At 50.9% G+C, this 57671-nt stretch carries 59 protein-coding genes and 7 pseudogenes (1 of these 66 running past the window's edge); 32 read left to right on the top strand and 34 right to left on the bottom strand.

Going from position 1 to position 57671, the window contains the following annotated elements; all coding sequences use genetic code 11:
- The 4 genes from LH51_RS16480 to LH51_RS19540 all read right to left on the bottom strand — a co-directional run.
- A protein-coding gene (locus LH51_RS16480; protein ID WP_036524223.1) for an H-NS histone family protein crosses the window boundary here: on the bottom strand, window positions 1-43 show its beginning. The gene continues 353 nt to the left of window position 1, outside the view; 43 of the gene's 396 nt are visible here — the first part of the coding sequence; it begins with the start codon at window positions 41-43; the stop codon falls past the left edge of the window.
- A gap of 86 nt (window positions 44-129) precedes the next feature.
- Entirely contained in the window at window positions 130-750 is a 621-nt protein-coding gene (locus tag LH51_RS16475) for an L-threonylcarbamoyladenylate synthase (protein WP_036524220.1), read from the bottom strand.
- Between the two features lie 18 nt (window positions 751-768).
- On the bottom strand, window positions 769-1392 hold the full coding sequence (locus LH51_RS16470) for a PHP domain-containing protein (protein ID WP_144244307.1): 624 nt from the start codon (window positions 1390-1392) through the stop codon (window positions 769-771).
- Between the two features lie 8 nt (window positions 1393-1400).
- Window positions 1401-1610: a PHP domain-containing protein gene (locus LH51_RS19540; protein ID WP_144244306.1), complete on the bottom strand. Its 210-nt coding sequence runs from the start codon at window positions 1608-1610 to the stop codon at window positions 1401-1403.
- Between the two features lie 203 nt (window positions 1611-1813).
- On the opposite strand from LH51_RS19540, the pseudogene LH51_RS16465 reads away from it, so the two are divergent.
- Both LH51_RS16465 and LH51_RS16460 read left to right on the top strand, forming a co-directional pair.
- Window positions 1814-2112 (top strand): annotated as a pseudogene (locus tag LH51_RS16465) (YciI family protein).
- Between the two features lie 159 nt (window positions 2113-2271).
- Window positions 2272-2862 (top strand): OmpA family protein, encoded by a 591-nt coding sequence (locus LH51_RS16460; protein WP_036524217.1) that lies wholly within the window; start codon window positions 2272-2274, stop codon window positions 2860-2862.
- Between the two features lie 109 nt (window positions 2863-2971).
- On the opposite strand, the pseudogene purL reads toward LH51_RS16460, so the two are convergent.
- Window positions 2972-6871: pseudogene (gene purL, locus LH51_RS16455) on the bottom strand (phosphoribosylformylglycinamidine synthase).
- Between the two features lie 107 nt (window positions 6872-6978).
- Here purL and mltF point away from each other — a divergent pair.
- A complete protein-coding gene (gene mltF / locus LH51_RS16450) occupies window positions 6979-8487 on the top strand; it encodes a membrane-bound lytic murein transglycosylase MltF (RefSeq protein WP_052063872.1) in 1509 nt (502 codons plus the stop codon).
- Here mltF and tadA read toward each other — a convergent pair.
- On the bottom strand, window positions 8482-8955 hold the full coding sequence (tadA, locus tag LH51_RS16445) for a tRNA adenosine(34) deaminase TadA (protein WP_235263797.1): 474 nt from the start codon (window positions 8953-8955) through the stop codon (window positions 8482-8484). The genes mltF and tadA overlap by 6 nt on opposite strands.
- 276 nt (window positions 8956-9231) lie before the next feature.
- Here tadA and LH51_RS16440 point away from each other — a divergent pair, with 276 nt between their 5' ends.
- From LH51_RS16440 to LH51_RS16410, 11 genes are all read left to right on the top strand, one after another.
- Entirely contained in the window at window positions 9232-10110 is an 879-nt protein-coding gene (locus tag LH51_RS16440) for a FecR domain-containing protein (RefSeq protein WP_052063871.1), read from the top strand.
- A 306-nt stretch (window positions 10111-10416) separates the two neighbouring features.
- A complete protein-coding gene (locus tag LH51_RS21705; protein WP_052063870.1) occupies window positions 10417-11856 on the top strand; it encodes a TonB-dependent receptor in 1440 nt (479 codons plus the stop codon).
- A complete protein-coding gene (locus LH51_RS21700; RefSeq protein ID WP_052063869.1) occupies window positions 11841-13607 on the top strand; it encodes a TonB-dependent receptor domain-containing protein in 1767 nt (588 codons plus the stop codon). Before LH51_RS21705 ends, LH51_RS21700 begins: the two co-directional genes overlap by 16 nt.
- Before the next feature lie 67 nt (window positions 13608-13674).
- Window positions 13675-13800, top strand: a complete 126-nt coding sequence (locus tag LH51_RS23735) for a hypothetical protein (protein ID WP_268746591.1) — start codon at window positions 13675-13677, stop codon at window positions 13798-13800.
- A complete protein-coding gene (locus LH51_RS16430) occupies window positions 13797-14504 on the top strand; it encodes a Slam-dependent surface lipoprotein (protein ID WP_052063868.1) in 708 nt (235 codons plus the stop codon). The genes LH51_RS23735 and LH51_RS16430 overlap by 4 nt, the downstream gene beginning before the upstream one ends.
- Window positions 14505-14603: 99 nt before the next feature.
- Complete coding sequence (locus LH51_RS21695; protein WP_200882048.1) at window positions 14604-15008, top strand: hypothetical protein; 405 nt, start codon at window positions 14604-14606, stop codon at window positions 15006-15008.
- Window positions 15005-16111 carry a surface lipoprotein assembly modifier gene (locus LH51_RS16425; protein WP_200882047.1) on the top strand — a complete coding sequence of 369 codons (1107 nt, stop codon included), beginning with the start codon at window positions 15005-15007 and terminating at the stop codon, window positions 16109-16111. The genes LH51_RS21695 and LH51_RS16425 overlap by 4 nt, the downstream gene beginning before the upstream one ends.
- A gap of 87 nt (window positions 16112-16198) precedes the next feature.
- Entirely contained in the window at window positions 16199-16351 is a 153-nt protein-coding gene (locus LH51_RS21690; RefSeq protein ID WP_200882046.1) for a hypothetical protein, read from the top strand.
- A 2-nt stretch (window positions 16352-16353) separates the two neighbouring features.
- Complete coding sequence (locus tag LH51_RS16420) at window positions 16354-17463, top strand: tetratricopeptide repeat protein (RefSeq protein WP_036524211.1); 1110 nt, start codon at window positions 16354-16356, stop codon at window positions 17461-17463.
- Window positions 17464-17559: 96 nt separating this feature from the next.
- The gene (locus LH51_RS16415; RefSeq protein WP_036524271.1) at window positions 17560-18183 is read left to right on the top strand and encodes a biliverdin-producing heme oxygenase; all 624 of its coding nucleotides are present in this window, start codon (window positions 17560-17562) and stop codon (window positions 18181-18183) included.
- A complete protein-coding gene (locus LH51_RS16410) occupies window positions 18183-18590 on the top strand; it encodes a YbaN family protein (RefSeq protein ID WP_036524208.1) in 408 nt (135 codons plus the stop codon). Before LH51_RS16415 ends, LH51_RS16410 begins: the two co-directional genes overlap by 1 nt.
- Here the strand turns inward: LH51_RS16410 and LH51_RS16405 are convergent.
- From LH51_RS16405 to LH51_RS16395, 3 genes are all read right to left on the bottom strand, one after another.
- A complete protein-coding gene (locus LH51_RS16405) occupies window positions 18577-19089 on the bottom strand; it encodes a sigma-70 family RNA polymerase sigma factor (RefSeq protein ID WP_036524205.1) in 513 nt (170 codons plus the stop codon). The two genes, LH51_RS16410 and LH51_RS16405, sit on opposite strands and share 14 nt — an antisense overlap.
- Window positions 19090-19214: 125 nt before the next feature.
- The gene (locus LH51_RS16400) at window positions 19215-19745 is read right to left on the bottom strand and encodes an NUDIX domain-containing protein (protein ID WP_036524203.1); all 531 of its coding nucleotides are present in this window, start codon (window positions 19743-19745) and stop codon (window positions 19215-19217) included.
- A 91-nt stretch (window positions 19746-19836) separates the two neighbouring features.
- Entirely contained in the window at window positions 19837-20748 is a 912-nt protein-coding gene (locus LH51_RS16395; RefSeq protein ID WP_036524200.1) for an ADP-ribosylglycohydrolase family protein, read from the bottom strand.
- Between the two features lie 61 nt (window positions 20749-20809).
- On the opposite strand from LH51_RS16395, the gene LH51_RS16390 reads away from it, so the two are divergent.
- From LH51_RS16390 to LH51_RS24495, 9 genes and pseudogenes are all read left to right on the top strand, one after another.
- Window positions 20810-21700, top strand: coding sequence for an NAD(+)--dinitrogen-reductase ADP-D-ribosyltransferase (locus tag LH51_RS16390; protein WP_200882045.1), 891 nt, complete (start codon window positions 20810-20812; stop codon window positions 21698-21700).
- Between the two features lie 107 nt (window positions 21701-21807).
- Window positions 21808-22359, top strand: a complete 552-nt coding sequence (locus tag LH51_RS16385; protein WP_036524197.1) for a flavodoxin — start codon at window positions 21808-21810, stop codon at window positions 22357-22359.
- Window positions 22356-22652: a hypothetical protein gene (locus LH51_RS16380; RefSeq protein WP_036524194.1), complete on the top strand. Its 297-nt coding sequence runs from the start codon at window positions 22356-22358 to the stop codon at window positions 22650-22652. The genes LH51_RS16385 and LH51_RS16380 overlap by 4 nt, the downstream gene beginning before the upstream one ends.
- Window positions 22653-23157: 505 nt before the next feature.
- Entirely contained in the window at window positions 23158-24240 is a 1083-nt protein-coding gene (locus LH51_RS16375) for a TRAP transporter substrate-binding protein (protein WP_036524191.1), read from the top strand.
- A 138-nt stretch (window positions 24241-24378) separates the two neighbouring features.
- Complete coding sequence (locus tag LH51_RS16370; RefSeq protein WP_235263796.1) at window positions 24379-24894, top strand: TRAP transporter small permease subunit; 516 nt, start codon at window positions 24379-24381, stop codon at window positions 24892-24894.
- Window positions 24891-26182: pseudogene (locus LH51_RS16365) on the top strand (TRAP transporter large permease). Before LH51_RS16370 ends, LH51_RS16365 begins: the two are co-directional and overlap by 4 nt.
- Window positions 26183-26344: 162 nt before the next feature.
- A complete protein-coding gene (locus tag LH51_RS16360; RefSeq protein ID WP_036524187.1) occupies window positions 26345-27694 on the top strand; it encodes a cache domain-containing protein in 1350 nt (449 codons plus the stop codon).
- Between the two features lie 53 nt (window positions 27695-27747).
- Window positions 27748-28185, top strand: a complete 438-nt coding sequence (locus LH51_RS16355) for a response regulator (RefSeq protein ID WP_327125401.1) — start codon at window positions 27748-27750, stop codon at window positions 28183-28185.
- 5 nt (window positions 28186-28190) lie between these two features.
- A complete protein-coding gene (locus LH51_RS24495) occupies window positions 28191-28388 on the top strand; it encodes a response regulator transcription factor (RefSeq protein WP_327125399.1) in 198 nt (65 codons plus the stop codon).
- Window positions 28389-28431: 43 nt separating this feature from the next.
- Here the strand turns inward: LH51_RS24495 and LH51_RS16350 are convergent, their stop codons facing one another.
- From LH51_RS16350 to guaB, 4 genes are all read right to left on the bottom strand, one after another.
- Window positions 28432-28851, bottom strand: a complete 420-nt coding sequence (locus LH51_RS16350) for a type II toxin-antitoxin system VapC family toxin (protein WP_036524185.1) — start codon at window positions 28849-28851, stop codon at window positions 28432-28434.
- Window positions 28848-29111: a FitA-like ribbon-helix-helix domain-containing protein gene (locus LH51_RS16345; protein WP_235263795.1), complete on the bottom strand. Its 264-nt coding sequence runs from the start codon at window positions 29109-29111 to the stop codon at window positions 28848-28850. The genes LH51_RS16350 and LH51_RS16345 overlap by 4 nt, the downstream gene beginning before the upstream one ends.
- Before the next feature lie 276 nt (window positions 29112-29387).
- Window positions 29388-30968 carry a glutamine-hydrolyzing GMP synthase gene (gene guaA / locus LH51_RS16340; protein WP_036524183.1) on the bottom strand — a complete coding sequence of 527 codons (1581 nt, stop codon included), beginning with the start codon at window positions 30966-30968 and terminating at the stop codon, window positions 29388-29390.
- A gap of 103 nt (window positions 30969-31071) precedes the next feature.
- The gene (guaB, locus tag LH51_RS16335) at window positions 31072-32541 is read right to left on the bottom strand and encodes an IMP dehydrogenase (RefSeq protein ID WP_036524181.1); all 1470 of its coding nucleotides are present in this window, start codon (window positions 32539-32541) and stop codon (window positions 31072-31074) included.
- A 139-nt stretch (window positions 32542-32680) separates the two neighbouring features.
- Between guaB and xseA the strand changes: the two genes are divergently transcribed.
- On the top strand, window positions 32681-34033 hold the full coding sequence (gene xseA / locus LH51_RS16330) for an exodeoxyribonuclease VII large subunit (protein ID WP_036524179.1): 1353 nt from the start codon (window positions 32681-32683) through the stop codon (window positions 34031-34033).
- Window positions 34030-34827, top strand: coding sequence for an alpha/beta fold hydrolase (locus LH51_RS16325; protein ID WP_052063867.1), 798 nt, complete (start codon window positions 34030-34032; stop codon window positions 34825-34827). Before xseA ends, LH51_RS16325 begins: the two co-directional genes overlap by 4 nt.
- Here the strand turns inward: LH51_RS16325 and LH51_RS19525 are convergent.
- The 7 genes and pseudogenes from LH51_RS19525 to bioB form a co-directional block, all read right to left on the bottom strand.
- Window positions 34790-35728: a putative metalloprotease CJM1_0395 family protein gene (locus LH51_RS19525; protein WP_052063866.1), complete on the bottom strand. Its 939-nt coding sequence runs from the start codon at window positions 35726-35728 to the stop codon at window positions 34790-34792. The genes LH51_RS16325 and LH51_RS19525 overlap by 38 nt on opposite strands.
- 53 nt (window positions 35729-35781) lie before the next feature.
- Window positions 35782-36033 carry a hypothetical protein gene (locus LH51_RS16315; protein WP_036524177.1) on the bottom strand — a complete coding sequence of 84 codons (252 nt, stop codon included), beginning with the start codon at window positions 36031-36033 and terminating at the stop codon, window positions 35782-35784.
- A gap of 104 nt (window positions 36034-36137) precedes the next feature.
- Window positions 36138-36818: a dethiobiotin synthase gene (gene bioD / locus LH51_RS16310; RefSeq protein WP_081960878.1), complete on the bottom strand. Its 681-nt coding sequence runs from the start codon at window positions 36816-36818 to the stop codon at window positions 36138-36140.
- A gap of 14 nt (window positions 36819-36832) precedes the next feature.
- Window positions 36833-37636 (bottom strand): malonyl-ACP O-methyltransferase BioC, encoded by an 804-nt coding sequence (bioC, locus tag LH51_RS16305; protein ID WP_036524173.1) that lies wholly within the window; start codon window positions 37634-37636, stop codon window positions 36833-36835.
- Window positions 37630-38394 (bottom strand): alpha/beta fold hydrolase, encoded by a 765-nt coding sequence (locus LH51_RS16300; protein WP_081960877.1) that lies wholly within the window; start codon window positions 38392-38394, stop codon window positions 37630-37632. Before LH51_RS16300 ends, bioC begins: the two co-directional genes overlap by 7 nt.
- Entirely contained in the window at window positions 38378-39550 is a 1173-nt protein-coding gene (gene bioF / locus LH51_RS16295) for an 8-amino-7-oxononanoate synthase (RefSeq protein ID WP_200882049.1), read from the bottom strand. Before bioF ends, LH51_RS16300 begins: the two co-directional genes overlap by 17 nt.
- Window positions 39550-40607, bottom strand: a pseudogene (bioB, locus tag LH51_RS16290) (biotin synthase BioB). The gene bioF and the pseudogene bioB overlap by 1 nt, the downstream one beginning before the upstream one ends.
- A gap of 116 nt (window positions 40608-40723) precedes the next feature.
- On the opposite strand from bioB, the gene LH51_RS16285 reads away from it, so the two are divergent.
- Together LH51_RS16285 and LH51_RS16280 are read left to right on the top strand one after the other, a co-directional pair.
- On the top strand, window positions 40724-41428 hold the full coding sequence (locus LH51_RS16285) for a ComF family protein (RefSeq protein ID WP_052063865.1): 705 nt from the start codon (window positions 40724-40726) through the stop codon (window positions 41426-41428).
- A 65-nt stretch (window positions 41429-41493) separates the two neighbouring features.
- A complete protein-coding gene (locus LH51_RS16280; RefSeq protein ID WP_081960876.1) occupies window positions 41494-43374 on the top strand; it encodes an ABC transporter ATP-binding protein in 1881 nt (626 codons plus the stop codon).
- Between the two features lie 40 nt (window positions 43375-43414).
- Here the strand turns inward: LH51_RS16280 and LH51_RS16275 are convergent, their stop codons facing one another.
- From LH51_RS16275 to LH51_RS16265, 4 genes are all read right to left on the bottom strand, one after another.
- A complete protein-coding gene (locus LH51_RS16275) occupies window positions 43415-44413 on the bottom strand; it encodes an extracellular catalytic domain type 1 short-chain-length polyhydroxyalkanoate depolymerase (protein ID WP_081960875.1) in 999 nt (332 codons plus the stop codon).
- 115 nt (window positions 44414-44528) lie between these two features.
- A complete protein-coding gene (locus LH51_RS16270) occupies window positions 44529-44768 on the bottom strand; it encodes a glycine zipper 2TM domain-containing protein (protein WP_144244304.1) in 240 nt (79 codons plus the stop codon).
- Window positions 44769-44940: 172 nt separating this feature from the next.
- Window positions 44941-45102, bottom strand: coding sequence for a hypothetical protein (locus LH51_RS24490; RefSeq protein ID WP_327125393.1), 162 nt, complete (start codon window positions 45100-45102; stop codon window positions 44941-44943).
- Complete coding sequence (locus LH51_RS16265) at window positions 45099-45851, bottom strand: LysR substrate-binding domain-containing protein (protein WP_327125391.1); 753 nt, start codon at window positions 45849-45851, stop codon at window positions 45099-45101. The genes LH51_RS24490 and LH51_RS16265 overlap by 4 nt, the downstream gene beginning before the upstream one ends.
- Window positions 45852-45939: 88 nt before the next feature.
- Between LH51_RS16265 and LH51_RS16260 the strand changes: the two genes are divergently transcribed.
- Together LH51_RS16260 and LH51_RS16250 are read left to right on the top strand one after the other, a co-directional pair.
- Window positions 45940-47004 (top strand): tartrate dehydrogenase, encoded by a 1065-nt coding sequence (locus LH51_RS16260; RefSeq protein ID WP_036524165.1) that lies wholly within the window; start codon window positions 45940-45942, stop codon window positions 47002-47004.
- 673 nt (window positions 47005-47677) lie between these two features.
- Window positions 47678-48226, top strand: coding sequence for a DUF3087 family protein (locus tag LH51_RS16250; protein ID WP_200882044.1), 549 nt, complete (start codon window positions 47678-47680; stop codon window positions 48224-48226).
- A gap of 30 nt (window positions 48227-48256) precedes the next feature.
- Here the strand turns inward: LH51_RS16250 and LH51_RS16245 are convergent, their stop codons facing one another.
- Window positions 48257-48817, bottom strand: coding sequence for a TIGR00730 family Rossman fold protein (locus LH51_RS16245; RefSeq protein WP_036524161.1), 561 nt, complete (start codon window positions 48815-48817; stop codon window positions 48257-48259).
- Window positions 48818-48989: 172 nt separating this feature from the next.
- On the opposite strand from LH51_RS16245, the gene tsaA reads away from it, so the two are divergent.
- The 3 genes and pseudogenes from tsaA to LH51_RS16230 all read left to right on the top strand — a co-directional run bounded on the left by tsaA (window position 48990) and on the right by LH51_RS16230 (window position 51527).
- Window positions 48990-49694: a tRNA (N6-threonylcarbamoyladenosine(37)-N6)-methyltransferase TrmO gene (gene tsaA / locus LH51_RS16240; protein WP_036524159.1), complete on the top strand. Its 705-nt coding sequence runs from the start codon at window positions 48990-48992 to the stop codon at window positions 49692-49694.
- A 50-nt stretch (window positions 49695-49744) separates the two neighbouring features.
- A pseudogene (gene bioA / locus LH51_RS16235) lies at window positions 49745-51036 on the top strand (adenosylmethionine--8-amino-7-oxononanoate transaminase).
- 59 nt (window positions 51037-51095) lie between these two features.
- Window positions 51096-51527: an acyl-CoA thioesterase gene (locus LH51_RS16230; RefSeq protein WP_036524156.1), complete on the top strand. Its 432-nt coding sequence runs from the start codon at window positions 51096-51098 to the stop codon at window positions 51525-51527.
- 2 nt (window positions 51528-51529) lie between these two features.
- On the opposite strand, the gene dnaB is transcribed toward LH51_RS16230, so the two are convergent.
- From dnaB to LH51_RS16185, 9 genes and pseudogenes are all read right to left on the bottom strand, one after another.
- Window positions 51530-52915 carry a replicative DNA helicase gene (dnaB, locus tag LH51_RS16225; RefSeq protein WP_036524153.1) on the bottom strand — a complete coding sequence of 462 codons (1386 nt, stop codon included), beginning with the start codon at window positions 52913-52915 and terminating at the stop codon, window positions 51530-51532.
- A 126-nt stretch (window positions 52916-53041) separates the two neighbouring features.
- Window positions 53042-53488, bottom strand: coding sequence for a 50S ribosomal protein L9 (gene rplI / locus LH51_RS16220; RefSeq protein WP_036524151.1), 447 nt, complete (start codon window positions 53486-53488; stop codon window positions 53042-53044).
- A 37-nt stretch (window positions 53489-53525) separates the two neighbouring features.
- Window positions 53526-54380: a hypothetical protein gene (locus LH51_RS16215; protein WP_036524148.1), complete on the bottom strand. Its 855-nt coding sequence runs from the start codon at window positions 54378-54380 to the stop codon at window positions 53526-53528.
- Window positions 54381-54397: 17 nt separating this feature from the next.
- Window positions 54398-54625 (bottom strand): 30S ribosomal protein S18, encoded by a 228-nt coding sequence (gene rpsR / locus LH51_RS16210; protein WP_036524145.1) that lies wholly within the window; start codon window positions 54623-54625, stop codon window positions 54398-54400.
- 23 nt (window positions 54626-54648) lie between these two features.
- On the bottom strand, window positions 54649-55071 hold the full coding sequence (rpsF, locus tag LH51_RS16205; protein WP_036524143.1) for a 30S ribosomal protein S6: 423 nt from the start codon (window positions 55069-55071) through the stop codon (window positions 54649-54651).
- 119 nt (window positions 55072-55190) lie between these two features.
- Window positions 55191-55588 (bottom strand): annotated as a pseudogene (locus LH51_RS16200) (OsmC family protein).
- A 28-nt stretch (window positions 55589-55616) separates the two neighbouring features.
- A pseudogene (gene trpC / locus LH51_RS16195) lies at window positions 55617-56425 on the bottom strand (indole-3-glycerol phosphate synthase TrpC).
- Entirely contained in the window at window positions 56422-57465 is a 1044-nt protein-coding gene (trpD, locus tag LH51_RS16190) for an anthranilate phosphoribosyltransferase (protein WP_036524140.1), read from the bottom strand. The pseudogene trpC and the gene trpD overlap by 4 nt, the downstream one beginning before the upstream one ends.
- A gap of 16 nt (window positions 57466-57481) precedes the next feature.
- A partial coding sequence (locus tag LH51_RS16185; protein ID WP_036524137.1) for a glutamine amidotransferase-related protein occupies window positions 57482-57671 on the bottom strand: 190 nt, incomplete at its 5' end.

Below are 57671 nucleotides of genomic sequence, written 5' to 3'. Positions count from 1 at the left end.
TTAAAGAATTTTTACGCATTAGTATTTTGATAAAATCAGACATTTGATTAATTCCCACCTTATTTATTGACCTGCCTATTATCTTCAGAAATACAGCTTTTGCAATAACAGGCTAATAAAAATATTTTACTACATAAAGGAACTTATATTACCCGCACCCTCACGCGCTATTTCAGGTTCATCGCCAGTTAGATTTATAACACTGGTCGCTTCCATGCCACAAAAACCACCATCTATCACCAAATCAACATGATGCTGCAAGGTATCGCGAATATCGTACGGATCAGACAAGGGCACAGTTTCTTCCGGCATGATAAGTGACGTGCTCATAATAGGTTCACCCAACTCCGCCAGCAATGCGGCAACTATAGGGTTATCAGGAACACGAATGCCGATAGTACGACGCTTTGGATGTAACAACCTGCGTGGCACTTCACCGGTAGCATTAAGTATAAATGTAAAAGCACCAGGGGTATGTGCTTTCAGCAACCTATATACTGAGTTATCTACCTTAGCATAGGTTGATATTACCGAAAGGTCGCCGCAAACCAGCGTGAAATTATGCTTGTCATCCAGACGCCTTATTTGACGGATACGATCAACCGCTTTTTTATTTTCGAGGCAGCAACCTAGCGCATAAGCACAATCAGTCGGGTAAACAATCACACCGCCTTGCCTTAATATTTCAACAGCCTGAGTAATCAGGCGCTTCTGAGGATTTTCAGGATGAATCTGGAAAAACTGACTCACTACTACCTCCATCGCTGGCTAACTCAAACCAGCTTCTATATTAATATTTACTAAAAATTTATTTAACAAATGACTGCTATCAACATCAATAACAGGAAAGCGCCCCGGTGCCGTCCAGCTAGATTCAGGCGAATGGAAGTCGCTCCCTGCAGAAACTAAAAAACCGAACTGCTTAACTACTTTTAACAACTCACGCGCCTGATCAGGATTCATTCCCGGGTAACTCACCTCAACCGCCTCACAACCCCAATCTTTCAACTCACCCAGCAATAATCGTAGTCGTGTAAACGTCATATTATATTTCGTTGGGTGAGCCAGCACAGCATAACCACCCGCCTGATGGATAATATTAATTATACATTCTGGATCTGGCCACTGTGCTTTGACATCTCCCGCTTTACCCTGACCAAGATAGGTATCAAAAGCCTGCTTGGCAGAGTTTACATAACCACTCTGAATAAGTGCCTTAGCAAAATGAGGCCGGCAAATACTTGCATCACCGGCTATAACACGTGCCCGATCCAGTATATCGGCTGAGATACCTTTCTTTATCAGACGTTCTGCAATTTTTTCTGCGCGCTTATTACGCACTGCAATCAACTCAAGAACATAAGCTTGCAAATCCAGGTTTTGCTCATCCAAATTCAACCCTAATATATGCAAAACTGCCTACGCCACATACAGGTGAACTCAGCACCCGGCACCAAACACACCCCCCGGGCAGCGGCAGCCTGTTTAGCTTCAGCAATACCCCCCATCGTGTCATGGTCCGTTAGTGCCATAATCTGTATACCCTTATCTGCACACAGATCCACCAGCGCGCCAGGGGCCAATACGCCATCTGAGGCACTACTATGCATGTGCAAATCATATAACAAATTATATCTCCGGATTCAGGACATGAATAAGCATGACGGCCGACACCGGCCAGTCAAATTGCAGCAGCCATATCTGGCAAAAATAATGCGGATTCTGGGCCCTATTATAGTAGTATAATGACAAAAACACCCGCCCAATATGAGATACAACTGACTGTATCAGTAAAAAAACGCCGGAGAAAAATATGTTTTATGCCATTATTGCTGAAGATATCGAAGATAGTCTGGAAAAACGTCTTGAAGTACGTCCGGCGCATCTCGAACGTCTAAAACAACTCAGCTCTGAAGGTCGTTTACTTATAGCAGGACCACACCCTGCGATTGATAATGAAGACCCTGGAGATGCAGGCTTTAGCGGAAGCCTTATTGTAGCTGAATTCCCATCCTGACTGAGGCGCAGTTATGGGCTGATCAGGATCCTTACCGCATCGCGGGTGTATACAAAAGAATTAGCATCAAACCCTTCAAGAAGGTATTGCCCTGACCTTAGTAGTTTCTGCTATACTCTCCTGTGTAGAACTTGACCAAAAAAGCGACACTTATCTATGAAGTGCGTTTATCTTGGGTTAAGCTTTAGTATGCTTAAATTAAGCTGAGAAATTAACTAAAAGACCTACATCCAACCTGGCACAAGGAAATGATGATGAAGAAAATTGCTATAGCTGCCGGCCTGGCCCTGACTCTCGGCTTCTCAGCCGCTCAGGCTCAGGTTTCAGGCTACGCCGCAAATTCAAGCGACACTGTATGGCGCACCAGCTTCGGTGAATGCTGGCAGACAAGTTCTTGGAGCGTTGATAAAGCGGTTCCAGGTTGCGCTGGCTACGTCGCTCAGGCTGATGCACCCGCTCCAGCTCCAGCTCCAGCTCCTGAAGTTGCTGATCTTGAGCGCAAATTTGCACTCTACTTCGACTTTGACAAAACTGATGTTGGCGATATCTCTACCATTGTTAACCATATTGGTTCACTGGCTAGCGTTGATAGCATCGAACTGACTGGTCATGCTGACCGTATTGGTAACATGACTTACAATGATCGCCTATCACAGCGTCGTGCAGATGCTGTTGCTGTTGCACTGGCAAATGCTGGCGTTGATCGTAACTTGATGAGCACTAGCTCAATGGGTAGCCGTTCACCTGTAGCTAACTGTTCTGGTCGTGGTGCTGAGCTGATTGCTTGCTTGCGTCCTGATCGTCGTGTAGACGTTGAAATCAAAGGCACTCGTCGCGCTCAGTAATAACTGACCGGCAAGAGACAAAAAAACCAACCCTCGGGTTGGTTTTTTTTTCGCCTGAACCTCGTTAAGCAGTCACCCATCCCAACAGACAGGTAACTGCTTTAGCGGATTACTTCAGCCAGGCACGCGCATTTCTGAACATACGCATCCAACTACCATCCTCAGACCAGTCTTCCGGACTCCATGAATGCTGTACAGCACGAAACATGCGCTCCGGATGTGGCATCATAATCGTTACGCGACCATCCGGCGTTGTAATACCCGCAATCCCGGCTGGTGAGCCATTGGGATTAGCGGGATAACGTTCCGTTACCTTGCCATAGTTATCCACATAGCGCAGCGCGATATCCGAGGATTGCTGCAAACGTTGCAGATGATCAGCATCACTGAACTCAGCGCGCCCTTCACCATGTGCAATCGCAATAGGCATGCGTGATCCGGCCATCCCCTGCAGGAAGATTGAAGGCGTCTGCTGAACTTCTACCATCGCCTGACGTGCTTCAAACTGCTCAGAACTATTACGCACAAAGTGCGGCCAACGCTCGGCACCGGGAATCAACTCATGCAGATTAGACATCATCTGACAGCCATTACACACACCCAATGCAAAACTGCTCTGACGGGCAAAGAAAGCGGCAAATTCATCGCGAGCGCGACTATTAAACAATACTGATTTCGCCCAACCTTCACCGGCACCCAATACATCACCGTACGAGAAGCCACCACAGGCCACCAAACCCTGGAAAACGTCCAGCGAAACACGCCCAGACAGAATATCGCTCATATGCACATCCACAGCGGTGAATCCGGCGCGATCAAAGGCCGCGGCCATTTCAACCTGACCGTTCACTCCCTGCTCGCGCAAAACAGCCACCTGTGGCCGCATTCCTGAGGCGATATAGGGCGCCGCTACATCTTCGTTTACAGCATAACTCAGTGCCACATGCAGGCCCGGATCATTGCGATCCTGAATCTGCTCAAACTCCTGCTGCGCGCACTCAGGATTATCACGCATCGACTGTAACTGATAAGAGGTTTCCGCCCAATAGCTTTGCAATAACGAGCGACTTTCACTGAAGATCTCTTCTTCATCAAAGTAGAGGTTAACCGAGTCATCCTCATTGATCGTACCAATCACACTGACCAGATCACCGAGACCTGCCGCATTCAGCTCCGTTAACACTTCAGCCGTGTGTTCGCGGCGCACCTGAATCACAGCGCCCAACTCTTCTGCAAACAGGGCCGCTGCAATCTCATCCTGGCCCGCCGCGAGCATATCCAGATTAATATCGATACCACAGTGGCCGGCAAAGGCCATTTCTGCCAGGGTAACAAATAAACCACCATCAGAGCGGTCATGATAGGACAGCAGCCTACCCTGGGCGTTGAGTTCTTGAATTGCAGCAAAGAATGCACGCATTAACCCCGCATCATCCAGATCAGGAGCCTGCTGTCCGACCTGATTATAGACCTGCGCCAGGCTGATAAGCCGAGTCGATTCTGGCCAGCACCCAGATCTATCAACAGCAGATCGGTTTCACCCTGATCTGTGAGTAGCTGCGGTGTCAGCGTTTTGCGTATATCTACCACCGGTGCAAAGCCCGACACGACTAACGACATAGGCGCGGTGACACTTTTAGCCTGACCCTCCTCGCTCCATACCGTACGCATCGACATGGAGTCCTTGCCGACAGGAATGGTAATACCCAGCTCAGGACACAACTCCATGCCCACGGCTTTGACCGTGTCATAGAGCTTTTCATCTTCTCCAGGATGGCCCGCGGCACACATCCAGTTGGCTGAGAGCTTAACATCAGCGATATCAGCAATCCGTGCCGCCGCCAGATTGGTCAGGGTTTCACCAACGGCAATACGCCCTGAGGCCGGAGAGTCAATTAATGCCAGGGGAGTCCGCTCCCCCATAGCCATGGCTTCGCCAGCATAGGTATCAAAGGAGGCCGCTGTCACAGCACAGTCAGCCACCGGCACCTGCCAGGGACCGACCATCTGATCACGTGCAACCAGCCCGGTAATGGTCCGGTCACCAATGGTGATCAGGAAGGATTTGGAAGCTACCGCCGGCAGTTTAAGCACTCGCTCAACCGCGTCTTCCAGATCAATATTGCTAGCATCAAACTCTGGCAGGTCATAGTTAATGCGTGTAACACTGCGATGCATTTTCGGTGGTTTGCCAAATAACACTGACATTGGCAAATCAACCGGTTTAGCTTCAAAATGGGTGTCATTTAAGGTCAGGTGATGCGCATCAGTCGCCTCACCCACCACCGCGTAAGGGCAGCGCTCACGTTCACAAATGGCTTCAAAACGTGGCATATCCTGCGGCTGACCGCCAGCACATAACGTTCCTGGGCTTCATTACACCAGATCTCCAGTGGTGACAGACCGGGTTCATCATTATTGATATTACGCAGTTCAAAATGCCCGCCGCAACCGCCATCTTTAACCAGCTCAGGGAAAGCATTGGATAAACCACCCGCGCCAACATCGTGGATAAACGCGATGGGGTTCCGATCCGCTAACTGCCAGCAGCGATCGATCACCTCCTGACAACGGCGTTCCAGTTCAGGGTTTTCGCGCTGTACTGAAGCGAAATCCAGATCAGCCGCCGAGCTACCCGATGTCATTGAAGAAGCGGCGCCACCACCCAGACCGATCAGCATCGCCGGACCACCCAGACAGATCAGTTTGGCCCCTACCGGAATCTCGCCCTTATCAACGTGATCTTCACGAATATTTCCCAAGCCACCGGCAATCATGATCGGCTTGTGATAGCCGCGCACTTCATCACCCGCCGCACCAGGCACTTGCTGTTCGAAGGTACGGAAATAGCCGGTGAGATTTGGCCGACCGAATTCATTATTAAACGCCGCCGCCCCTATAGGACCTTCCAGCATAATATCCAATGCGGTCACGATGCGTTCCGGCTTACCGTAATCCGATTCCCAGGCTGTTCAAAACCAGGGATATTCAAATCTGATACGGTAAACCCGTTCAAACCGGCTTTCGGCTTGGCGCCCTTACCTGTGGCACCTTCGTCACGAATTTCACCACCCGACCCGGTTGCCGCACCTGGATGCGGCGCTATAGCCGTCGGGTGGTTGTGTGTTTCAACTTTCATCAGGATATGAATGGGTTCCTGATGAAAGCCGTATGCCGCAGAATCTGGGTCTGGGTAAAACCGCCCGGCAACCGAACCGCTTATAACTGCAGCATTGTCTTTATAAGCCGAAAGGACATTCTCACCACCCAGCTCATTGGTGTTACGGATCATCGCAAACAGGGACTTATCCTGTGTTTCACCATCAATATCCCAACTGGCATTGAATATTTTGTGGCGGCAGTGCTCAGAATTAGCCTGCGCAAACATCATCAGCTCTACATCGGTGGGATTACGTTGCAGATCGGTAAAGCTTTGCAGCAGATAATCGATTTCATCCTCTGCCAGCGCCAGCCCTAAGGTCGTGTTAGCAGATTCAAGGGCTGCCCGCCCCTCTGTTAACACATCAACCAGAGCAAGCGGACGAGGTGCTTCATGCCTAAACAAGCTGGCAGCCGCCTCCAGCGTATCAACCACCGACTGCGTCATACGATCATGCAGTTGGGCCTGAATGAAGCTGCGCTCAGCATCACTCAGTGCAGTCCGGCTGTGAATATAGTAGGCTAACCCACGCTCCAACCGATTTATTTGCGTTAGACCACAGTTTTGTGCGATATCTGTAGCCTTGCTGGACCAGGGCGAAATTGTTCCAGGTCGGGGAATAACCAGAAACAGCTCGCCCTCAGGATTTTCAGCCATCCCTGTGGGGCCATAGCTCAGAATCCGGTCGAGCACGCCTTGCTCCTCGCCCTTCAGCGGAGCCGGTGTATCGGCAAAATGAATGAACTCAGCATACAGACCGGTTACTGAATCGGTTTGAGTCTGAAGGAGTGATAATAACTTATCACGACGGAAAGCCGAGAGAGCGGGTGCTCCACGCAGAACGAGCATGTCGATTTCGAGCCTCTTTTGGTACCTGTAACGCCAGGCATTAACAGCGGGAAATTAAGTGTATAGTTTACCCGAACAGGGGTATCCGATACCAGAAAAGCCAAGACATGATACCAACACAAAAATCTAATTACCTGCGCGAACTGTTACTGACCCTGCTGGTGCTTGGTCTGACCTTTGCTGTGGTGTTTATCAGCCTGAACAATGCCACCCAACTCAAGCTGATTCAAAACCAGGGCAAACTACGTGTTGGTACTGTCAACAGCCCAATGACCTGGTACCTGCAGCGGGGAGACCCCGCCGGATTTGAGTATGAGCTCAGCAAAGCCTTTGCCGACTACCTGGGCGTGGAACTGGAACTTACCGTTACTAACGATTACAACGAACTGTTTCGGAGCCTGCAAGGCCGCAGCGTGCATTTTCTGGCGGCCAATCTGCTTACCACCGATGAGCGCCGCCTGCTATTCAAAGCCGGTCCTGTCTACCGCGAAAGTAATTCAGTACTCATCTACAGGCAACGCCAGGGGCGCCCCGCCCCGCAAACCGCAGAAGACTTGGTCGACAGCCGAATCGGCGTACTGCCAGGCACCAGCCATGAAGCCAGCCTGCACAACTACCTCGCAGGCATCGACTCACTAGACTCAATAGAGATAATCACACCCGCCGATGCCGACAGTATTGACCTGCTGAGGGCCGTGCATGAAGGCGAATTAGATTATACCGTCACAGATACTTTCTTTTTTGGCACCCAGCGCTCTTTTTTTCCAGGCTTACAGGAAGCTTCAGCATTAGGCGAGCCCATTGCGGTGAGTTGGCTACTGCCCCTGCAAAGAGACCAGTCCTTCATCAATGCGCTCAATGATTTTTTTGCAGCGCCTGACACTCAAGCACTGATCACCGATCTGGAAGCTCGCTACTTCACCCAGGAAAATCCGTTGAATTTTTTTGATACGGTTTCTTTCCGCAGTCATCTGACCGAACGCTTTATACCGCTCAAACCGTATTTTTCACAAGCAGCCGAAAGCACCGGTTTTGGATTGTCACTACTGGCCGCCATTGCTTATCAGGAGTCACACTGGAATGCTGATGCTGTTTCGCCAACAGGCGTCAGAGGTGTAATGATGCTAACCAATGCCGCTGCCAGTGAGGTTAATGTTGAAGATCGCACCGATGCAGAACAAAGCATTCTGGGTGGGGCACAGTACCTGCTGAATGTAAAACAACGCATTCCTGCTCGGATTCCCGAACCAGACCATACCTGGTTCGCGCTGGCCGCCTACAATGTAGGCTATGGCCACTTGGAAGATGCCCGGCGATTGACTCAGCAGTTGGGTGATGACCCGGATCGCTGGGCCGATGTGCGTTCACACCTGCCCAAACTGGCTCAGGAACGTTATTACTCACAACTGCGCTATGGCTACGCCCGAGGCCATGAACCCGTCCGTTATGTCGATAACGTCCGGCGCTATATCGATGTGTTTGAGTGGGAATATCAGCTGCTGACTCGCGAAAACCAGCAACCCGATGACGAGGAAGGGATACCCAATGGCAACACGCCAGAGGATTTCCGCGACATCAGCGAAAAGGTGTTAAGGAATTTTGCTCCCAGCTTATGATCCGCGCTTGGCCGCTCGCCGCGCCCTAAAAAAACCACTCAGCTGTGCACTGCATTCAGCCGCCAGTACACCTGACGTCACGGCCGGACGATGATTTACATGCGCCAGCTCAAAACTGTTGAGCTGGCTGACTATAGCCCCCGCTTTAGGTTCAGTTGCAGCAAAAATGAGCCGCTCTATACGTGCATGGATCATCGCTCCCGCACACATCATGCAGGGCTCCAGTGTGACGTAGAGCTGCGCACCGGGTAAACGGTAATTACCCAGCCGCAAGGCCGCTTCGCGCAGGGCAATAATTTCAGCATGGGCACAGGGATCATGTGCACCAATCGGCTGGTTAAACCCAGTACCTATCACCTGTCCGTCCAACACCACCAACGCACCCACCGGCACCTCACCTAGATCTGCCGCCTGTTGTGCCAGCGCAAGTGCCCGCTTCATCCAGTCGATATCTACCTGATCCGTCACAAGCTGTGTCGCTCCCATTCAGTTGTCAAACAGCCAAGATAATAGCAGAGTTACACATCTGTATCAGTCACAGCTGAAGCCTGCGCCCTCCCCCCTAACAATAAGGGCCAGACTACAAATAGTAATAATAATCATTTGTTATCCCGCTCAGTTCTATGTAAAAATACCGGCAGATGCTCAGATAAACTGGGAAATTAACATGCGGCGCAACACACTGGATCGGCCGGCAACATCAAAGGAATCCATCAATCAGGCCTGTAACTGGCTGGCACGACTATGGCGGATGATGTCACAGAACAAGATCATGCTGCCTGTTTATCCTGGCGTCAGTCAGCACCTGAAAATGAACAGGCCTGGCAACAGGTACAAAAGTTACAACAGCGTTTTCGTGTCGTACCCGACCCCGAAGTTGGCAGCAAATTATTAAGACAGACAAAATCCATTTCTCGCCGCCAGTTTTTAACCTATGCGAGTGTTACCGCTGGCGCTGGGCTACTGGCCACAGAACACTTCCGTACCAACCTTTTCAACTCAACTGACTATGCCACCAATAAGGGTGAAATACAGGACATAATCCTGGCTGACGGTACCCATCTGTTTATTAACACAGCAACTCGGATCGATATAAACTTTACCCCGCGAAAACGCGAAATACGCCTGTATGAGGGCGAAGTCTATATCGAAACGGCGCCCCACCAACTCCCCCTATCCGTAGTTTCACGAGAGGGTAGTCTACGTCCACTGGGTACGCGCTTTTCAGTAAGACTTATGGACAAACAAGCTCGATTAGCCGTTTACGAAGGCCGGGTAGAAATTCAACCCGCCGAGTCTGATGACATCAGCATCATAGAATCCGGACTGGGTGCTGATTTCACCCGTTTTCGGCTGATCAAACGCCAGGCTGTAGAGGCTGCTAATATGGCATGGACCAGGCGAAAACTGGCGGTGGCCAACATGCCATTGCTAGAGTTTGCCGAGGAGTTATCACGTTATCATACCGGCAAGCTACGCGTGAGCCCGGACGTATCATCGCTCAGGGTAACCGGCATATTTTCGCTGCAAGACACAGAACGCATACTCCAGCAATTAACAGAAATTCTTCCGGTCAGACTGCAAGCCTTTACCCCCTACTGGATCACCCTGCTACCGGCGTAATCTTTATAACCGAGATAAAAGCACTGAGATAGTCAGTTGCTTAGCGTCTTATCAAGACTACTTAGGAGGCTGTCCGAGAATATGCGGAAAAGCCGTTTTGGTCACTATTCTCGGACAGCTCCTAGCTTACAGATTCAGGCTTCTTCTTCACTATACAGGTTGACACTGATAGTTGATTCCATCCTCTATCACAGGCTTATTAACAAACAAAGGATACGAATATAAATCATTTAGTTTTTGTTTACGGATTTAGGCTCCTCATCCGGTGTATAGATTACAACTTGATGAGAAACAGCAGGAGTCCATATGTTGTCGCAACCCTTTTCACGACTGAACGTCATCTTGATCGGCCTGTCTCTGGCAGGAATCACCCCATTTTATGCCTTACCACTTGCAGCACAAACCACGGTATCCGATATTCGTGAATTCAATATTCCGGCCGGTGACTTCGACCAGGTACTGAATCGTTTTGGATTAGAGGCGGGCCTGGAGCTTTATCTGAATGGTGCATTACTACAAGGACAAACCAGCCAGGGGCTTCAGGGGCGATACACCGCGCATGAAGGGTTGCGCCAACTATTAACTGATACAGGACTTGTCGCCATCCAACAAGCCGATGGTGCTTACCGGATTGGTTCAGCCACAGCCGTGCAGCAGGAAAGCAGCCTCGCAGACTCGGTACAGCTGGATGCCCTCAATGTGTATGGAAGCGGTTTTACTTTCACGCGAGATGAGCAGGGATACAACGAAGTATTTGATCGGGATATCTCAACCAGCTATATCGGCAAAACAGAGATTGAACGCTATAAAGGTGCCAACCCGGCCGACTTGCTGAATGGTATTGCTGGGGTTTTCAGTGGCGATGCGCGTAACAGTGGTGCGATAGATCCGAACATCCGTGGGATTCAAGGTCCCGGACGGGTGCCGTTGACCATCGATGGTACTGAACAAGCCATCACGGTATGGCGTGGCTACAACGGGGCTACCAACCGCAATTATATTGATCCGAATTTGCTTGGCAGCATTCAGATTATCAAGGGACCGAATCTTGAGCGCAATGTCTACAGTGGTGTGGGTGGTGCCATAGTCGCAAAGACCATTGGTGTTGATGATATTGTCAAACCAGGCGAAGACTTTGGTGCGGAACTGAAGATAGAAGGCAGTAGTGGCTCGGTAAGTCCGCGCGTGCCAGGCTTGTCTACTGGCATGGACTATCGGGATATTTCAGGATTCTCACCGGGCGCAATTGGTTCCCTGGGTGATCCGACACTGCGTGTCGAACCGAAAACCAGCCGCGATTACAACCCATTTTCCGGCGAGGACTATGCCTACCGTCTGGCTTTTGGCAAACGGCATGAAAATTTTGACGCCATGCTGGCCTATGCCTATCGGGAAAAGGGCAACCATTATTCCGGTGAAAACAATGCCGGTTTCTACTCAACTCCCCATAACTCAAGCGGAACAACACTGGCTGAACTCAATCCGCTGCGTGGTTTAGCAATAGGGTTCCCACCCGGAACGGAAGTGATGAATACCTCCAGCACCATGGAGTCCTGGCTAGGTAAACTGACATGGAAATTCAACGATGAGCAGCAGCTCACCTTTACGGCTCGTGATACCGATACCCTCTATGGTGAAGTTATGCCCTCCCGCATCCGCAGTTCGGGTTATGCCAGTGTTCAGGCACAATTCAGTGGCCACTCAGCCACGTTGATGCCAAAGCTTACAGCATGGAATATACACTGAATCCTGAAAGCAACCGCTGGATCGATTTCTACTCCAACCTATGGCATACCGATACTGGCAGTGATACCTACACCGCCGGTGGTTCACCAAACTTTGCTTTTGGTCCTGACGATCCATATATCTTCAATACCGCCCTGCGTAGTCAAGATAATGAACGCACCGGCATCACCCTCAGCAACAAAATGACGTTGCTGGACTCTCTTGATCTCACCCTGGGTGGCAATTGGCAATACGAAAAACTGCGCTCCGAAGGGCTGGAGTATAACCCGGATAGTTGGAACGGCAGCTGGAGCCTTCCTCGGGCTGGCAGTCGACAAGAATGGGAAACAAACTTCAACTTTGACTGGCGACCCACTGACCGACTGAGCTTTACAGCCGGCGCACGCTACTCATCCTACTGGGCATTTGACGACTATCTGGACGAGCAGCAGAAAGCCGGCAATATGGCAACAACAGCCACAGCATACCAGGGGCGAGTGGTTTCTTGGACGGGCGAGGCTGTCTATACCCAGGACGACTGGGATGCTATTTACCAAACCAGTTATGCAAACAATATAGAACTTCTTAATGAGCTTGTTGGCGGGATATGGACCGAAGAGCAAATAGCAACTAGAGCACATCAAAGTGCTACACAAGGGGCCAACCAACAAGTTCAGGTGGGTGAAACATACGACAAAGTATATACCTCAGCCTGGTATCACGACGGCAAAGGTAACTACTTTAGGGCAGATAATCCCTGCGAAAATGGCGAGTTATCCAATGTCGACGACTGTATAGCATGGGAAGAGACACAATCTGGAGGAGAATCAGCCGAAGTTACGGCTCTGCGTGATGAGCTAACCTATGAAGCTGACACCACTGCCAAAACGCAGCGTAGTCACGCCTGGACACCCTTTTTCTCAACCACCTATCAACTAACAGATGCCAGCCGAATTTATTTCCGCTACAGCGAAGCAAAACGCTATCCCAGTATGTTTGAAAGCACTATCGGTTTTTCCTCCAACCAAAGCCCCTACTATGATATTGAGCCGGAACATGCCTATAACTACGAACTGGCCTTTATCCAGGATCTGACTCCCTGGTTAAATGCCGAATATGCCGATTTCAAGCTGGCCTACTTCCAGCACAAAACAAAGAATGTCATTGAACGTGATCGCTGGTGGCGCTTTAGCAATATAGAACAGCAGACCATTCGTGGTGCCGAAATACAGGCACGTTATGACAACGGACGTTTTTTCACCAACCTGGGCCTGTCCTATATCCTGGAAAACGAGGTGTGCGATAAAGCCAGCGCAGAAGCTGCTAACCAGCAGACGGGCCCAGGAGGAACAGCCAGCCTGTCTACCCCAAGGTGCGTACAGGATGGTTTTATCGGCGGCTATCTGTTGACACAAGCCATTCCTGAACTGTCCGGCAACCTGTCTCTGGGAGGTCGGTTTATGGACAGAAAGCTGGAACTAGGCACCCGACTAACCTATTACAAAGCTCACAGCAATCAATACCTTGAAGACTATGTCCAGTACTACGGTAATTTTGGCCTCAATTCGCCTTTTACCTGGGACAACTTAATGATTGTTGATGCCTATGCCAGTTACAAAGTCAACGACAACATCGACATAGAGCTCACAGGTACCAACCTGACCGATCAATATTACGTTGACCCCATTACCCGCTCAATGATGGCCGCGCCGGGCAGAGTGTTAAAGCTCAGCCTGACCATGAATTTTAAAATTAACGAATTAGAGCAATAGCTCTGATAAGCAGGTGGCCATAAATAATTGCTGACCATCTGAATTAACCTTGGAAAGGAGCTTTATCATGAAAATGCAACATCTGTTCAACAAAGGAAAACTGACAGTCGGTATCGCACTGGGCAGCACCCTGTTCATGGCTGGAGCCAGGTTCAGGCAGCCCCTTGGGCGGGCACTCAGAGCGCCGCGGTGAGTGGCTATGAATATATACAGGTCGGTGTATCAAATGTTCCTTTTGGACCTCACTCCTGGAACAATGCTGGCATTGGTATTTCCAACTTCCCGTTACTGGGAACCTCAGCAAAAGTCGATTTTGAAGGGCTAACTGACGGCCTGACGGGGCCAATCTACCATCTGGATTTTCCAATTACTGAGGCACCAGAAACTCACGATGAGCTCGGCATATTCAGCTTTGCACAAGCGGGTGATGGTGATGTCTGGTTTGGTGAATGGTCAGAAAATGGAGAGACTGTAGTCGATGGCACTACCTACAATGGTCGCCAAGTCTACTACCATGGTGATGACGCAGACAGCAACGTAACCACAAACAACCTATTGGGTTCTGTAGTCGATTACAACGTTACTGGTATTAATAAATATACAGAAAATGGTGTTATGCAAGGCACCTTTACTGCTGATTTCGGTACCTTGGAACTCACGGGCTATGTACAAAATACTACATCTAACATCAAATTAGATATCGGGACAGCGGACATTGGGCTAAACACCGCAGCTGTCTCAGGAAATGGAGCAGTTTTCTCTGTTAGTGGTGTTGATGTGGCTACCGGAGGTACTGTTAATGGTCATTTTTTCAACAACCAGGATGCGCTAGCGGGTATAGCGAACTTCGGTGCAGGATCAGACTACAACACCGCTTTTGGTGGTCAAGCACAGTAAGCACTGCCTGAACTACATGGAAGTTGATTAAACAGTGTTTTAACAAGCAAGCGTCTGTTTTCAGACGCTTGCTTTCCCTTTCTCTACCGAAGCCAGATTATGTTACCTGAATCACATCTATTGTTTGTTTCGTCACGAAAAATGGCGATTGTGGCTGTATTTTTTATCAGCCTGTCAATCGGTCAGAAGAGTTGGGCGGATAATCAGGATACCTCTTTACGCCTGAATCAAAGTATTGATCTGCAGTCACTCCAGCAGGAACGACAAATCCTTGAGGATGAAGATTACCTAAGGGGTGAACGCCCAACACTCACTCTCGACGGTAAAACCTACACCATCAAACATGATGTGAATGATGTAGGCCGTGCCTTGTATTTATCGATTCAACAAAAACAGTGGCCCGCCGTGGTATATTTTTTAGAAGAATATCGGACGTTTCCTGCAGCAGATCCCATGCTGATTGCCTATGCCCAAGGCTCACTCGCCAGATTACGGGGGATATGAGACAGGCCGAAACCGAGTTTTCTATCCTATTGGTGATTAATCCTGACTTCTTGCTGGGTCAGTTGGAACTGGCGCGGGTGCTGTTTGAAAACCGTAAAGATGCTGAAGCCAAGCGGATGTTCCAGCAAATTGCTCAAACCCTCAACCCGGACGATGAGCGCCAGCAAGGTGTACTCAAAACTATTGATAGTTTTTTGCAAGCTGTGGATAAACGCCAATCCTGGCAAGGTTCCCTATCCCTGGGCCCAAATTGGTCAGACAATCTTAACCAATCATCGGAAAGCTATACCTGCCTAATGTATTACAGTTCCATATGCCTGTTTGAACGTAAAACGCCAGATGCTATCAGATCCGAAGGCCTCGAGTATGAAATGACTTTAAACAAACGCATTGCTCTTTCTGGGCATCACGGCTTGTATTTTCGTTCATTACTCTTCGGCCAAAGCTATAAAAACCATTCAGCCTACAACGAAAGCCAACTTAACGCCCAGTTCGGCTACAGTTACCATACGCTGCGCAACCAGTTGTCACTGGCACCCTCCTTCGAATATTCACGTTATGGTAACGAGTCCCTCTATACCGCCTGGGGGCTGCATGGGGAATGGCTGCATTATCTGACCGACAAAGTGATGTTCAAGCTGGAAACAGACTACAAAGATCAGGCATACAGCAAAGACAACCTTGCATCTCAGTATGATGGTTATACCGGATCAGTCTATGCTACCGCCTGGTACGCGCTACCAAACAACTGGACCCTGTTTGGCGGCCTGGACTGGACTCGTAAACAGGCGGAAGTAGAGCAAAATGCCTATGAACAAATCGGCCTCAGAGCCGGAGTTGCCAAGACCTTTAATCAGCACGTCAATGCGGTGTTTTTTGCATCTGTACGTGAGCGCGAACATGATGCATTCAGTGCGGTATTTGCTGAGCAGCGAAACGATGTGGAACAAAATTATACCGCTATCCTGCGTTTTCCTGGCCTTGCTGTATATGGCTTGGAACCCAACCTGACCTTCAAGCACCGCAAAGTAAATAGCAATATAGACTGGCTGTACTCCTATGACCGCAACAGTGTCAGCTTGAAACTGGAAAAACGTTTTTGAATACTAGATCTAAAAGTGAGAGTTTTATGCGACAACGTCATCTTAGTTTATTGATCCTGAGCTTATTATTTTTAAGCCTGCAGTCGCATGCCAGTACAACAGACTGGCAAGCCTTGGCAGTCTCAGGCAACTCAGGCCTATCAACACGGAGACTATCAACAGGCGCAACAGGCGATACAACAAGCCATACGTGTGTCTGAAAAGGCTGATAATGGCGATGCTACCAAGCCAGTAGTTTAAATATGCTCGCCTATATTTATGCTGCACAAGGGCAAATTGATCAGGCTTTGGAGGCGATCTCCGAGGCCGTGCAACTGAGTAATCAGGCGTCTGGCGAACATCAGGAGCAGTTGGGTCAGTTACTATTCAACCAGGGGCAGCTATTGCAACAGGCCAACCGCTTTGAGCAGGCCAGGCAGGTTTATCAGCAGTCGATTGAGCGTTACCTCACGCTAATGAATACTGGCGAGGGCAAGTTGTGGCAGGCTGTATTGGCACAAGCGCAGATGCTAATGGAAGAACATCAATATGCCGAGGCAGGAAATCTAATCAACAATGCCTTAGTAGGCTTTGCAGAGACGGAGCACTATCATCCTCAGCCCAGCTCCGCATCGGACACGGCGGATTTACTATTACTGCTGGCACAGGCACACACGGCGCAGCAGCAACCGCAACAAGCCATTAATGCCTTGGAACAGGCCAGTCAAGCCTTACAGCAGAGCTCGCAGCCAGATAATGAACGCCTGCTGAGTGTGTTGGAACACCTGGCGAATGCCTATGATGATGCGAATCAACAAACCCAATCCACCCCCATACGTGAACAGGCCTTATTGTTGCGCCAGCAATACAGCGAACCGAGCCTGGCCAGTGTTATGCATCTCAATGAACTGGCACTGCGCCATCAGTTGAATACCAACTACCAACAAGCCGACAGTCTGTACCAACAGGCACTTGAGCTACTGTCTGAGTTGAATAAAAGTGAATCCATTGAGCAGGCACTGATTCTGGGTAACCTGGCCAGTCTGAAATTGTCACAGAAAGATAATGCCGCGGCCTTGGCCTTATTTGAGCAAAGCCTGTTGCTGCATGATCAGTTGAATCTGCGTCCGCTGGAAGCATCACAAATAGCCAGCTATACGGCAACACTGTATTACAATCAGCGGCACTATGCGCAAGCTGAGCCACTGTTTCTGAAAGCCTTGGCGTTGCTGGACAGTACCCCATCCGCGAATGAGGACAGCCTGTTGGTGGCATTGGATAATCTTACGGCCCTTTATACTGCCTGGGGAAAACCCGGCAAGGCAAGGCCTTATAGCAATCGGGCTACAACAGTAAAAAATAAAACGAAATAAAACAAAATAAATATAATTCTGAAGTATTTTTTACGGAAATCATCATTTCATTCGGTATACAGGGTATCTTCACCCTATAATTTAATGGATATGATGATGACCCAAACAACTGAATCTGAAGCGCTCTCGATGTATCTGAAAGAAGGGACCAAGGCAATACATGATCAACTGGATCACAGCATTATGCAGCTTAACCCATTTGCCGATACTGCCAGTTATCAAGGTTTTTTACGTATGCAACTGCGGCTGCACTCAGCAAGTGAAGCTGTTTACCAAGACAAACAGATAAACAATCTTATCTCTGGAGCACATCAACGCAGCAGACTGAACGCTGTTCTGCAGGACTGTAAGGATTTAAATATATCAACTGATCTGCTACAAATTGATCATAAAAAAGGACAAGAGGTGAGTATTAACGGTGTCTATGCTGGCCTGGGTTGGTTATACACTATCGAAGGATCGAACTTGGGTGCCGCTATTCTACTCAAGCATGTTAAAAATTCACTGGGCTTTTCTGAGACCTTTGGTGCCAGACATATGACTGCTCACGCTGATGGCCGGGCTGCGCACTGGCGTGAGTTCAGGGCATTACTTGATAATTTAATGCTGACTGACCCGCAAAAAAAGCAAGCGCTGGATGCGGCCAAACAGGCTTTCCATTTTGTTACTAAGTCAGTCGATCAAATTATGTCTATTAACATAAAAGAAGTGGCTGGCTAATGCTAAAAATAGCATTATGGCGCCTGTTGGCATTGTTTTTTATCGCATTGGCCTTTATCGGTGTCATCTTGCCCGGCTTTCCAACCACAATATTCGTGCTATTAGCCGTTTGGGCTTCAGCCAATGCCTGGCCAAGATTACACGCCTGGCTATTAGCGCATCCACGATTTGGCCCTCTGATCAGCCAATGGCAAACACATCGGGCTATCCCTCGTCGGGCCAAGTGGATAGCTGCTCTGAGTATGCTACTCAGCACATTTTTGCTGTTTTCCAGTAGTGCACCCTTATGGGTTAAATGTGCGGCACCGACCCTCATGGCGTTGGTGATGATTTGGTTAGCTAGCCGACCTGAAATGCCAAAAACCTGCCCAATGAAAATTAAAACGAAAGTCATTAATCCTGAATGATATCCGCCATGCAGGCCTGAAGTGCTTTGGCAACATATTTTTCCACAGATGAAACCGAGACATTCAAGCGTTTTGCAATGTCTTTATAGCTGAGATTATCTAACTGTCTTAGCAACAATGCCTCACGCATTTTATCAGGTAAGCTGTGCAGCAGCGCATCGATACTGACAAGTGACTCTATCATCAGCACATGCTCTTCAGCCGATGGTGCATAGCTCTCCGGCAGCTGTAACAGATACTGCTCATAGGCTTTTTCAACCTGTTTACGACGATACGTATCGACCAACAAGCCTTTGGCGATATGGGTTAAAAAGCGTTTGGACTCATGTTTCTGAGGTAGATAGCCACAAGTCAGAATACGCATATAGGTATCATGTATGAGGTCAGCCGTGTCATCCGGACATCCAAGACGTCGCTGGATAAAGATGGACAGCCAGGTGCGGTTTTCAAGATACAGCTGCTCTACTTCTTGCGCATGCTGTGTACTAATAGCCGTCATGAACAATTGCTCCGATAGGCCTTCTTAAATGATATTAGTTATCATTATTATTAATATCGGCATCTGATGCAAGTGTTTCTGTTTTTCTGCCAGAAAAGTGATCTGCGCTAAAGCAGAGAGCTATTTTAAATAGCCGGCGCAATAAGCTCTTGGGAAATTTTCTCCAGCATAAAGGTTTCCCGTTGAATCGACTGCCCCATGGTTTTCTCCTGGGACGACATAACCCGACGGTTGTGATTCATCGCCTCATCAACAGTGACCCACACAGGCTTCATGCCATTAGCAATCTCATAACTTTCCATGCGTACACCTTCCAGTTCTGGCGCTACATCGCAGACAAAGAAATGCGATGTCATATGCATCAGATCATATTCCGGCTTCCAATGAGGGCGATATTCCTCAATAAAGCCAAAATGCGCCTTGACCTGAACATCGCGGGCGCCGGTTTCTTCCTCTAATTCACGCTTCAGGGCGATATGAATATCTTCGTCCTGGTCAACACCACCACCCGGCAAACTGAAATCGTTATAACGCTCAGTGAATAGCATAAGAATCTTATCTTCACGCAGCACTATGCCACGGGCAGCATGACGCCGGAAAATACGCCCTTCACGAGTCGCAAGCTCAGGATGAATTAGTTCTTTCAGAAGCTTCATAACGGTAATCCGGTGGGGAATTAAAAAGTCGTGATTCTACCAGTCCGTATATGAAACTGCACCTGCGAAGGGGCTGATCCATGAGGTTGGGTTATCCAGGAGGATTACCCATTAACCTATCCGCCAGTTCAATAATTTCCGGCCCCATCACCACGCGCTCTTGCCAGCGGGTAGGAATACCGTCCAGTCCGTACCAGGCACCGGCGATCTGTCCACAAACGGCGGCCGTGGTGTCGGCATCATCGCCCAGATTGGACGCGGCCAGCACCGCTTCACTGAAGCTATCCGTGTGATAAAAACACCAGAGGGCGGCCTCCAGGCAATCGATAACGTAACCGCTGCCTTTAATCTCGTTGCGGCTTTTATGCCGGTAATGCCCTTGTTGTATGGCCTTAACCTTGACGGTTTCGGGGTGGTATAAATCGCAACTCAGCAGAGACTCACGAACTTCGCTGGTACCCGCATAGGCCTGGTGAAGCAGGGCAGCAAAGTAACGACAGGCATCGATGCACTCTTTAGCACCATGCGTGGTGCGCGAGCTTTCGCCCGCAAAATACAGCACTTGCTCCGCATCGGGGCTGAAGTACATCACCACCGGCGCCAGGCGCATCAACGAACCATTGCCCGCCGAAAAAGGATCACCAGAACCCGCCAACGGGTTGCCCGTGCGCCGATAACAACTGATGGATTCAGAAACAGTGGCCCCAATATCAAAGCAACGACCATTGCTGCTCATGTAGCCATTAGATCGCCAGTCACAATAGCGACGCATCTGGTCTTCGGCATCAAACCCTTGGCAGTCCGACAAAGAGTGAGCCAGGCACAGTGCCATAGAGGTGTCATCCGTCCACTGGCCGGGTTTGAGCAAAAACGGCCCACCACCGACCATATCGGTGATGGGGTCAAAACTACCGCGCTGACAAAACTCGAGGGTGGTGCCGATGGCATCTCCAACCGCCAGCCCAAGCAGGGAGCCGCGATAGCGTTGCTGTCGGTCAGACATCGTTTTTTCTCCTGCTGATTATCGTAAAACCCTTTATACTGTACGGGATCTAGCTAATAGAGTGACACCCATCTTGACCTACCGCAATCACCTTTTTGCCGCCCCCTCAGCTCTTGAGCTGGCAAAATCAACCAGTGGTGAGGCCACCCTGCCCGCATGGGCACGACGCTCCATCAACCGCTGCAACCTGCCGCCAGTGATTCTCGGCAGCCTGACGTTTCAGCAGCAACCCGCTCCCCTGTTGATTGACGGGGTGCATGCCTTGCACCAGAACTTTTTCCAAGCAATGGATGGGTTAGCCGAACCCACCATACGGGCGCTGCATTTTCGCCAGTACATGTGTTCGGCTTTCCTGCTGGATCAGGTGGAGCATGCCGGTGCCGATCCGCAACAACGTGTAAAGCGCCATAAGGCGGATTACCTCAGACTGTTGCGCGGCTGGCTATTTAATGCCGATGGCAGGGAAGCGGCGGTACTGAAACACTGGGTTGAATCACGCTTTGGGCTCTTGCCACGCAACCATCGGGGATCACTCAAAGACATCAACAGCCCCTGTTATGCCGCCTATCTGGCTGATGTGTCGCGCGGGCTCTACAACGCCAATGCCCTGGAGGCACAACTGGACCTGCTTTACAGCTTCTGCCAATACGAGCTGAAGCGGCGTTTTCCAGCGCAGCAACACTGGCTGCTTTATCGTGGCATAAATCGGATTGAAGCCCACGAGCTGCTCAACCGAAATGAAGCCGGTCATTATCAGCTTGTGCTGAATAATCTCAGTTCTTTTAGCAGTGACCGAGACACCGCCAGCGCCTTCGGCGATGCCATTCTGGAAACCCAGGTACCCGGCGCAAAACTCCTCTACTTTCCCGGCCTTTTGCCCGACATTTTACAAGGAGAACAGGAGCATCTGGTCATAGGCGGGGTGTATCAGGTTCAGTTGAGCTGGTGGTGAAATAGATCAGAGTTGGATCGCACTGAAAAACACTTGACTGAATGATAATTATTTGCATTAATAGTAGTCGTATTAATTAAATGGTTATTTTGATCAGGAGAACTCAAATGGCACAAGTGGGTCTTTTTTTCGGTACTGACACTGGCAATACACGCAAAATTGCCAAACTCATCAAGAAAAAACTAGGCGATGCTGTTGCAGACCCTATGAATATTAATCGTGTTTCGGCGGCAGACTTTGCGTCTTATCAGCTGCTCATTCTGGGAACACCCACCCTGGGTAGTGGTGAATTACCGGGTTTGACCGCGGGTGGTTCCGAAGCAAGCTGGGAAGAGTTTCTTCCTTCGATTGAAGATGCAGACTTCACCGGAAAAACCCTGGCCCTGTTCGGTCTGGGTGATCAGGTGGGTTATCCGGATGAATTTGTCGATGCCCTGGGTTTTCTGTATGACTTCTTCCAGACCAGAGGAGCCAAACTGGTGGGAAGCTGGCCAGTAGATGGCTATGATTTTGCACTATCAACAGCCGAGCGAGATGGTGAATTCGTTGGCTTGGTGTTGGATCAGGACAATCAGCGTGAGTTGACTGACGCACGGCTGGAAGAATGGTTGCGGGTGGTAGTGATGGAAATGAACCTACAGATCGAGGTGACAGTATGAGCCAGCCTAAAGCCACCCCACTGGTTCGGAAAATCGAAGAACTGCCCGTTGAACTGGAAGCTTCGCTTGCCCGCTCCCTGTATTTGCTGTCCCGAATCGTGACAGAGGGCCCTTGTGCGGGTCGCATGAAAAACCTGCTGATGCAATTCGAGCGGGTCAAGACTCATCCTGATGTTGGACAACAATTGCAGGAAACTGTTATGGGCCTGGAACAGCAGTGGCAGCAAATCTATGCGGAGCGCCTGACCAATCATGCCGGTCAATGCAATTGCGCAGAGAAGAAGGTGCATTAAAGGAGCAGGCCCTGTGCGACATGTGCCCGAGGCATTAGAAGCCTATATCGGTAAAGAAAACCCCATGAAGCTATTCGTGCCCATGGGATCATTGGAGACCCTGTAAGTAACTATCTCTGCCTTGCTACACGCAATGAATATCATGAAAAATACCGTTGAGGATGTAGATGGTTTCCACAGCACGCAGTGCAGTGACATATTCGTAACGATGACCGTTGCCGACGACACCGAGGATACGCACACCCGGGCCTGGGCCGGGGTAAGGATGGCGGTAGACGACGATCGAATAATTGCTTGGCCCTGATGGGGGGTTAATGTTTGGTGACTCAAGTGCGTAAGTCCGTAAGTCCCTAAGTCCGTAAGTATATACCGCAGATTTCCTACGTATAACTGCTTTCATAATTGGTCAGTTAAACGGATAAAAAGCTAACGACTGATCTGTCATTGTTTTATTCCTGCCCAATATGGGTGGTGTTCCCAAAACAAACACAACAGGAATAAGACAATGAATAAACTTGTAAAGGCTGCTGCCCTCTCTGCAGCTGTGTCTGGACTATTCTTCGCCTCTTTTTCACACGCTGAGGAAGAGGTTTATAACCTTAAGCTGGCTGAAACCTGGGGTCCGAACTTCCCGATCTTTGGTGATGCTTCCAGAAATATGGCTGAGATGGTTGAGAAGATGTCCAATGGCCGGCTCACCATCCGCATTGATTCCGCCAACCGCCATAAAGCACCTTTGGGTGTTTTTGATATGGTTAAAGCAGGTCAGTATGATATGGGTCACTCTGCGTCCTACTACTGGAAAGGCAAGGTTCCGAATACCCTTTACTTCACCAGCATGCCATTTGGTATGAATGCACAGGAACAGTGGGCCTGGTTTTATCATGGCGGCGGTATGGAGCTGATGCAGGAAGTGTATGAGCCGCATAACATGCTGTCGTTTCCGGGGGGTAATACGGGTAACCAGATGGGTGGCTGGTTTCGTAAAGAGATCAAATCTCTGGAAGATCTTCAGGGTTTGAAAATGCGGATTCCCGGGTTTGCAGGCGAGGTTTTCGCCGAAGTGGGTGTTAGCCCGGTCAACATTCCCGTGGGAGAGCTCTACACGGCACTCGAGCGTAATACCATTGACGCCCTGGAGTGGGTGGGCCCCGCGCTGGATCTTCGCCTTGGTTTTCAGCAGATAGCCGATTACTACTACACAGGCTGGCACGAGCCTGCCACCGAACTTCAGTTCATGATCAATAAAGAGGTATGGGAGAGCTTGCCTGCTGATCTGCAGGAAATTCTGCGCGTCGCCATGCGTACTGCCTCTTATGACATGCTAACCCAATCTGTGCATGCCAACGCTGAAGCCTGGGCGTCAATCAGTGAAGACTATCCTAACGTACAAGTCAGAACTTTTCCGGACGACATCTTCGAAGCCATGGTCGCGGCAAATGAGAAAGTTCTGGAAGAGTATTCCAGAGATAACGAGCAGGGCCAGCGTATTATTCGATCGCAGCAGGAGTACCTGGAAAAGACACGCGCTTATACCAACATCTCCGAGCGCGCCTACCTGAACACCATGTTTGAATTGGAACGATAGCGTTTGAGAGCCAGACCTTCGTCGGAAGGCCTGGCTCTGTGGTGTCTAGAACGAACCTCCTATTAAAGCTGACTGATCCGGAGGGGTGCTCCGGTAAGAGGTATTACTATGCGCTGGTTAATTGCTGTGGATAACGGGTTGGGGGCCATCTCGAAGGCATGTGGGTTTCTCGCAAGCATTGCCTTTATCCTGATGATGTTGAATGTCTTCTACGATGTGCTCGCCCGCTATGCGTTTAACGAAGTCTCCATTGGCATGCAGGAAATGGAGTGGCATCTGTATGCTTTCGTCTTCCTGATGGCTATACCCTATGCGATGAGAACAGATGGTCATGTACGTGTGGATATTCTGTACTCTGGTTGGAGCGAAGCACGCAAGGCCTGGGTCAACCTCATCGGAGCGCTCTTATTTGCGCTTCCCATTGCAGCACTCATTGCCTGGTTGGGTTGGAGCTACATGCTTGATGCCTATCGTATGGGCGAGGGCAGTGCGGACCCCGGTGGCCTGCCTTACCGGTTTATCATCAAAGGGCTTATTCCCGCTTCCTCCTTCTTCCTGGCCATTTCCAGCCTGGGCATGGCGACCTTCGCCCTGAGAGTGCTTGCACGGGAATCTACCTATGAAGGCCAAACAGGCGCCGGAGGTCTGGCATGATTGGCATGGTGATGTTTTTGGTCTGTTTGCTCATGCTGTTGTTTGGCTTCCCGGTTGCGTTCACCTTTGGCGGCGTTGCCCTGATCTTTGGTCTGATTGCCGAGGGTCCGCAACTCTTTGCGTTTATGCCTTACCGCATTATGAGCATCATGCAGAACACGGTATTGATGGCGATACCTCTGTTTATCTACATGGGCATTGTGCTGCAACGTACCCGGTTGGCCGAACAGTTGCTGGAGGCGATGGGCCGGTTGTTTGGCCGGCTACGCGGTGGCCTGGCCATTTCCACTATTCTGGTTGGTGCCTTGCTGGCCGCGTCTACCGGTGTGGTGGGCGCCAGCGTTGTCGCCATGGGTCTGATTTCATTGCCGGTCATGCTGGCTAATGGATACGACAAGAAGCTCGCCTGCGGTACGATCTGTGCTTCAGGTACCCTGGGGCAAATTGTCCCACCGTCCATCATCCTCATTATCCTTGGCGATGTTTTGGGCTTACCTGTGGGGGATCTGTTCAGGGCGGCTGTGGTTCCAGGTGTTGTGTTGGTCGGTCTGTACGTAGCCTACATACTCTTTGTGAGCTGGAAGTCTCCTGACTCTGCGCCGGCCATGCCACAGGACAGCGAGGACAGCCGCGCTCAGGAAATCGGTAAAGCGCTGATCGCCATCATCCCGCCACTGGCGCTAATAGTGGTGGTGCTTGGCTCTATTTTTGCGGGCATCGCAACACCGACCGAGTCTTCTGCTCTGGGTGCCGTGGGTGCTTTGATCCTGGCAACGGCCTATCGGCAGTTCTCCTGGACGATGATGTGGAACAGTGCTCTGGATACTGTCAAGGTGACCGCCATGGTATTCGCCATTCTGGTTGGGGCTACCGCTTTTTCAATGGTATTCAGCTATACCGGTGGAGACTATTTGCTGGAAGAGTGGATGCTACAACTGCCGGGTGAAAAATGGGGCTTTCTGATACTGACGATGCTCATCATCCTGATTCTGGCTTCTTCATCGACTTCGTTGAAATCTCCTTTATCGTGGTACCAATTTTGGCTCCAATCGCTGAACTTCTTGGCATCAACATGCTCTGGTTTGCCATTCTGATCGCGATGAACCTGCAGACAAGTTTCCTGACGCCGCCCTTCGGGTTTAGCCTTTTCTACCTTAAAGGGGTTTCCCCACCCCAGGTAAAAACGACTGATATATACCGCGGGGTTACGCCTTTCATTGTGCTGCAGATATTGGTGCTGATCTCTATCCTGATCTTTCCCGCATTCTTTGGGATGTCATCTACCTGAGGCCGGTATTTCAGGTGCGCAAGGGTTCCGGTCATGTTCGAAAGGCCGGAACCCAGCCACCATACCTTACTGTTCACCGGGTACCATTTGGATGACACTTGCTGGCACTTTGTATAAAGTGCTTATGACAGACTGCCAATAATAATAACCAGGGTATTCGTCATGTCGTTAAGAACCAAATTGATCCTGTTTGCCCTGATCCCGTTACTGGTCGTCACTGCCATATTCTCGGCAGTGACGTTGCATCAGGGAAGCATACTGGCCGAGCGGGAGCTTCAGATTTTTGAGCAGAACCTGCGGCGCTCTAAAGAAACGGCGTTGAAAGACTACGTCTCCATCATGCGTACGGCGATAGACTTTATCCGGCAGAGCTCCAGCAGTGATGATGAAGCCAGAGACAAGGTCGTTTCCCTGATGCAGGAAGCATCATTTAGTGAGGACGGTTATTTCTATGCCTACACCTACGATGGCCTGAATCTGGTGCATGCCGCCCAGCCAGCCCTGATTGGACAGAACCTGATTGATTTTCAGGATAGCAATGGCAATAACCTGATCCGTAACCTCATACGAATAGCTGAAGATGGTGGTGGCTATCACCAGTATTTATGGCAACAGCCTTCAACGGGTAACGAGGTCGATAAAGTCGGGTATGTCGAACAGATTTCGGACTGGCAATGGATGTTTGGCACGGGTTTGTATATTGACGACATAGCCTCTGAGATGCGCTTAATTGAAGCCGGGGTGGATGCCAATGTCAAACAGACCCTGCTGGCGATCCTGGTTGCGCTGATGATATCCATAGGTGTCGTCGTTTTCGCATCCGTTATTTTTAACGTCCGTGAGCATCGCCTGGCTGATCAGAACCTTAAAGAGCTCAGTCACAAAACAGTTCAGCATCAGGAGGAGGAGCGCCGCCGGGTCTCCCGTGAACTGCATGATGGCATCAACCAGCTTCTGGTTTCGGTAAAGTATCAGCTGGAAACGGCCATGACCCACATTCCAACTGCTGACACAATCGCCCATGAATCACTGGTTAAAGGCACAGAGGGGTTGAACCGGGCAATACAGGAAGTGCGGCGTATATCCCATGATTTACGCCCCAGCGTACTGGATGATCTGGGGTTGCTGTCGGCGGTCAAACAATTGCTGAATGACTTTCACGAGCGCAGCGGCATCAAGATGGATGTTGATATTCAGGCAATCACCAGCGATATCAGTGAGGAAGTAGCGACAACCATCTACCGCATTATTCAGGAAGCGTTGTCGAATATCGAAAAACACGCTGGGGCCACGCGATTGGTATTGGGGTTGGAGGAAGACGCGGAAGGGTTGCTCTTGAGTATTGCTGACAACGGTGTGGGCATTGCTGAAAAGGGTGCTTACGCCAACAGAGGTATAGGGTTGCGTAACATGCGGGAGCGTGTTGAGTTCCTGGGGGGAGAATTCAGGGTTTCTTCCCGGCCAGGGAGCGGTACGCGCATCTTTGCCTCGTTCAATCAATTTCAGGCCTAGTTGAGCTTCACTGAAACGAGCCTGATTCTTTTAAACCTGACGGTAGCCACTTTATGGAACCATCTGAATCTGTCATTAAAGTCTTGTTGGTTGATGATCATATCCTGGTGCTGGAAGGCCTTAAAGCAAGGCTGAATCAGGAAGTGGGAATTACCGTTGTCGGCCAGGCTAGCGACGGTCAGGAAGCGCTGGAAATGCTAAAAACGCTTGAGCCGGACGTCGTCATGATGGATGTCAGCATGCCTAATATGAACGGTATCGAGACAACAAAGGTTTTTCAGGATAAGTATCCCGATCTAAAAGTACTGATTCTCAGTATGCACGATAACCGGGAATACATATCTCAGCTTATGCTTCACGGTGCCAAGGGTTATATTCTAAAGGATGTCTCTGCAGAAGAAATGGTTCGGGCCATTCGCAGTGTTGCAGACGGTGCTACCTACATTTGCCGGGCTGCTACCGAGACACTGTTCCACCAGGCAGTGAGATAGACCGTTTGGAAAGTAAACTGACACGCCGCGAACAGGCCATACTGTCCAGGGTGGCCAGGGGGCTCAGTAGTAAAGCCATATCCAGTGAATTGAATATCAGTGTAAGAACGGTGGAGACGCATCGACAGAATATTAAATCCAAGCTGCAATTGAGTACTACCGCAGAACTGACCAAGTACGCCTATGATCAGCTACTGATCTGATTCAGAGCAACTTATATAGTTCGTACATTGTCCCGGGGAACGGTTAGGATACCCAAGGGTTAATTATGTCTACGCCTGCCGCTTCAAAGGGGCTGACATCTCGCGTGGCAACCATCATGCCGTTGGCGGCGGCAGTCGCTGCGATATATCCATCGGCGGTGCCAGTTGCCAAACCCACCGCCCGGGCCTTCGACATCAACTCGCTATAGGCTTGTGATGCCGATATATCGAACGGAAGCACCCGCCCAGCGAACAGCGGCAATATCTGCTTTTCCAAGCTCTCTTGCAGCCTGTCCCGGCGTTTACCGGTTGGCAGTGAAGCCATTCCGAAACGCAGCTCGGCCACGGTAATCGCTGACAGATACAGCGTTTCAAGCGCCTGCGCGTCGATCCATTCGATCACCCGACTTTCGGGGGCCTGACGCAAAGGCTCCGAAATGACATTGGTATCCAGGATAATCATTCAAACGTCATCGGCTTAGCAGGGGTCTTGTCACGCACCTGCTCGATGATCGCAAAATCTTCATCCGACAACTTGGCTCGGCGGCCAATCTCGGCCAGCAGCGTCCCCAATTGCTTGCGGCCCTGTGGCTTCACCGCGTTTGCCAGTATGTCGCGAATTTCCGCCTCGGCGCTGCGCCCATGCTGGGCAGCCAGTACCCTCAGGGCGCGGTGTACCTCGTCCGGTACGTTTCTGACAGTGATAGATGGCATTGCTTTCATTCCTACGTTTGCTTTACATGATTGCATTTTAGTATATTGCAATCAATACACAAATATCAGCGCCCGTAAATCTTCGTGGGGGATTTCTGTCAGCTTCTGATTGCCGAATTTCGTTTCCAGCTCTCGCGTATAAATCGAGCGGCGTATATCACGCTCAAGCGGTGCTTCCCACTGCCATCAGAGACCCAAAACTGCCAGACATAAAAAAAGCCCATTAAAACATGGGCTTATTGCTTATTTATTGCCAGTTAATGCCAGCCACTGCCTAACGTGTGATCACTCCCACTCAATCGTAGCTGGTGGCTTACTGGACACATCATAGGTCACCCGCGACACCTGGGCGATTTCATTAATAATGCGCCCAGATACAGTTTCCAGAAACTCATACGGCAAGTGTGCCCAGCGAGCGGTCATGAAGTCGATGGTTTCTACAGCACGCAGGGCGATGACGTATTCGTAACGACGGCCGTCGCCGACTACACCAACGGATTTGACTGGCAGGAAGACGGCGAAGGCCTGGCTGGTTTTATGATACCAATCAGCTTTGTGCAGCTCTTCAATGAAAATCGCATCGGCTTCGCGCAGTATATCGGCGTATTCTTTTTTCACTTCACCGAGGATACGCACACCCAGGCCTGGGCCGGGGAAAGGATGGCGGTAGACCATATCGTATGGCAGGCCCAGTTCCAGGCCGATTTTGCGTACTTCATCTTTGAACAGTTCGCGCAGCGGCTCAACCAGTTCCATTTTCATATCATCTGGCAGACCACCAACATTATGGTGGGACTTGATCACATGCGCCTTACCGGTTTTGGAGGCGGCCGATTCAATCACATCCGGATAGATGGTGCCTTGGGCCAGGAAGCCGCACTCGGTCAGTGTCTGCGCTTCTTCATCAAACACTTCTATAAAGGTGTTACCGATGATTTTGCGCTTGGCTTCGGGATCAGCCTGACCAGCCAAACGCCCCAGAAAACGCTCTTCGGCATCCACGCGAATCACCCGTACACCCATGTTGCGGGCAAACATTTCCATGACCTGGTTGCCTTCCTGCTTGCGCAGCAAACCGTTGTCGACAAACACACAGGTCAGCCGATCACCGATGGCCTGATGCAACAGCGCCGCCACAACCGATGAGTCGACTCCACCAGACAAGCCTAACAGTACTTTGCTATCGCCGACCTGTTCACGCACCTTGCTGATCAGGTCATCTATAATATTCTGTGCTGTCCACAGGGCTTCCGCACCGGATATTTCACGCACAAAACGCTCCAGGATACGCATACCCTGTTTGGTATGGGTTACTTCCGGATGGAACTGCACGGCATAAAAGCCGCGCTGCGGATCACACATAGCGGCAATGGGTGCTGATTCTGTTGATGCAATGACATGGAAGCCTTCGGGTAATTCGGTTACCTTATCGCCATGGCTCATCCACACATCCAGTGACAGCGAACCATTATTACCTATATGGTCTTCAATGCCTTCCAGAAGACGGCTGGGGCTATCAGCCAGTTTGACTTGTGCATAACCAAACTCACGTTTTTCAGAACAACTGACCTTACCACCTAACTGCTCAGCCATGGTCTGCATGCCATAGCAAATCCCCAGCAGCGGGATTCCCATTTCAAAGACTTCAGCCGGTGCACGTGGTGAATCCAGCTCGGTTACAGACTCAGGTCCGCCAGCCAGAATAATCCCTTTGGGAGCAAAGTCACGAATCGCTTCCGGCGTCATATCCCAGGGGTGAATTTCACTGTAAACACCAATTTCCCTGACACGCCGTGCAATCAGCTGCGTATACTGGGAACCGAAATCCAGAATCAGAATACGTTGCGCGTGAATATCTTTACTCATCTTTGCTCACTCCGGCAAATGGTCTGTGGTCAGTGCAAAACAAGACCGCTGTATAACGAAAAATGGGGCGGCAAGCGCCCCACTGATCAATAGGTTAAATAAATTAACTAACGCGGTAGTTCGGTGCTTCTTTGGTAATACTGACATCATGCACATGGCTTTCAGTGATACCGGCATTGGTAATACGCACAAAAGAAGGCTTGGTACGCATCTCTTCCACTGTCGCACAGCCGGTATAACCCATGGAGGCCCGTAAGCCACCCATCAACTGATGCACCACATTGTGCATCGGTCCTTTACAGGGCACACGTCCTTCAATACCTTCCGGTACCAGCTTTTCAACACCGGCTTTGGCATCCTGAAAATAACGGTCAGACGAACCAGTCAGACCGGACATGGCGCCCAGGGAGCCCATACCCCGGTAGGACTTGAATGCCCGCCCCTGGAACAACTCCACTTCGCCGGGGGCTTCATCTGTACCCGCTAACATAGAGCCAACCATCACCGCTGAGGCACCGGCTGCAATTGCTTTGGACAGATCACCCGAGAAGCGTATACCCCCATCGGCTATCAGCGGCACACCGTAGTCTTTTAAGGCTTCAGCCACATTGGCTACAGCACTGATCTGAGGCACACCGATACCGGCAACAATGCGCGTAGTACAGATTGAACCGGGGCCTATACCTACTTTAACACCATCAGCACCGGCTTTCGCCAGCGCAATGGCAGCATCGGCTGTAGCGATGTTGCCACCGATCACCTGTACCTGGGGAAAGTTCTGTTTGATCCAGGCAACGCGGTCGATTACGCCTTTGGAGTGCCCATGTGCGGTATCCACAACAATCACATCAACACCGGCATTAACCAAGGCTTCAACGCGTGCAGGTGTTTCTGGACCTGTGCCTACAGCCGCGCCAACAATCAACCGGGCCTTGCTATCTTTCGCCGCATTTGGGAAAGCCTGGGCTTTATTCATATCTTTGACTGTCATCATGCCGGTCATGTGAAAGTTATCATCCACCAGCAGAATTTTTTCAATGCGATGTTCGCGTAACAATTCACGAATAGCCTGGGGATCGTCGCCTTCTTTCGCTGTCACCAGATGCTCTTTGGTGGTCATGATACTGGAAACACGCGCATTCATATCACTTTCAAAACGTACATCACGGCTGGTGACGATACCCACCAACTCATCACCATCAAGTACCGGGAAGCCGGAAAAACCGTGGCGCTGGGCCAGGTTACGCACTTCACCTACAGTGGTGTCAGGTGTACAGGTGACCGGTTCAGACACCACACCGGATTCATATTTTTTAACCCGACGCACTTCTTCAGCTTGTTGCTCTGGCGTCAGGTTTTTGTGAATAATTCCTATGCCACCTTCCTGTGCCATGGCGATTGCCAGACGCGCTTCCGTGACAGTATCCATCGCGGCTGAAACCAAGGGTACATTCAGCACAATTTCTTTCGTCAGGCGGGTTCTAAGTGACACGTCTTTTGGCAGTACTTCAGAGTACCCCGGAATCAGTAGTACATCATCAAAAGTGAGCGCTTCTTCAACGATTCGCAACATGATCAGCCAGCCTGTTTGTCTTGGAAAATTAAGCACGTTATTTTACACCAAAGCCAGGCTTGTCTCAATCTGAACACTCATATCTGCAGCGCTTAATCCAGGGTTTTACTCTACATCCCGGAGACACTACTATAGCGGCATGAATAATCAATCCAACACCGCCTTATCCGTCAGTCAGTTAAACCGCGAAGCGCGACGTTTACTGGAGCACAGCTTTTCCATCATTCGTGTGGAAGGTGAATTAAGCAATTTTGCCCGGCCAGCTTCCGGGCACTGGTATTTTACTCTCAAGGATAGCCAGGCTCAGGTTCGCTGCGCCATGTTCAAAAATCGCTCACAACTGATCAGTTTTCGTCCTAAAGAAGGCGACCAGGTCATTGTTACAGCCAAGGTCAGCTTGTATGAAGGGCGAGGTGATTTTCAGCTGATTTGTGAACAGATGATGCCTGGCGGTGAAGGTCAGTTACAGAAAGCCTATGAAGCGCTCAAGTTACAACTCAGCGCCCGCGGTCTGTTTGCCGATGAACGCAAAAGGCCCCTACCGGCTCACCCGACCTGTATCGGTGTTATCACTTCGGCTTCCGGAGCCGCCATCCATGATATTTTGCATGTGCTGAATCGACGCTTTCCTGGCTTACCGGTTAACCTCTATCCGGCCGCGGTGCAGGGAGCTGAAGCCGCCGATCAATTGGTTAAGGCATTGGCGCTAGCTAATCGGCATGGTGAGTGTGATGTATTGATTATCGGGCGTGGTGGTGGCTCATTAGAAGACCTCTGGCCCTTCAATGAAGTGCGTGTCGCCGAAGCCATTATTGCATCGAATATCCCGGTGGTATCGGCCGTAGGACATGAAACAGATACCACTATCAGTGATCTTGTGGCTGACTACCGTGCACCCACGCCGTCAGCCGCCGCGGAAATCCTCAGTCCGGATCAATCACTATTGCGCCAGCGTCTGCAACAAACCGCTAACACGCTGCAATGGCACCTGTCCCGAACCCTGCAGCAAGCACGACTGCAGCTGCAAAATAACCGCAAGCGCCTCAGACATCCAGGTGAACGATTACAGGACCAGTACCAGCGACTGGACCGGCTGGAAATGCAGCTAAGCAAACAACTCAGCAGTCGACTGCGGCAAGAAGAACAGCGCTTGAATGGCTATTCTCAACGTTTGCTGCGCCGCAATCCGGCTCAACAATTACCTGAGTGGCAACAGCAGCTGCAGCAGTTACAGCAGAACCTGGTGCTGCGTATGAAGCGCTGCGTGTTGGCTCAGCAAACACAACTAAAACACACCGCCCTGCGTCTCAATGCCGTCAGTCCACTGGCTACATTGGAGCGTGGTTTCAGTCTGCTACTGGATGAGGATGAAAAAATCATTCGTCACTGCAACCAGGTAAAACCCGACGACTTGATTACCGCGCGCCTACAGGATGGTGATATTACCTGTCGGGTTATCGAACCCCAACCCTCTGAGAGTCTTTCAACATGAAACTGCATTTTCAGCGCAGCGGACAAGGTACGCCACTTGTGATCCTGCATGGATTATTCGGCACTCTGGAAAACTGGGGCGCCCAGGTTAAAGTGCTCAATCAACATTTTGATGTGATTGCCGTTGATCTGCGTAACCATGGCCGCTCACCACATAGCGCCGATATGAGCTACCCGTTAATGGCCGCCGATGTGCTTGAGCTACTGGATGATCTGCAACTGGATCAGGTGGATATGATCGGCCACTCCATGGGCGGCAAGGTGGCGATGCAACTGGCGATGCACCAACCGCAACGCATCAATAAACTCATGGTTGTTGATATAGCCCCGGTCAGCTATGCACATGATCATGATGAGGTGTTCAGCGGACTTTTCAGTGTCAAGCTTGAGCAACTGCACTCCCGTAGCGATGCCGATACGCAATTGAAACAACATATCGACAACCCGGCGATACGCGCTTTTCTGCTGAAAAATCTTTACCGTAACCAGGACAAAGCCTTTGGCTGGAGAATGAATCTTGACGCGCTAAAAGCCAATTATGATGCGATTGCTGCCGCTCCGGAAGGATCACCCTTTAGTGGGCCGGTTCGTTTCATTAAAGGGGGACAGTCGCACTACCTGCAACCGGAATACAGCCAGAAAGTTAAGCAGTTGTTTCCAGATGCGGATGTGAAGGTGATTGCGGATGCAGGGCACTGGCCACATGCAGAGAAAGCAGCGATTTTTTCGCGTTTGGTAATAGAGTTTTTCAGCCAGGTCAGGCTTGACTGTCCAGCAGACTGCCGGGCGCATTGAGATTTTGTAACGCGCCAGTCTCAAACAGGCGCTTGTTCAATTCGCTCAGCTTATCCTGTATCTCCGCCAGGTCTCTGGCAAATTCACGCAACGACTCGGCGGTACGCTCTCTTCTCTCACGCTGCTCTTCAGCGATCTCTTCACGGCGGGCCTGCTGAGCTTCAAACTCATCGATCACTTCTGCCATACGGCTGGCACCAGCATCGTCCTCTTCAGCAGTTTCATCTGCCGCAATGATTTCCTCCGACTCAGTCTGGCCCATCATCACTGCAGCATCTGCATCCTCTATATCAGCCGACTCACGCTCCGTCTCAGTCTCTGATAACGCATCAATAGATTCATCATCACCCTGCAACGCGTCCTGTTGCTCACGTAGAAGTTCGGCACGCGCTTCCGCCGCCATCGCTCTGGCTGACGCGGCCACACGCATATCCTGCGGAGATGGCTCAGCAGGCGCCAACGCTGCGCGCTCTATTCTCTCTGCTTTCTGTAAGGTGGCTTCAGGATCACCAGGTACGGACGAAGTATCAATACTGACTTCGCCCCCAACAGCGTACATCACTTCATCGGGACCGCGTTCAAAGGTATAGGTTGCTCCGCCGGTATACTGACCACCCGCTGCCTGATGCGCCATTTCGTGCTGACGTACTTCACGATCTCGTGCAGCTAACTCACGTACAACAGTTTGCTCAGTTTCCTGCTGCTGTCGATTTTCACTGGCTGAAGTAGAAGAACCCGCTGCTACCCGACGACCAGAGTCTGATTGCACAGTAGCATCCGTTATTGTGACTGGTCCGGTTGTAGCTGTAGTCTCAGCCATAGTCGCGCGCTCACGAAAGAGGCCACCGTAAGCATTAAGTCCCGGTGCTATGGATGAGTTAGAAAAGCCATTGACTTGCATGCAATAGCCCTCACTTTAAGTTGATAACAGCCCCTGAACGAAGCTGTTATCCGTTAGGCACGGGTATCTATCAAGGACCCCAGTGCTTCATCCACTTCACGAACAACCTGAGTAGATGCTGTAGATTCATTCTGACTGACAGCGGCCTGGCTTACAGCCAAGTCTTCCCCCCGTCCTGACGCAAGTTCAGGGCGATCAGGCGCACCAGTACCCTGTACGTCACCGGCAGCACGTGCGGAGTTATCCAGTCCACGGTTAACATTCATAAGACCACTGGTTTGCGCAGCAACACCATTAATATTCATAAATCACCTGTCGTCTTGGGTTATAACAGCTTTCCAACTGCACTTAGCAGTATAGCACTTAAGACAAAGCTGTACATAATTTGTTCAACTTTTCATTTGAAACTTTACGTTGACAGAAGTCTGGTTAGATCAAGATAATTTGATGCGATGGCAGGGTCTGGCTGCTCAAGCCAAGGGATCACACCCAGTAATGGAGCCCGGATACGTTGCTGCAAGGTGGCTATATTTTCATTCAGGCAGAGCATCTCCGCATCCGTCTGACAAGCTACCCAACCCGCCAGTTGCATACCATCACGAGCTATCGCTTCCAGCGTCAGTAAGGCATGGTTCAGACAACCCAGTTTCATGCCAACCACCAGAATAACCGGCAGTTCGAGTAACTGAGCCAGCGATGACAGATTTTCCCGTGGGTTCAGTGGCACACGCCAGCCTCCGGCCCCTTCAACCAATACCAGGTCTGCCTTTTGCATCAAAGCACCACGACAGTAGGATGCCAGTCTGTCAGCACTAAGCTGCCGTCCAGCTGCCGCTATATGCGGTGCCACGGCCGCCTCCAATGCTACCGGATTAATCTGATCATAGCTCAAGGCAACACTGGCGTACTGCTGCAATAACAGCGCATCGGCATTACGCAGCCCCTCTGGGGTTTGTTCGCACCCGGCAGCCAGGGGTTTCAGTCCGATAGTCTGAAGTTGCCGCTGGCCTGCCTGATACAACAAGGCGGTGGTCACCAGAGTTTTGCCAACATCGGTATCCGTACCCGTAATAAAATAGGCCTGTTTCAATACTGACTCCTTACTTATTCCTTACACCACTGCAGATAATAGACTTCATAGCTGACCGGCAAATTGCCATCATCCTGACGAAAGTGGTCATAGGCACAGGATAACTGCTGCAACCGGTCACGACCGCCTAGTCCAGATAGCGATTGACGCCCCTCAACAGCGGAGGCCCCCAGCATTTTCAACGCTTTCATTACGTCCCGCAAGTGTGGATAAGTCAGCGTATAACATTGAGTCTGTGATTTAAGCAAACGCAAACCGTGTGGTGGCAGTGCCAACAACTGATTCAACGCCACAAAGCGATTTACATGGGGCAGCTGATCGACACTTTGCCAGGCCTCTCTCATCTCAAACAGGCTTTTCGGTCCCAAGGTTGCCAGCATCAAACGCCCTCCGGGTTTTAACACCCGGCAGCACTCAGTAAACAAGCGCGGGTAGTCACTGCACCACTGCACCGCCAGACTACTCCAGATCAGGTCAACCTGCTCATCTGCCAGTGGTAAAGACTCAGCATCAGCACACAAGGGCACCAGATCCAACTCAGCATGAACTGACTGCACCTGCTCGAGCATTCCCCGGGCGATATCCAGTGCCAACAATTGACTGGAGGGATAACGATTACGTAAAGCTGGTAAGCCGTACCCGGTACCACATCCCAGATCTACAACACGTTCGAGCGTTTGCATTGGCAAATCGGACAACAGGGTATCGGCCACTTCTCGCTGCAGATCGGCCACTGAGTCATAGGTCCTGGCGGCCCGACTGAAGCGCGTGGCTATATCCTGTTTATAGGTTTGAGTGGCGGTAACCTGTGTCAGCATAGACTCGCCTCCCAGCACAACAGATCCTTCATTAACCTGTCAGCCGCTGAAATAAACGGTAGATGTGATGCCCCGGAATAACACTGCACACTGGCATTACTGCTCAGTAACGGCAGTAGCTCGACCAAGAGCGATGCTGGCACCAATGCATCCGCTTTACCCAGTAAATGCAAAACGGGCAACTGCAGTTGCGCTAACGCCGGGCGTGCATCCTCTAGCAATAGCATGAGCAAGTCGCTCAGGTAAGCCGTCGACAAAGGGCTACAAGAGCGCTGCAGCCAATCAAGCAGAGGGCGTTTATCTGGTGCGCCCAGCACCTGTAACGCCTGAAAACGTTTCAGAGTCGTTTCTGGATTTATAGAAAAATCTGTCTGAAAACGGCTAAATTCAGCCTGAGGCATAGCGCAGTGCCAATCATCACGCTGCACAAAGCAGGGATTGAACGCCACAGTAATTAACCCTCTGACATATTCGGGTGCCTGAGCCGCCAATTGCGTTGCCAGCAAACCGCCCAGCGACCACCCCATCCACAAGGATTGCTGTGGTGCTTGACGCTTTAGACACTGAATCAGCCTGTACTGAAGCGCAGCAGGTGTACTCTTACACCAACCACTATTATCAAAAACCACACGGTGCACTTTAAACTCGACCATAAGCGCATCCAGCAGAGGATCAAATATAGCGGCACTGCTACCCCAGCCCGGAACCAATACCAGATCCCGCCCCTTGTCATTCAGGCACTCAATGTGCAGCATCATCTGACTCCATCACCTGTTTCAGATTGCTTACCAGCCTGTCTACCTGCTCAAGCGTGTGTGTTGCCGTCAGGGTCACGCGAAGTCGGGCACTACCTGCAGGTACGGTAGGTGGTCGGATAGCGGTAACCTGTACACCCTGTAACAACAAGGCTTCACTGATGCGCACCGCCTTGCCTGCACAGCCGATTAACAGTGGCTGGATAGGCGTTTCAGAAGGCAGCAAACTCATCCCTGCCGCAGTACAAGACTGACGGAAATGCTGGATCAACTGCTGCAGGTGCTGGCGACGCCAGTCTTCTTGCTGCACCAAGGCAAGACTGACCCGAGTTGCCTCGGCAACTGCCGGTGGCAACCCGGTGGTATAAATATAGCTACGCGAAAATTGAATCAGGGTTTCAATCAGCACATCAGAGCCTGCCACAAATGCCCCGGCTGTACCGAACGCCTTCCCTAGCGTACCTATCAACACAGGCAGTTGATCCGCTGCCAAACCACTGACAGCTGCACTGCCGCCACCCTTGGCACCCAGCACCCCAAAACCATGGGCATCATCGACTACCAACCAGGCCTGATGCTGCTGACACAGCGCTGACAAAGCCACCAGGTCTGCCTGATCGCCATCCATACTGAACACCCCATCGGTTACAACCAATCGACGTTGTGACTGACAAGTCTGTAACATCCGCTCCAGCGAAGCCGTATCGAGATGCGGGTAACGACGAAAACGGGCCCCGCTCAGCAACGCGCCATCCAGTAATGACGCATGATTAAGGCGATCATGGAATACCGCATCACGTCGACCCGCCAGTGCTGTCATTACGCCGAGATTCGCCATATAGCCTGAACTGAACAACAGCGCACGCTGACGTCCGGTGAAAACTGCCAGTTCCAGCTCCAATTGATGATGTGCATCCGTATGGCCTGCAGTTAAATGTGAAGCACCACTGCCGACACCATAGTGCCGGGCGCCCTCGATCATCGCGGCAGCCACACGTGAATCAGCCGCCAGACCGAGGTAATCATTACTGCAGAAACTCAGCACAGCCTCATTTCCCAGCCTTCTTTGCGGCTGCTGAGCTGAGTGCATAACCTGGCGCTGACGATAGAGTTGCTGTTGGCGGCGATCCTCCAACGCCTGCCTGAGTGCACTATCCATCATCGGCCCGACTCAGCCGCATTATAAAAAAACGCTTTGTCCTGTTCAGATTCAATACGTTGCATTAGTGCTGTTTCACAGTCGTCATCGGAAAGCATTTCCACAGGCTCGGGATACAGACCCAGTTTAGCAAACAGCGCCTTATCCGCCTCAGCCTGTGGATTCTCTGTGGTCAGCAGACGATCACCATAAAAAATGGAATTGGCTCCTGCCATAAAGCACAAGGCCTGCATCTGCTCATTCATTTCGGTGCGACCAGCTGATAAACGCAGATGCGAGGCGGGCATCAAAATTCGCGCAACGGCCAGAGTACGGATAAATTCAAATGGGTCCAGTTCAGGCGCATCGGCCAACGGAGTGCCCTCGACTCTTACCAGCCGGTTCACCGGGACGGATTCGGGGTGTTCAGGGAAGCAGGCCAGAGTCTGCAATAAACTGACTCGATCAGTCCGCGATTCACCCAAGCCGAGAATACCGCCACAACAAACTTTCATTCCGGCCGCACGTACATTTGCCAACGTATCCAGGCGGTCCTGATAACGACGCGTGGTGATGATATTGCCGTAAAACGCCTCGGAAGTGTCCAGGTTGTGGTTGTAATAATCCAGACCCGCCTCTGAAAGTGCCTGAGCCTGCTCTGCTTTGAGCATTCCCAGTGTCATACAGGTTTCCAGTCCCAGTGCTTTAACCCCCTGAATCATCTCCACTACATAGGCATATCTTTGGCACGCAAATGCTTCCAGGCGGCCCCCATACAGAAGCGGCTGGCACCCTGAGTTTTAGCCGCCTGGGCTTCTTCAAGTACGGCCTGAACCTGCATCAGCTTTTCTGTTTCCAGTTCCGCATTATGATGAATACTCTGAGGGCAATACTTGCAGTCCTCCGGACAAGCTCCGGTTTTAATCGATAAGAGTGTACTGATCTGCACCGCATTGGGATCAAAAAACTGCCGATGTACAGTCTGAGCACGGTACATCAGTTCACTAAAAGGCAGCTCAAACAGTGCACTGATTTCGCCATGCTGCCAGTTATGTCGAACAGAAACCCCAGTGGTCATAGCATCACCCCATACAAATGTTTTACAGTAGACTGGCCTAACGCCAGTAAAAGAAGAGCCAGGAAGGCTCTGATACTGGGCGATGATAGTAAATTGACACAAGGACTTGTCAACTTATGATTTTTAATAAAGTTAACTATAGATCACTATTTAACCAATCCTGTGCGCTTTGTCGTCTTCAGTCAGCTGAGATTAGTGGCCTGTGTGAGGACTGCCACGCTGACCTCCCCTGGTTGCTACTGGGCTGCCCTATCTGCGGCCTGCCACGACTTTCTCCCGATCATCCTTGTACACACTGCCAGCAAAAAATATTCAAGTTCGATCAAACCGAAGCCCCACTTGAATATCGCTTCCCAATAAACAGCCTGATACCGGGAATCAAATACCAACGCCGCATCCAGACACTTGGCTGGCTCGGAGAATTACTGACACACCATCTTCAAGACCGCTGTGAAACCTGGCCAGATCTGCTCTTACCTGTGCCCATGCACCCTATCGATGAGGCCCTGCGTGGTTTCAATCAGGCCGGATTACTGGCTGAAATCCTAAGCAGGAATCTGCAGATTTGCTGCGACTCAGCACAACTTCGTAAAATACGACGCACAGGGAAGCAAATGACACTGAATGCATCCGCACGCCAGCAAAACCTAAAAGGGGCCTTCAGTATCCAAGGCCCCCTACCTCATAGAGTTGCGCTTATTGATGACATCATGACCACTGGCGGTACGGCGGATGAAATTGCAGGCCTACTGAAACTCGGTGGTGTTAGTCATGTGCAAGTATGGGTACTGGCACGAACACCGGAACCTGATCTGGACTGAGAACTGCTGTCGAAAATCCTGTAATATCAGCACAATTACATCTTTCCGCTGCAAGACACACCTGGATGATCTTGCTGACATACCCTGAGGATAGGTACTTGGCTGCAAAACCTGACTGGCCCAGATCTGAAAACAAGCTGCGCGACTTTCTATCTGTATTTCAATACAGTCAACGGGCGTTACAGTTAGTCTGGAGTACCTCGCGCCCACTCACCTGGGGGCTGATGCTTTTGACACTGGTAGCGGGTGTCATGCCAGCATTGGCTGCCTATCTAGGCCAACTGATTGTGGATGGTGTACTGGCTGCAGTGGATACTTATCAGCAGCAGGGACAAGTTGATTACTGGCCAATTATGCAAATTGTTGCACTGGAAGGGCTGGTTATTACGGTCCTGGCCGCCGCGCAACGCGGCCTGTCAGCCCAGCAGTCCTTGTTAAAGGCACTGATGGGTCAACGTGTCAATGTGATGATTCTTGAAAAAGCTCAGACTCTATCATTAGCGCAATTTGAAGATTCAGAATTTTACGATAAATTAACGCGAGCCAGACGCGAAGCCTCGACCCGTCCACTGGCGTTGGTAAATAAAACCTTCAGCCTGATTCAGAACTCCATTGCCCTGGCCAGCTTTGCGGTATTGCTGGTGCAGTTCTCACCCTGGGCTTTATTAGTGCTATTTATTGCCGCCTTACCCGTGTTTATTTCCGAAGCAAAATTTTCCGGTGATGCGTTTCAGTTATCGCGCTGGCGCTCTCCAGAACTGCGCAAGCAGATGTACCTGGAAACCCTGCTGGCACGGGAAGACTCGATCAAGGAAGTAAAGCTATTTGGACTGGGTAACCTGCTGCTGGATCGCTACAAAGCCATTTTCAACACCCTCTTCGATGCTGAAAAACGCCTGATCATTCGCCGCGATCTCTGGGGTTTTATGCTGGGTCTGCTGGGCACACTGGCTTTTTACGCCGCCTACGCCTGGATTGTTGTGGAAGCTATCCAGGGGTTAATTACCCTGGGGCAAATGACCATGTATCTGCTTATCTTCAAGCAGGGTCAAACGGCCATCAGCACCAATTTGACCGCCATCAGCGGCATGTATGAAGATAACCTCTACCTCTCCAATCTCTATGAGTATCTGGAGCAACCGGTTGAGGCTGAATCTGGCAGCGCGCATCAGGGCCCCTTGCCCACTGACGGCATTCGCTTTGACGCCGTCAGTTTCACCTACCCCGGCGCCAATAAGCCAGCCATTAAACGTATATCCTTACACCTGCCACCGGGGCAGAGTCTGGCACTGGTGGGTGAAAATGGATCGGGCAAAACCACCCTGATCAAATTACTGACGCGTCTCTACCATCCGGATGAAGGTCGTATCCTGCTGGACGGACTGGATTTGAATGAATGGGATCCTCAGACTCTGAGAGAACGAGTGGGGGTTATTTTCCAGGATTTTGTGCGTTACCAGTTTCTCGTGGGTGAAAACCTTGGTGCCGGTGACGTGTCAGAATTCGATAATGAAGCGCGCTGGCAGGAAGCCGGTCGACTCGGACTGGCAGACCCGTTCATCAGCCAGTTAAATGACCAATACCATACCCAACTGGGACGCTGGTTTAAGGGAGGTCAGGAACTTTCCGGTGGTCAGTGGCAAAAAATTGCTCTGGGACGCGCCTTTATGCGTTCCAAAGCCGACATACTGGTACTGGATGAGCCCACAGCCGCTATGGATGCTGAGGCCGAAGCCAAGATCTTTGAACACTTTCGCAGCCATGCCGAGCAGCGCATGGTTATCCTGATTTCACACCGTTTTTCCACAGTCAGAATGGCTGATAACATTCTGTTGCTGCGCAATGGTGAAATTATCGAACAGGGAAACCACGCGTCGCTCCTGGCTAAAAACGGACGCTACGCCGAACTGTTTTATCTGCAGGCCAAGGGATATCAGCTGGATTAACCCTGCTTTGGGAAGGGCGTAAACCATTGAGGCCTGGTGATCATGCGCGAAGAAACTGCTTCGCCACAAACGCCCACACCATGCGCGACGCATCAGGCCCCCGCGCATCACTAAAATCGCCACTACTGGCTGCACCACCACTCCACGCATGGCCGAGAGACTCAACCCCAACCAGCCGAGCCACCGTTCTCGTGCCACACTTAAAGTCCGTCACGGTCATCGGATAACGCTTGCCACGCTGCATGCTACGTGCCGCACACTTGCGTGCCCCGGCGGCTTCCGCCCAGGCATTTACCGCGGCTTGTCCATTGCTGGCGGCCACCACGCCATCCCTGTCTCCGTGAATCACCAGCAAGGCTGGCCAGGACTCGGCCATCGTTGCAGGCGTAGCCTTCAAACTTCCAGCACCACGCAGACCATGCATCGCACCAACCGCCGATAGAGTCGAATACGCAGCGCCGGGCGGAATTCCGGAGTGCATCACCACCGCCTGAAAACGCTCTGGGTGACGCGAGACCAGCAACACGGCCATGCTGGCGCCTGCAGACAGCCCTGCCACCGCGACCCGCGCAGGATCCACCGGATAAAGCAGGCAGACCTGATCAATCGCATTCATGATCAACTCAGCTTCTCCAAACGCGCGACCCGCAGTCGTATCAAACCAGTTCCAGCAACCCTGCGCATTGGACAGACGATCCTGTTCAGGGTAAAGCACCAAAAAGCGTTCACGATCCGCAACTCGGTTCATACGAGTACTCATCGCAAAGCTGCGGGCGTCTTGACCACAGCCATGCAGCATGACCAGTAGAGGCACGCGTTCATTCGCACGTATGCCTGGCGGTCGATACACTCGGAAGCGGCGTACACCAGCCGCCCCAACAGCCAGCCCGTGAAGCCAGAGGCCCCCACCTGGAGGTGGCTTGTTCGCATCCGCGCTTTGCTTAAGCGCTTTGGTGACAGTGCGAGTTGCTGCTCGTGTGACTGCGCGGGATCCTGAACGAAGCGCTTTTCGCGTAGCCGTTGACAGCCCGCGGGTCATGACTTTACTCCATGAGGTCGCGCGATAACGTTTGGCGATACTATGCACTCCTGTGCTTTAACGAACTGAGCGGGCCCTGGGGCCCGCTCATCGGCAGTCACTTCAACCAAAAATTTTACTTACCGACTTCGCGACCGATAACACCACCAATGGCTGCACCACCCACGGTTCCTAACGCACTACCGCCAGTCAGTACTGCACCGCCTACCGCGCCGATACCGGCACCGGCCACGGTACTCTTATCCTTGCTAGACATGCCAGCGCAACCACCGAGCCCGAGCAGCACTGTAATGCAAGCCACGCCAAGCAGGTTTTTGCGCGATGACTTAATCAGACTATTGTTAAAAATATTCATAATGGTTCCTCGATGATCGCGACACACTGTCTGCGATAATCAAGTATAAAGGGCAGGAGCTATTCCGTCTGTTTGTTGCCGCACATATAGGGTAAACCCACGTAGAGATTTACGTACGGTTTGGGAAGCCTGGACTCAACCTGTAGGATCATCTATGAAACTATCTATGACACTAGCCGTGGACAGGAAGCAAGGGCTTAAACCAGTGCTGCAGATGCTCTACACAGGCACGCACTTTGGCCGAGTCTGCCAAACGCTGCGGATAAACGGCCCAGATATTGGCCGTTTGCCAATACTCCGGCAAGATGTGACGCAGTTCACCCGTTTCGATCAAGGCATTACATCCCAGGCTGAGCGCAGCAGGATCCCCTTACCCTGAAGTGCCCACTGCAAGGCAATTTCTCCATGATTGGATGACAGACGCCCCTGCACCCGAATCTGCTTTTCACCACCCGCCGACTCCAAACGCCATAAACCAAACGGATGATCCCTTTCCTTAATCACCAGACATTCATGTGTTGCCAGTTCAGCCAGGGTTTGCGGTTCGCCTCGTGCATCCAGATAGGCTGGAGCGGCACACAGAAGCCGTCGGTTATCCGCCAGTTTACGTGCAATCAGATGACTGGCGATCTCCTCACCAATGCGCACATCCAGATCAAAGCCCTCACCCGTCACATCAATTAGCCGGTCAAACACCTCAAAGCGTACCGCCAATTCTGGATACTGCTGCGTTAATGCTGCCAACGCAGGTGCGACATGATGGCGACCAAAGCCAAAGCTGGAGCTGATACGCAACACACCCCGGGGAGTCTGACGTGTTTGTGCAACCTCTTCAAATAACTGATCAATATCGTCCAGAATTTGCTTAGCACGACGCAACACCTTCTCACCCTGCTCAGTCACACTCACACGGCGCGTGGTTCGGTGTAGTAAGCGCGTATTCAGTGTCTCTTCCAGAGCGCGTATGCGTTTACTGACATAGGCCACGGACACACCCAGATCAACCGCCGCCGCAGCAAAGCTGGCTTTTTCCGCTACGTTAATAAACACCCGCAAATCATCATTGGATGGACTTTTATTCATGATATGGAAACAGTAGGTTAACTAAAAAGCATATTGTATTCATTTTGTACACAATTAATATAGCTATATTAACTTAGGAGAATCGAACATGAATCAATCATTCAATATTGCCGTCATAGCCGGTGACGGCATAGGAAAGGAAGTAATGCCCGAAGGGCTGCGCGCCCTGCAAGCAGTCGCTGAGCGCTTTAATATCAGCTTGAATTACACCCCTATTGAATGGGCCAGCTGTGATTATTATCAACAACACGGCCAGATGATGCCGGATGACTGGAAGGCTCAACTGTCCGGCATGGATGCGATTCTGTTTGGGGCTGCAGGCTGGCCGGAGACGGTTCCGGATCATATTTCACTCTGGGGATCGTTACTGAAGTTTCGCCGCGAATTTGACCAATACATCAACCTGCGTCCGGTACGTCTTTTTGAAGGTGTGCCCTGCCCACTGGCAGGCCGCAAGGCTGGTGATATAGATTTTTATGTGGTGCGTGAAAACACCGAGGGTGAATACACCAATCTGGGTGGACGCATTTTCGAAGGAACAGATCGCGAGGTGGTGATACAGGAATCCGTCTTTACCCGCTACGGCACTGACCGGGTACTGAAATATGCCTTTGAGCTGGCTCAAAGCCGCCGCCGAAAACACCTGACTGTCGCCACCAAAAGTAACGGTATCGCCATCAGCATGCCCTGGTGGGATGAACGTGCCGACGCCATGGCTGAGCATTATCCAGACATCCACGTCGACAAACAGCATATCGACATTCTCTCGGCCCGTTTTGTGCTGCAACCCAACCGCTTTGATGTGGTGGTCGCCAGCAACCTGTTTGGTGACATACTTTCAGACCTGGGACCTGCCTGCACTGGCACCATCGGCCTGGCACCTTCGGCCAACTTAAACCCTGAAGGCCTTTTCCCTTCCCTGTTTGAACCCGTACACGGCTCAGCACCGGATATCTATGGTCAGAATATTGCCAACCCCGTAGCCATGATCTGGTCGGCGGCCTTAATGCTTAATTTCCTTGGCTGCACCGATGCACACGATGCCATGCTCAGTGCCATCGAAACAGTACTGGCCAACGGACCACGCACCCCTGATCTCGGTGGCACCGCCAGCACCACCGAGATGGGTGAAGCGATAGCTGCGCTGATCTGACAGCCGCATTCCTTTCAAAGCAACGGAGCTACTTCTCAGTCGGTACAGGCTGATGGGTAGCTTTGGGCTTATCAGCGGGCCGTGGACTAAGAGGTGGGCTGGGCTAATGGGATCGGCGTTTGTCTGACACGGTCTGTCTGACTCGCCGTGAACCCACTCCCTGGGGGCTCCAGTGCGCCTTCCATGGCGCACAGGGTCAGCCAAATCCGATCCCATCAGCCCCTCATCAACTTGGGTGCCTGCGTAAAGTCAGCTTAAAATCGGCATTTACGAAAAATATCTTCCATGCTACCTAATTCAATGTAAATTCTGCTATCTATGTAATGAACCCGCAGCATATACCGACCTGGCCACTATTTGATCTGGCACAGAGTTTAGGCGGGGTGGTGGTATCACTTTGGTGTGACCGTCAGCCGCCAGGGAAGGCGGCTGCCGAGCGGCCAGGGACGGCGAACAGCGTGTCACACCAGAGTGATACCACCACCCCAGCATGGCACCACTCCCCATGGCACCACCCTGCCAGTACACCAGTGCAGCGCCAAGAAGCAAATTAATGCAATGGCCTTGTCGAAATCAGGATTTACACAACAAAAAAATGGTAATCTTGCCCGTAATATACTTGTACCTATAACAGGTCATACCAGCGTTTTTGCAACAATAACAGGAGACCAGTGTGTCAGACATTTTTGAGCTGGAGCAGCGTGATCCAGACAACTATCGTAAAGAAACACGGAAAAACACCCTGATCCTGATGGCAATTTTCATTGTTCTAGGCATGGGACTCGCAACACTAAGTGTATCGCTATTCGGCCACCCCGAAGGCAACAACTTTGTCTGGAATGTGGCTGGTGTACTGGCTGGCTTTATACTGACAACGCTGATCTTTAAAAAAATCCTCTGGTACCAGCCCTGGATGAATGCATCGGTGTATGGCTGGACACTCAAACGCTGCCTGATGCGCGTCACTAATATCATGCATCATGTCGAAGCCGGCGTTGAACGGAACGACATCACCGCCATCAAGCTGCTGCGCTTCTACCACCTCGGTCTGATGCAGATGCACCGCCTGGAAGGCAATGACGGCGGCGTCAGTGAGTTGCAGAAGCCAGCCGAAAAACTGCTGGAGAAAATTGAAGCACTGGAGCTGGATCCACAACAAACCCGCTTTAACCCAGCCTGGGTTGACGAAGTGAAGGAAACTGAAAAACAACGCATCAGTTAGACTTAACAGCCTGACATCCTCAGTCAGTCACTAAGCCCATTTATGCTGAGGCGGCTGATACTGCTCTACTGCCTGCAACAGTAATTCAGGCTGGTCAGCCCGAATCAGCATATTGGCATGCACAGGCTTCAGAAAACCGGCCTCGGTCATGTTGGTTACCATCTGTAGTAGCGGATCATAAAAACCATTCACATTGTAAAAAGCACAGGGCTTGGTGTGATACCCCAACTGCGCCCAGGTCCAGGCTTCGAAAATTTCCTCCAGCGTGCCGGCTCCGCCCGGCATGGCAACAAAAGCATCTGCCAGCTCTGCCATTTTAGCCTTGCGCTCATGCATGTCGGCGACAACAAACAGCTCTGTTAAGCCAGGATGTGCCAGCTCTTTGGATTGCAGCGATACCGGAATCACACCATACACCTGTCCACCGGCATCCATCACGGCGTCAGCTATAACACCCATCAGACCGACCTTACCACCACCATAAACCAATGCAATCTGCTGCTCAGCAAAATACTGTCCCAGTGCTTTAGCCGCCGATGTATATACTGGGTCCAGTCCGGCACTGGAACCACAAAATACCGCAATTTTCATAGATTCATTCCTTTAGCTTTTCACAAACTAAAGCAGGTTCGGCCTGCTTCAATGGCGAATTATCTAAGCATGTGCCCCGCTTGAAATCAACACAGACTTTGTCTCCTGACAGCAAGCCGGTTATCATCCTGCCAGCTATCACAACATTACCAGGCAGCAGGAGATATCCAGGGTGTTTCAGTTCGATGCGATCGGTTATGTGCACAGCCCGTTCAAGGAAAAGTTTGGTATTCCCAGACAACCCGGCCTGACGCAGTCACTTCGTACACGCATACACCTGCATGCGCCCTATAATCACCCGGATACCACCAAAGGGCTGGCAGACTGCAGTCATATCTGGATTATTTTCGTATTCAGTGCCACGCAGGATCAGGGCTGGCATGCGACGGTACGGCCTCCGCGTCTGGGGGGCAATAAACGCCTTGGGGTATTTGCCAGCCGCTCCACCTTTCGCCCCAACCCTATCGGCCTTTCGGTTGCCAGACTCATTGAGATTAGCAGCGAAGGTGATCATCTGATTCTGGAAGTGGCGGATGCCGACCTGCTCGATGGCACGCCGGTCCTGGATATCAAACCCTATTTACCCTATGCCGACAGCCTGCCTGAGGCTCACTTCTCCCTGGGCAGCAAACCCGAGCCGCTGACGCTACCAGTGCTGTTTTCAACACAGGCCGATGCGTTCTGCCAGCAGTATCAACAAACTCAGGGTGAACCGCTACAGGAACAGATCACTGAACTGCTGCGCTGTGACCCGCGGCCCGCTTACCAAACTGACAGTGAGCGTATCTATGGTATGCGCCTGCATGATCTGAACCTGCGCTGGTCTGTCAGTGATTCAGCCATTCAGGTTATCGACATCCTGCCTGCCACTGCTTAAGCTAACCACAAGATAACAGTAAGATAACTTCTCTCTAACAGCGGAGCCTCATGCCCCAGACATCAGTCTCACAGACACAACTCCTCGACTATGACCGTGAGCATATCTGGCACCCTTACTCATCCATGACCCACCCCACCCAGGTGTATGCGGTCAGCTCCGCTTCGGGTGTCAGGCTACAACTCAGTGATGGTCGCGAATTGATAGATGGCATGGCCTCCTGGTGGTCGGTGATTCATGGTTATAATCACCCCCGACTGAATCAGGCGGCAAAAAACCAGATTGACTGCATGTCACATGTGATGTTTGGTGGACTAACACATCAACCGGCGGTGGAACTGGCGCGACGCCTGGTTGAGATTACCCCACCAGGGCTGGAAAAGGTGTTCTTTGCCGACTCCGGTTCAGTCAGTGTAGAGGTGGCCATCAAGATGGCATTGCAATACCAACAGGCACGCGGTGAATCACACAAACAGCGCATCATCAGCCTGCGTCGTGGCTATCACGGTGATACCTTTGCGGCCATGTCGGTCTGTGATCCGGTCACAGGTATGCACCAGCTGTTCAGTGGTGCGCTGACACAGCAGATTTTTTTACCCGCGCCACAAACCCCCTTTGGTGAACCCCTTTATGCTGAAGATCTGCAAGCGCTGGAACAAACACTGGCGGAGCAGCATCATCAAGCGGCAGCACTGATACTCGAACCCGTCGTGCAGGGCGCTGGCGGGATGCGTTTCTATTCCGCCGAGTATGTGCAAAAAGCCAGAGCACTGTGTGATCACTACGGACTGCTGTTGATCGCCGATGAGATAGCCACCGGCTTTGGCCGTACCGGCGAGCTGTTTGCCTGCCAGCATGCGGCTATCAGCCGACATACTCTGTCTGGGCAAGGCATTGACTGGTGGCTACATGACATTGGCAGCTACCCTGACCAGCCGTCAGGTTGCTGAAACTATTTCCAACGGCGGTGCCGGTTGTTTTATGCACGGCCCGACCTTTATGGCTAACCCACTCGCCTGTGCGGTGGCTTGTGAATCGATCGACCTACTGCTGGAACAGGACTGGCAAAGCAATATCCACCGTCTGGAACAAGGCTGCGCCGAGGACTTTTACCTGCAGCCGAGTTTAGTGCCGTTGCCGAGGTGCGCTGCCTTGGTGGAATTGGTGTCATTGAATTGCATACGGCCGTTGATATGCAACAAATCCAGCCACGCTTTGTCGAACAAGGTGTCTGGGTACGCCCTTTTGGTAAACTGGTGTATATCATGCCCCCTACATCATTGAGGATGCCGATCTGGAGCAACTCTGTAATGCCATCATTCAGGTAGTGAGTGAGCTATAATATGACCAGATTGAACTATGTAGTTTTATTGAATAATAAAGGACGCTGAAGGACACATCATGCCACGCATTAAAATCGACATGCCTGATAACTATCTTTTCACCACAGAAATACCCGTGCGTATCAGCGATATCAATTACGGTGGTCATTTGAGTAATGACGCCATGCTCTCGATTATTCACGAGGCTCGTATTCGTTTCTTAAACCAGTATCAGTACTCGGAACTCGACATTGAAGGCTACGGCATTATCATGACCGATTCGGCTATCGTCTATAAAGCGGAAGGCTTTCATGGGGATGTGCTACAGGTCAATATAGCGGTAGCCGATTTCAACAAATACGGTTGTGATCTCTACTACCTGCTGGCCAACAAGAAAAATGCCAAAGAGATAGCCCATGCTAAAACCGGCGTGGTGTTTTTCGATTATCAGGCACGTAAAGTAGTTCAGGTACCCGAGGCGTTCAAAGATCGTATGTTGAAAGAGACCTGAGCTTAATCATCACCATAGTCATAATGAATATGACTGAGATTTTCAAAGCGAGTGTACTGACCGATAAACGCCAGACGTGAGGTGCCTATCGGTCCGTTACGCTGCTTACCAATAATGATTTCCGCCACGCCCTTCTCCGGGCTGTCTTCGTTATAGACCTCATCACGGTAGATAAACATGATGACGTCGGCATCCTGCTCAATCGCACCAGACTCCCTGAGATCGGAGTTAACCGGACGCTTATTGGGACGATTTTCCAGACTTCGGTTCAGCTGTGACAGCGCCACTACCGGGCACTCCATCTCTTTGGCTAACGCCTTAAGAGAACGGGATATTTCAGAAATCTCAGCGGTACGCCCTTCGGATTTACCTGTCTTAATCTGCATCAATTGCAGGTAATCGACCATGATCATGCCCAGATCACCCTGTTCCCGGAACACGCGACGGGCACGGGTACGCATCTCATTAGGACTGATCCCCGCTGTGTCATCGATAAACAGCGGCTTGCCCTTAAGCATATTCACCGCTGTGGTCAGCTTGGGCCAGTCCTCTTCCAGCAACTGTCCGTTACGTACCCGTGTCTGGTCAATTTTGCCCAGTGATGACAGCATACGTGTCACCAGCTGATCAGCGGGCATCTCAAGACTGAACACCAGCACCGGTCGCTGGGTGCCCATCAGCGCATTTTCAACCAGGTTCATGGCAAAGGTGGTTTTACCCATCGAAGGTCGTGCCGCAACGATGATCAGATCCGATTTTTGCAGCCCGCCGGTTCGGGTATCCAGATCATCAAATCCAGTGGTGACACCCGTCAAAGCATCGGCGTTATTAAACAGGTGATCGATACGTTCGACCGCTTTCTTCAACAGGGGATTGATGGGTTCCGGCCCACCCTGATTCGGGCGATTCTCAGCAATCTGAAAAATCTTCTGCTCAGCTTCATTGAGAATTTCATCTGAAGCCCGGCCTTGTGGCTGAAAAGCGCTATCGGCAATTTCATTGGCCACATGGATCATCTGACGCAACAACGCGCGGTCTCGCACGATTTCAGCATAGGCGCGAATATTACTGGTGCTGGGCGTATTGCGTGCCAGTTCGACCAGATACTCCAAACCACCTGCACGTTCCAGTTCACCGCTACGATCCAGTTCTTCTGACAGGGTGACTACATCGAACGGACGGCTGTCATCGACCAGCTTTTGTAGCATACGGAAAAGCATGCGGTGTTCAGAACGATAGAAATGACTGTCGACCAGAATTTCAGATACGCCGTCCCATGCCTGATTATCCAGCATCAAGCCACCCAGCACGGACTGCTCGGCTTCTAACGAAAAAGGTGGGGTTTTAGCCTGGACGAGGGCGTCCTGGTGCTGTTCAGCAAAATCCATAGTCTTATCTGTACCGGTAGGCGGTGAAAACAAGGCTGCATTTTAGCTGGAATGGAATCGCGGGTACAGCGAACTAACGCAGAAACGCCTGTCTGGATCAACCAGACAGGCGTTCAGTGTGCAGAATTACTCAGCCGCAACTGTCAGGGTAATGGTGACAGTGACTTCTGGATGAAGCTGCAGATCAACTGCGTATTCACCGAGATGACGGATTGTACCTTCAGGCAGACGTACTTCACTTTTATCAACCGCATGACCGGTTTCAGTCAGTGCATCAGCAATGTCACGCGTTCCGATAGAACCGAACAGTTTGCCTTCTTCACCGGCTTTGCTGACCATAGTCAGGTGTGCTTCATTCAGCGTTTCGCCACGCTCCTGCGCTTCACCCAACTTGGATGCTGCTGCAGCTTCCAGCTCAGCACGACGTTCTTCAAACTTAGCCACGTTTGCAGCCGTAGCAGCAACCGCTTTACCTTGTGGCATCAGATAGTTACGTCCATAGCCGCTTTTAACAGCAACTTTGTCGCCCAGCTTGCCTAACTTACCAATATTTTCGAGCAGAATAACTTCCATCTCGTAAACCTCTTTTTTCTGCAGTGATTGCAGTATCTTAATTCTTTGCCGGTAATCTTGCCCGCAGATCCATCAGTGAATCAATCAGCGCAAGAATCACTAACAATGTAACCATATAGGGGCCAACAAAAATCAGCGACAGATAAAATGCTGTCAGCCAGCTAGTGTTCAGCCCCCGCTTAGAAACCAGGCCATGTATCAGTGCTATGCCTGCTACCAGTAAAGGTAACAGCAGCAGTGTAAACCAGCGTGACATATCCATTCCGGTAACCTGACCGGACAACAACAACGCAACCAGTGCAATCGCAGCGGCTGACGGCAGTCTCAACTGGTGAAACTCCTGTCGAAAGCCACCTGGATTAAACAAGGTAGCCTGCCAGCTTCGCGCTAACATCAGACACCCCAACATAGTAGCGGTCTGAAAAGCGGTGACGACACCCAGTAACAGGTTACGGATATTGATATCCGACCAAGCCTGCGTAACTGAAGCGTTCGCCGCACGGCGTTCGCTGACCATCTCCTGAACAGCAACGGCAATCTGATCTAACAAATTGCCTAGCCCGGCATCCAGTATAAAGCTGCTTACTACACCAATTGGCAGTAGCAGCAGCAATACTTTTTGCCAGGACGCAGTCTGTCTCAGCAAGACAGCCAATAGATATGTCCCAGATATGACCACTAGTGCCGAAGGATCGCCGGATAACATCCAGAAAAAGCCCGGCAACAATGCCCATACCAACAGTTTTACACCCTCTGATACACCCTTACGTAGTGTTATCAGAGCAACCCCCGCTGCACTGACCCAGTAAAGCAGAGGCAACATGGCAGCGACAAGCACTACCATGACCGCCTGACTGCGGCCCTTTATCAGCGTTTCAGCCAGGGCTCGCACGACGCTATCTCCGCAACTTACTCGTGGCCGTCAGTGTACGGCAGCAGCGCAATATAACGGGCACGTTTGATAGCCGTTGACAGCTGACGCTGGTAACGGGCTTTAGTGCCTGTGATGCGGCTAGGTACAATTTTGCCGGTTTCAGTAATATAAGCTTTCAGGGTTTCCAGATCTTTGTAATCGATCTGAGAGACGCCTTCTGCGGTAAAACGACAGAACTTGCGACGACGGAAAAAACGTGCCATTTCCTTTCTCCTGTTAATTCAAATTAATCTTCAGCAGTTTCCTGCTCTTTCTCATCAGCTGACTCGTTTTCTTCACGAGGCTGACGCTCAGAGCGCTCTTCACGGCGAGGCTTACGCTCTTCGCGTGACTCAGCTGCCTTGACAGGAGAAACTTCAGTAACGGCTTCCTTACAACGCAGAATCATGCTTCTCAGCACAGCATCGTTGTAACGGAACAGACTTTCCAGCTCATCCAGGGTTTCCTGGTTGCATTCAATGTTCATCAGAACATAGTGGGCTTTATGAGCGTTGTTGATCGGGTAAGCCATCTGACGACGACCCCAGTCTTCAAGGCGGTGAATCGTGCCTTCAGAACCTTCGATCAGGTTTTTGTAGCGTTCCAGCATAGCAGGAACCTGCTCGCTCTGATTCGGATGAACCAGAAATACGATTTCATAATGACGCATTTTTGCTCCTTACGGTTTTGCAGCCCCCAGATCATTTCATATGATTGAAAGCAAGGAGTTGAACAAATAAAACGGAGTCAGGATTATACGCGTCTCTTGACGCAACCACAATCCCGTGATCAAGCTATTTCAAAACTGTGTGTCATCTCCACACCACCACGCTCTAACATCAGTGACGCTGAACAATACTGTTCGGCCGATAGACGCACAGCGCGCTCCACCTGTGTCGGCTTCAGATTTTCACCCGTCACAACAAAATGTACATGAATTTTAGTAAACACGGCTGGCACACTATCGGCACGCTCTGAGGTAACTTCTGCTCGACAGTCAGTAACCTGCTGGCGGGATTTTTTTAAAATCTGCACCACATCATAACTAGTACAGCCACCCAGCCAAGCAACATCAACTCCATTGGTCGCGGGCCCTGCTGCTGATCAGCATCGATCATCACCTCAAAGCCACTGCCACTGGTGCCTTTAAAACGCAGATCACCATCCCATTGTATACTGGCTTTCATTGATTACTTATCCTCATTATCAATCGACTCAGGCAAACAGCGCCCGTAGTTTTTCACCTGGATCGGTGGCGCGCATAAACGCCTCGCCAACCAAAAAGCCTTGCACACCACGCGCACGCATCTGCGCCACATCATCAGGTGTATTGATGCCGCTCTCAGTTATAACCAGACGATCTGCCGGAATGGCATCGAGCAAGTCAAAGGTATTATTCAACGACACCTCAAAACTGTGTAGATCACGGTTATTAACCCCTAACAACCGCGTATTCAACGGCAGAGCTCGCTGTAGCTCATCAGCACCATGGACTTCAACCAGCACATCCATACCTAACCGCTGCGTCAGATCCGACAGCTCATGTAGCTGTTCGTCAGTCAACGCCGCAACGATTAACAGAATACAGTCAGCACCCAAAGCGCGGGCTTCATAAACCTGGTAAGGATCGACAATAAAGTCTTTGCGGATTACCGGTAGCGCACAAGCGGCCCGCGCCAACTGCAGATTGCGATCTGATCCCATAAAGAAATCCTGATCCGTCAGTACTGACAAACAACTGGCGCCGGCAGCGGCATAACTGCGTGCAATTTCAGCCGGATCAAAATTGTCACGGATAATCCCTTCGATGGGCTTGCCTTCTTAGCCTCTGCGATAATTGCTGCACGCCCTTGCGCAATAGCAGCCTCAAGCGCCGCTACAAATCCACGCGGATCGGTTTCACTGCCGCGCTGCGCGTCTATACGCGCTTGCAACTGTGCAATAGAAACCTGCGCCAGGCGCTCCGCTATTTCTTCGTGCTTACGCGCTATAATTTTCTTCAAAATAGTTGGGGTCGCGCTCATGAATCCGCCTTTACATATTGCTGGCTGAAATGAGCCAGCGCTTCCATCTTACTCAACGCACTACCATTCAGCATAAGCTCCATTGCCTTGGCAACGCCCACCTTGTGTGACTCTGCCTCTCCAGCCAACCAGATGGCTGCACCGGCATTCAAGGCGATAATCGACCGCGCCTTTTCAGCGATAGCCGCCGTATCTCCGGAAAATGCTGCGCGTATCAGATTCAGCGAGTCCATGGCTGTTTCCACTTCCAGCCCGATCAGACTTTGGCTGTTTATACCCAGTTTTTCCGGTGTAATACTGTACTCAGTGATAAATCCATCCTTCAGCTCAGCTACATGTGTGGCTGTCGCCAGGCTGATCTCGTCCAGACCATCATCAGCATGCACCACCATCACTCGTTCAGCACCTAGCTGCTGCATCACTTCGGCCATTGGACGACACAGCGGTTTACTGAATACACCAATAACCAGCCGTTTCACTCCAGCAGGATTGGTCATAGGTCCCAGAATATTGAATATTGTGCGGATACCCAAGGCCTTGCGCACCCCTATGGCATGGCGCATCGCACCATGATGAGCAGGTGCAAACATAAAACCAACACCAACCTGATCGATACATGATGCAACCTGAACAGCATCCAGATTCAGATTAATGCCCGCAGCTTCCAGCACATCGGCACTACCGCTACTGGAGGAAACAGCACGATTACCATGCTTGGCAACACAGACGCCAGCCGCGGAAGCCACAAAGGCAGAAGCTGAAGAGATATTAAACAGATTGGCGCCATCCCCTCCCGTACCCACGATATCTACCAGATTCTGTGACTCAGGCTTAACCGGTGTTGCCAATTCCCGCATTACCTGAGCAGCACCGGCAATCTCATCGATCGATTCACTCTTCATGCGCAGGGCCACCAAAAAAGCCCCCATCTGCGCTTCATTGCACTGACCGGTCATGATCTGGCGCATGACATCCACCATCTGTGCACGACTGAGATCCAGATGTTCAACCACCCAGCTCAGTGCTTCTTGTATATGCATTCTTTATCTTCTCCTATCAGGAAACAGCAGCAACAGGCTGCTGCAGAAAATTAGCCAGTAACGCATGCCCCTGCTGCGTCAAAATAGCTTCAGGGTGAAACTGCACACCTTCAACAGCCAGATACTTATGCCTGACTGCCATAATTTCATCCATACGCCCGTCCTCATGCTGCGTCCAGGCTGTCACTTCCAGACATGCTGGCAAG

The organism is Nitrincola sp. A-D6 (assembly GCF_000764495.1).
Lineage (GTDB): Bacteria > Pseudomonadota > Gammaproteobacteria > Pseudomonadales > Balneatricaceae > Nitrincola.
The sequence above is the reverse complement of the archived record's forward strand: the minus strand, read 5'-3'. Positions and strand labels throughout refer to the sequence as shown.

Excerpts from the sequence above, each read along its gene's own strand:
- LH51_RS16420 (WP_036524211.1), top strand. The coding sequence starts at position 16,354 with ATGCTCGCCTATATTTATGCTGCACAAGGGCAAATTGATCAGGCTTTG.
- LH51_RS16355 (WP_327125401.1), top strand. The coding sequence starts at position 27,748 with ATGGAACCATCTGAATCTGTCATTAAAGTCTTGTTGGTTGATGATCAT.
- LH51_RS16410 (WP_036524208.1), top strand. The coding sequence starts at position 18,183 with ATGCTAAAAATAGCATTATGGCGCCTGTTGGCATTGTTTTTTATCGCA.
- LH51_RS16395 (WP_036524200.1), bottom strand. The coding sequence starts at position 20,748 with ATGTCTGACCGACAGCAACGCTATCGCGGCTCCCTGCTTGGGCTGGCG.
- LH51_RS16385 (WP_036524197.1), top strand. The coding sequence starts at position 21,808 with ATGGCACAAGTGGGTCTTTTTTTCGGTACTGACACTGGCAATACACGC.
- LH51_RS16280 (WP_081960876.1), top strand. The coding sequence starts at position 41,494 with ATGATCTTGCTGACATACCCTGAGGATAGGTACTTGGCTGCAAAACCT.
- LH51_RS19525 (WP_052063866.1), bottom strand. The coding sequence starts at position 35,728 with ATGCAAGTCAATGGCTTTTCTAACTCATCCATAGCACCGGGACTTAAT.
- LH51_RS16285 (WP_052063865.1), top strand. The coding sequence starts at position 40,724 with ATGATTTTTAATAAAGTTAACTATAGATCACTATTTAACCAATCCTGT.
- LH51_RS16460 (WP_036524217.1), top strand. The coding sequence starts at position 2,272 with ATGAAGAAAATTGCTATAGCTGCCGGCCTGGCCCTGACTCTCGGCTTC.
- rpsF (WP_036524143.1), bottom strand. The coding sequence starts at position 55,071 with ATGCGTCATTATGAAATCGTATTTCTGGTTCATCCGAATCAGAGCGAG.
- LH51_RS16300 (WP_081960877.1), bottom strand. The coding sequence starts at position 38,394 with ATGATGCTGCACATTGAGTGCCTGAATGACAAGGGGCGGGATCTGGTA.
- LH51_RS16345 (WP_235263795.1), bottom strand. The coding sequence starts at position 29,111 with ATGAAAGCAATGCCATCTATCACTGTCAGAAACGTACCGGACGAGGTA.
- rplI (WP_036524151.1), bottom strand. The coding sequence starts at position 53,488 with ATGGAAGTTATTCTGCTCGAAAATATTGGTAAGTTAGGCAAGCTGGGC.
- LH51_RS16440 (WP_052063871.1), top strand. The coding sequence starts at position 9,232 with ATGGCGGATGATGTCACAGAACAAGATCATGCTGCCTGTTTATCCTGG.
- LH51_RS16230 (WP_036524156.1), top strand. The coding sequence starts at position 51,096 with ATGCCACGCATTAAAATCGACATGCCTGATAACTATCTTTTCACCACA.
- mltF (WP_052063872.1), top strand. The coding sequence starts at position 6,979 with ATGATACCAACACAAAAATCTAATTACCTGCGCGAACTGTTACTGACC.
- trpD (WP_036524140.1), bottom strand. The coding sequence starts at position 57,465 with ATGCATATACAAGAAGCACTGAGCTGGGTGGTTGAACATCTGGATCTC.
- LH51_RS19540 (WP_144244306.1), bottom strand. The coding sequence starts at position 1,610 with ATGCATAGTAGTGCCTCAGATGGCGTATTGGCCCCTGGCGCGCTGGTG.
- guaB (WP_036524181.1), bottom strand. The coding sequence starts at position 32,541 with ATGTTGCGAATCGTTGAAGAAGCGCTCACTTTTGATGATGTACTACTG.
- LH51_RS23735 (WP_268746591.1), top strand. The coding sequence starts at position 13,675 with ATGAAAATGCAACATCTGTTCAACAAAGGAAAACTGACAGTCGGTATC.
- LH51_RS21700 (WP_052063869.1), top strand. The coding sequence starts at position 11,841 with ATGGAATATACACTGAATCCTGAAAGCAACCGCTGGATCGATTTCTAC.
- LH51_RS16350 (WP_036524185.1), bottom strand. The coding sequence starts at position 28,851 with ATGATTATCCTGGATACCAATGTCATTTCGGAGCCTTTGCGTCAGGCC.
- xseA (WP_036524179.1), top strand. The coding sequence starts at position 32,681 with ATGAATAATCAATCCAACACCGCCTTATCCGTCAGTCAGTTAAACCGC.
- LH51_RS16375 (WP_036524191.1), top strand. The coding sequence starts at position 23,158 with ATGAATAAACTTGTAAAGGCTGCTGCCCTCTCTGCAGCTGTGTCTGGA.
- LH51_RS16275 (WP_081960875.1), bottom strand. The coding sequence starts at position 44,413 with ATGACCCGCGGGCTGTCAACGGCTACGCGAAAAGCGCTTCGTTCAGGA.
- LH51_RS16400 (WP_036524203.1), bottom strand. The coding sequence starts at position 19,745 with ATGAAGCTTCTGAAAGAACTAATTCATCCTGAGCTTGCGACTCGTGAA.
- LH51_RS16315 (WP_036524177.1), bottom strand. The coding sequence starts at position 36,033 with ATGAATATTAATGGTGTTGCTGCGCAAACCAGTGGTCTTATGAATGTT.
- LH51_RS21695 (WP_200882048.1), top strand. The coding sequence starts at position 14,604 with ATGTTACCTGAATCACATCTATTGTTTGTTTCGTCACGAAAAATGGCG.
- LH51_RS16360 (WP_036524187.1), top strand. The coding sequence starts at position 26,345 with ATGTCGTTAAGAACCAAATTGATCCTGTTTGCCCTGATCCCGTTACTG.
- LH51_RS21705 (WP_052063870.1), top strand. The coding sequence starts at position 10,417 with ATGTTGTCGCAACCCTTTTCACGACTGAACGTCATCTTGATCGGCCTG.
- LH51_RS16415 (WP_036524271.1), top strand. The coding sequence starts at position 17,560 with ATGACCCAAACAACTGAATCTGAAGCGCTCTCGATGTATCTGAAAGAA.
- dnaB (WP_036524153.1), bottom strand. The coding sequence starts at position 52,915 with ATGGATTTTGCTGAACAGCACCAGGACGCCCTCGTCCAGGCTAAAACC.
- guaA (WP_036524183.1), bottom strand. The coding sequence starts at position 30,968 with ATGAGTAAAGATATTCACGCGCAACGTATTCTGATTCTGGATTTCGGT.
- LH51_RS21690 (WP_200882046.1), top strand. The coding sequence starts at position 16,199 with ATGCCAGTACAACAGACTGGCAAGCCTTGGCAGTCTCAGGCAACTCAG.
- LH51_RS16245 (WP_036524161.1), bottom strand. The coding sequence starts at position 48,817 with ATGAAAATTGCGGTATTTTGTGGTTCCAGTGCCGGACTGGACCCAGTA.
- bioF (WP_200882049.1), bottom strand. The coding sequence starts at position 39,550 with ATGGATAGTGCACTCAGGCAGGCGTTGGAGGATCGCCGCCAACAGCAA.
- bioC (WP_036524173.1), bottom strand. The coding sequence starts at position 37,636 with ATGCTGACACAGGTTACCGCCACTCAAACCTATAAACAGGATATAGCC.
- LH51_RS16405 (WP_036524205.1), bottom strand. The coding sequence starts at position 19,089 with ATGACGGCTATTAGTACACAGCATGCGCAAGAAGTAGAGCAGCTGTAT.
- LH51_RS16260 (WP_036524165.1), top strand. The coding sequence starts at position 45,940 with ATGAATCAATCATTCAATATTGCCGTCATAGCCGGTGACGGCATAGGA.
- LH51_RS16325 (WP_052063867.1), top strand. The coding sequence starts at position 34,030 with ATGAAACTGCATTTTCAGCGCAGCGGACAAGGTACGCCACTTGTGATC.
- rpsR (WP_036524145.1), bottom strand. The coding sequence starts at position 54,625 with ATGGCACGTTTTTTCCGTCGTCGCAAGTTCTGTCGTTTTACCGCAGAA.
- LH51_RS16265 (WP_327125391.1), bottom strand. The coding sequence starts at position 45,851 with ATGAATAAAAGTCCATCCAATGATGATTTGCGGGTGTTTATTAACGTA.
- LH51_RS16425 (WP_200882047.1), top strand. The coding sequence starts at position 15,005 with ATGAGACAGGCCGAAACCGAGTTTTCTATCCTATTGGTGATTAATCCT.
- LH51_RS16380 (WP_036524194.1), top strand. The coding sequence starts at position 22,356 with ATGAGCCAGCCTAAAGCCACCCCACTGGTTCGGAAAATCGAAGAACTG.
- LH51_RS16270 (WP_144244304.1), bottom strand. The coding sequence starts at position 44,768 with ATGAATATTTTTAACAATAGTCTGATTAAGTCATCGCGCAAAAACCTG.